A 57,671-nucleotide genomic window follows, 5' to 3' on the forward strand; every position below is an offset into this window, starting at 1 on the left:
ATTTTCTCCTGGGGGCAAAAAAATTAGCTCTATATTTGGAGATGATGATTAGCTTATAGTGCAGGTTTTCCTACGTCATGCCGCCGCGAACCGTCATACCGCGATTCATTCTTTTGGTGTACGAACATTGCAATTTGCAGGTAATTTGAGTAGTAGATGGTGTCATTCCAGTGCTTGACACTGGAATCCAGGAATTTGGATTGGGCACTAAGTTGGTGAGCATAAAAGTGGCTGATCTTATGTTAAAACACAACGTTCTTGATGAGATTACGGCAAGGCTGGATTCCAGTGTCAAGCACTGGAATGACACCATTTGCTGTGCAGTTTACCTTTAAGAATGAATGTTCGTACAGTTGTGCGCGGTATCTCATCAGCTAACACGTAGCGGAATGACGGTTGTCGGTAAATCTTTTAGCTATAGAAGTTAACTTTGCAGTTAACTTCTACAGCGTTTCAAAGTATAGTTTTGGTAATACAGTAACTAAATATACATGAAAACCATTTTAGCTGTTGAAACAAGCTGCGACGAAACTGCAGTAGCGATTGTAAATAGTGACAAGCAAGTCCTTGCTCACGAAATTCTCTCCCAAGCAGAACACAAAAAACGTGGTGGGGTGATCCCTGAAATAGCTTCACGTGCTCATATGGAGCATTTAAGTGGTCTAATAAAAAGCGCCGTGGAAAAATCTAACCTTAACTTTTGTGACCTCAATGTAATTGCAGCAACATCAGGACCAGGACTCATAGGTGGATTAATAGTTGGTACAATGATGGCTAAAGCAATTGCGCATGTAGCACAAAAACCATTCATTGCAGTGAATCACTTAGAAGCGCATGCATTGGTTATTAGGTTACTGCATGAGGTAAAATTTCCATTTTTAGTCCTACTAATATCAGGTGGTCACTGTCAATTTTTAATTGCACAGGATGTGGGTAAATACATTAAACTTGGAGAAACGCTCGATGATTCACTAGGAGAAGCATTTGATAAAGTTGCTAAGATGCTGGGTTTAAGCTACCCAGGAGGCCCATTAATTGAAAAGTTGGCTAAAAAAGGCAATGGCACAAGATTCAAACTGCCAAGGGCAATGATAAAACGTTCTGGATGTAACTTTTCGTTTTCTGGGATTAAAACAGCAGTAAAAAACTTAGTACAAGAACTTAAAATGAGCGAGCAAGATGTGTGTGATGTATGTGCTTCGTTTCAAGAGTGTATTAGTGACATACTGCTGGACAGGGTTAGTAATGCAATTATTATGGCCGAATCTTTAAATATCAAAATCAATGACTTTGTGATTACCGGCGGAGTTGCAGCAAATAATTTCTTGAGAGAAAAATTAAAACAACACATAAACTTAAACATATTTTTTCCCCCTAACGACCTATGTACAGACAATGCAATTATGGTTGGATGGACAGGAATTGAAAGGTTACAGAAAAATTATATAGATCCACTTAATTTTGCACCAAGACCTAAGTGGGAGTTAGAGAGTTATTAAAAGCTCTCAATTCTGAATTATAGCTAAAGTGACTTAGGTTCTCTAACTGCACATAAGTCAACAATAATTTTCACACAAATCAAAACAGCATATCTTCTCCATAATCCTTGGTAATTTTACATAAGTGAAAAGTAGCATATGGTTCTCTCCGCGGTCTGAGATGACAATAAACTTGTCAAGCCGCATTATACTTGTTAGGCGGAAGTGGACGGTAACATGTTTACCACGAAGTCTAACTAAGTTCTTGCTTGTCCCTTCCATCGGCATTGCTATCTTTATTTTCAATAAAATTATTGTCCTATGCTCTTTTGATGTTTATTGATAATAAAATTCTGTTTTATCAACCAACATCCTATGCATAATTACAGCTAATTTTCTTGCTACTGCTACAATTGCTTTTTTCATTCCTTTTTTCTGCGCAACTCCAGTTTTTTAATTTAAATGTCCTCTTGGTAACTGTAAGCATTGTTTGTGCAGCTTCATATAACATACTTCTACATTCCGCTGGTCCCATCTTTGATATGCTGCCATGCCGATCAACTTCTCCAGAAGAATATTGCCTTGGTGTCAACCCTATATATGCTCCAACTGTATCAGATTTCTCAAACCTATGTGGGTTATCAATTGCAGCTTTATACGTCATTGCTACTATAATCCCCACTCCTGGAACAGTAGTTAACAATTTACAATCATCGTCTTTTTCACCTTGTTCTGAAAGCATTTTGTCAAGCTTTCTTAATGACTTTTCTATTGCTTCCAAACTACAAACTAACGCTTCAATTGAACTCCTACTGATTTCATCCAAATTATTTATTGCCTCTTGTATTCTTAAAGCGAAAGTTTCAAATTTTGATCCTTTACCGACCATGTATCTTCAACAACCCTCTTATTGTTCCAATAACCTGCTGTTTGCTACACATTAGCTGTCTTCTGCTTCCAAGCGCTATTTTAATTTGACAACTGATTTTACTAACACTTCTCATCATCTGCGCTATACCCCTCGCATCGTTTTTATCATTCTTATTGATTCTTGCAGACAACGCTGCTGCCATATGCCTTGCATCTACACAAATTACTGGTAATCCAAAACTCCTTAACTCTTTGCACATTGATATTGACAACTATCCACTTTCTATTCCTATGGGTTCGTATTTTTTGCCTTGGCTAATCTGCTATTGCCTTACTTTCGCTTGCAACAACTTCTTCCTTAACAACTTTTCCTTTCTCATCAACGATACTTATAAAAGTTTCTTTTAATGAGATCGCTATAATATTTCATGACCTACTGTAAAAGTTTAAATTATTTTTGAAGAACCAATTCATTGAATTTGTTACTTCGTGCTAAAATAATGGAGTATGTCTCTCCATCATTCAATAGCAATTACAGTATGTTTAGCTATAATTTGAAAAACAAAAATTCGTCATTCTGCTACTAGTTAGCGGGATCTAGAGGTACCGCGGCGGCATGACGTAGGATTGCTGTCATCCCGCTGCTTGTTAGTGGCTAAGAGATACTGTGAATAAATCACGGTATGACGGTTAAGTATCCCGCTACGTGTTAGCGGCTGAGATAACGCGAATAAATCGCGGGATGACGTGTTGCTTGGGTCAGCTATAGAAGCAAAACTCATCATTTTGAAAGAGGAGGAGATTTTTCCGGACCCTCAGCAGGGATTGATTTTGGATCTGATAATTCTGTATTTACCTTGATTGGCTCTAATGGAGTTTTCTGCTCTTCCGGTTTATCATCTGGAATTGGAACAGGCCAATCCATAATGTTTTGCGGTATAACTTTTGCTTCTTTAGCTTCTTTTTGACCTGTTGAAGATGATGCATCAACTCCTGCATTTTTGGTAACTTCTTGTTTTAGTTGTTTATTTTCTTCTTGCAGTTGCTTTAAATTTTTCTTTAACTCGTCAATCTCTCTTATTTTTTGTTTTAATTGTTCAGATATAGTTAGTTTGTCTCTAGTCAATTTTTTGTTTTCTTGTCTTAACCCACTAGCTGTTCTGCTTGAGTTGTTGTTTACAGCTTGTATACCTTGGTCTTGCTGCTGCATGCTTGTTCCTCTACTTTCATATTCAACTTCAGTTTGAGTTGCCTGACCTTTTTCCTGCTGTAATATGTTCTGCAGTTGCTCTAGACTCTCTTTGACAGATGCCAGCTCTTCCTGTGTACACGTTAACATCCCTTCCTTTTCCTTAAGTTGATATTGAAGTTTTTCTATTTCCCTCTTCGTATTTTCTTCGCTTAGCTCATCTGCAAGTGATCTTCCAGGTTCAAGTTGTCGAATTTCCCTCTCTAAATCTTCCTTTTCTCTCTGTAATTCATTTAATTCTTTAGACAATTGGCTCGCCGTTTCAGCCAATGTATTGTTTTCCTTTTTTGTTTCCATTAACTGTTCTGCCAACTGCTTTTTATGATCATCCTTTAAACCTTCCACTATTTTCTTCAGGTCATTCTCCAAATTTGCATTCTTTTCCTTTAGTACAGTTAAATTAGCTTCACTTTGCTTCAATTTTCTCTGTAATTCTTTATTTGCCTCATTTGTTTCACCTTCCTTATCTTTCAACTGATCATTTAAGTTCTTTATTACATCATTTTTATCCTATAGTTCTTCCTCTTGTTCCTTTATTCTTTGACCTCTTTCAAATATCGCTCGCTGTTGTTCATTGACTTTATCTCTCAAGGAGTCACGTTCTAATCTTAGATCCTCAAGCTGCTTTGCCTGCACTGCAAAATATTTAGCAAATGTTTCTTTTTCTTCCTCTAATTCCTCAACTTCATCTTTTAATCCTTCTTGCTCATACTCTTCTTCATCACCAGACATATCATCCTCAAATATTTCATCTTCATCACTAAATTCACTGCTGGTGGATATAGAACTTCTACGTGAAGAAGGTGTGCTAGGAGAGGAATACCCACTGCTGCTTGGTGTAGGTGACTGTGGTGATATATGTAGATCTTTTGTAAATATTTCCTCTGCTGGTACTTGCTGATCGTCTACACTCTTGGATATGCCAGTAAAAGCTTGATACAGAGTTTTTCCGTTGATAAAAACTTCTTTATTTTGTCCAACTAACTTTAATACTTCTTCTGAACTCGTTATTCCTCCAAATTTTGGCTCACCAATAACACTCTGTATACCACCAGAATCCAATTTTACGGTCATGCTACAGTCTATGCTGTTACCTTCAGAATCCTTAGCCTGCCAATTAATGGTCATTTCACATGAGCTTGAACCAGTAAAATCATAGTGCCTTTCGCTGCCTTTTTTGGTTGCAGTTATTTGACTATCTTTCCCTAAAGATATGTTATAAACCTTACCTTCACTGCTGGTCCTTAAAATATTGCTAATTTCTATTGGTTTTTCTTCATTTTCAAATCTAATTTTGAAGTCATTATCCTTTGTTGGATACACTAAGAAATTTTGACCAGGCAGAGACGACTTAAGTTCTTTATGCATTGCGTCTATTGATTGCTCAAATTTTTGGAACTCCTTTTCCCACTTTAAATTTATCTGTCCTGTAATGTCCTCATCTTTGCGTAAAGGACCAATAAAGTACCAGATTAAATTTTCTTCCTCCAGTCTTTTGATAAAATCCTGAAGATCGTTGCAAGATTCAGTGACATTTAAAGTATCATTTTTCTTTTGTTCATCTACATCTAAACTTTGACTTTCAGCTATAAATACATTTTCGTTTTCCTGTGGCATAATTTTACATTTTAAAAAATATACTATAATATTAACAGATTTCTTTAAAAAATCAACTAATTGTTGGATAAATAAACTTGAGCATTTGGCCAAAATGTTATATAGTAGTCACTTCAAGAAGTACAGTATGGACAATACCATTATAAGAAAATACGATATTAGAGGTATAGTAGGCAAAGATTTGCAGATTAATGATGGGTACGAGATAGGTAGAAAGTTTGGCCAAACCGTAGCTAGTGTTTGTGTCGGCTACGACAGCAGAATAGATTCACCAGGTATAGAAAGAGAATTAATTAGGGGCTTAACTTTATCCGGTGCAAATGTTATACGCGTTGGGCTATGCTCTTCACCTATGCTTTACGCTGCAACACAAATCACACAGGCGGATCTTGGTATCATAATAACTGCCTCTCATAACCCCAGCGAATATAATGGCTTTAAATTTTTTAGTAATAAAAAAGTCTTCTCAGATCAAGAAATGAAGGAAATTATAAGCAGTCCAATTAAAAACAGCACAAGAATTGGAAGCTTAATTAACATAAATATATATAGTGAGTACATTAGCATATTGAAAAGTGCAGTGAAGAACGATACTACACAGAAATTAAAAATAGCCTGGGATTGTGGAAATAGTCCAGCAAGTGGAATTATAAGGTATATTGAAAAGATCTTGCCTGGTCATACGCACATCGTAACCAATAACTCTATAGATGGGGCATTTCCACTGCATGATCCAGATCCCATAGAGGAAAAAAATCTTGCTCAATTAATTGACATTGTGAAGGAATATGGATGTGATCTTGGCATTGCGCTAGATGGCGATAGCGATAGGGTGCACTTAATTGATAATAAAGGCAACGTTGTTTCCAATGACCATTTATTTATAATTTTTGCACGTGAAGTGTTGGAGGAATATCCAGAAAGCAAAGTTATTGCTAACGTAAAAATGAGTATGAAAGTGCATGATTTTGTTAGCAAGTTAGGAGGGCAAGTTATCACCTGTGCTACTGGACATTCACTAGTTAAGAAGAAGATGGTAGAGGAAGAGGCAAAGTTTGCTGGTGAATTAAGCGGGCACTTCTTCTTTTCTGAGCTAAGTTTTGATGATGGGCTATATTCTGCTGTTAAAGCAGTTGACATTTTGCTTAAGAAAAACCAAAGCCTATCTCAGGTGATTGAGGATTTACCGAAGTTATATATCACTCATGAAGTGAAGATTGTAGTGAAAGATGAGAAAAAGTTTCAAATAATTGAGTCAATAAAGAAAACACTGGAGCAGCAAAATATTGTATTTTCAGATCTTGATGGTGTTAAGGTAACCGATAATAAAGGTTGGTGGCTTCTTAGGGTATCAAATACGCAAAACTGCATTACAGCAAGATGCGAAGGAGAGACTTTAGAGGGTTTTGAACTTACTAAAAAGGTTTTGTTCCATTACATTGATGAAGCAAGGTCTTTAAATTGTAGCTACTCACAGAAATAAATTTGATTTATAAAATTGACATGAAAGTATAAAGATAAATAGGCTAAATGTACTTATCACCTGGTCAGGCTGCAGCATTATTTCGTGTAACCGTTTGCGGGTCCACTTAATTCTGCAATTCTTTGATCTCACTCATGGAGAGGCCAGTAAACTTAACAATAGTGGTGACATCAACATTATTAGCTAGCATTGTTTTTGCAACTTCAATTTTTCCTTCCTTTTTAGCATCATCAAGTTTTTGTTCAAGAACAGCCCGTTCATCACGAATACGTTTTATTTCCTGTTCGTAGGCAATAAATTCTTTCTCTGACCAGTTGAATCTATTTAGTTCTTCATATGCCTTTTTAATTATTACATCACTACCTATTATCTTTTCCAATTCTTCTTCGCTAGTTTCATCTGCATATTTAAAATAATAGATCCATTTTTCAACTATACTCTCCAATTGGTCTTCTTTAGTTTTAGGAAATTTTGGTAACTCAATAAATGTAAAATAAAAATCTTTTAAATCATGTTCATAGCTATCTTTGTCTAACATTACATGATCTGACTTATACTCAGATTTATTAGGAAAGAGAATACAATCAGCAATAGCTATAAAAATGATTTCTTTAAGACCCTGATATTGATCACCTTTATCAGCTTGCCTTGAATAAGCTTTAGCAGCGTAATATTGAGCGCGTTTTTCAAAGCCTTTAGTTTTGGCAACTTGGTTAGGTAAGGAAGTAGTATTGCTACTACTCCCTCCCTTAGAAACGCAGCATGCAGGTTTCCCCACACTACGCTTGAGCCCCTTATCTAAGTCCTTCTTTTCTCGAACCGGCTTGTCCTTCATGATTCCTCAGAAAACATCATTCTTAATGGTGACACCAACAGTAGAGAACCTTCTCTTGAGAAAGAGCTTGCTAACATTTTTGTTTGTTTCACTCTTTCATCAAAATACTTTTTCCATTTTAAGTCAAGTGGATTTGCATCCGCCCTGATTTTAACATGTCGTCTGATAGGTATATCAATCAACCTAAGCAGTCTTAATTACCTTATCTCTTTCGGTTTGTTCTTGCATATGGGTGCAGCAAAGACCCATTGGCGTTGTTTCATTACCTTGAAGTAACGATTCTTTATCCAACGTAATCCTTTACGAGGATGTCTTTTCTTTGCCCATTTCCATAGAGCACACATAATTTCATGGTCTATTTTGTTAAAAGCTCTTTTCGCACACACATGGCTGTAGTAATTTCCCCATCCCCTTAATAGGGAATTGAGCAACTTGATTAGTACGGCCTGAGTGTTCGCTATGTTTGCCTTTATCAATGTACGTGCTTTATTAAGAAGTTTCTTAATACTTTCTTTTGAAGGTTTTATAATTAACTTCTTATTATACCTGCGTACATTACAACCAAGAAAGTCAAACCCTGTTGTAATAGATGTAATTTTTGTTTTCTCTTCGGAAAGGATAAGACCTCTCTCCTGAAGAAAGGACGATACTAGAGGTTTTACTTCATTTTCCAGTACTTCACGTGTGATTCCTGAAATGATAAAGTCATCTGCGTACCTGATTACATTTACTCCACTTCTGATTTTGCTTCTTCTTTTACTGCCAAGTTTACCAAATTGACTTTCCAATGATTTTTCAAGTCCATTTAGGGCTAGATTTGCTAGTATTGGAGAGATGATACTACCTTGTGGGGTACCTGCAGTTGTGGAATACAGAGTTTTTGATTCTAGGAAGCCAGCTTTTAACCAGCTATGAAGAATTTTCTTCTCCATAGGAATATGCTTCATGAGCCATTCATGGTTAATGTTATCAAAACACCCTTTAATATCACCTTTGAGTATCCATTGTAGTTGGTTACGGCTTGCCAGTAACAAGTGACAAGCCACAGTAGCGTCTGCGCAGGATCTTTTTGGTCTCAAACCATAAGAGTGACGATCACTGATCGTTTCAGCTATCGGTTCCAAAGCAAACAAGTATAATGCTTGCATGGCTCTATCTTTTATCGTAGGGATTCCAAGAGGTCTTCTTTTGCCATTAGACTTACTGATGTATATCCGTTTTAGCGGAGAAGGTTTGTATCCTCTTTGTTTTAATAGCTTTATTCCTTGAAATTTTGTGTTGCAAGTTGACCATATTTGACGATCTACACCTGCTGTGTTTTTTCCTTGGTTTTCAGTTACTCTCTTAACCGCCAAAGCTTTGCCGCTAAAAGAGCGTGTGAGAAGGTGTTGTAAAGTTTTCACCTTACCCCATCTGCCTTGTTGGACAGCCTTAACAATACGCCTCTGTAGCCTCATAACAACTTTTTGGCATTTCTTCCAGGGTAACTGGTTCCATGCTTCGGAGTTATTGGTAGGTGCACTTACAGTTGTACTTGTAATCATCTGCTTTCCTACCTTAAGTGGTTAACAAAGTTTCTTGTCATGAGGGACCAAATGGAAGTCTGCTCGTTTTCACGCGAATTAATGTTACAAATTCTATCCATTTCGTTACAAAATGGCATTCGCTTTCTCCATTATCCTTTACCTGCACATCCATCAGCATTCCTTGCGGGTTGCCTGCCATATAGGCGAAAATACAGGCTTATCCTGTTCCTTTTGTCATACAATAGTGGGTTAGGTGGCTTCTCTATACCGGTGGAATTATTATTTGCGTACCTCCAGAAATGAAAAATGTAACTCATCCACATTACCTTTTGGTCGGAGCTTATCAGCATCTTTAGCTCTTTAATCGTTACGATACTTATGAAGCTTCACTTACGTTCACCATACCACTAAGCCTAGCCCTCCAACCACATGATGCTTGTAGTTTATGCTTTCTCTCACGATTGAGCATCTTCTTTATCAAGAGGAGGTTCATTGTCCGCGTCGCTCGGCACCAACTGGTTACCCAATTCGCACTGATGCGTAGACTCAGATGGCAAAACATCTGGTTCAATAAGCTTTAGAATCCTTTCAGTTTCTTTCTGAATGAATTCCTCTCCTTTTAAACAATATGACCGAAGGCTTTCAGGTCGCACCATCTCAACAATTGTTTGAATACCTTTAGAATCTCTGCAGAGTACATCGACAATACTCTCCTTTTGAGAGGCAATATCGGGGTTTAGAATAGGATTTAAGAACTTCACGTCCTTTATTTTAGCTTCACCAGTGAGACCTAGAATATCATTGAGAAGGTGAACAAGAATGTCTTTATTCTTCTCAGTACCAAAGATACGCTTGAACGCGTAATTGTTTTTTGGATCTAAAAACTTTGATAAAACCATAAGAAATCCACTTAAAAACCATTAATATTATACACTATTTTCCGCGATCTTTCAACTTAATATTCTCCCTGTATTTACTTGATATGGCACTGTAACCTTTCCGGTTGATCCACTACGGTTTTTTGCAACATTTATCTCTAAGTCGTTATTAGAATCAGCCTTGTAATAATTTTCTCTGTAGAGTAATAACACTAGATCAGCATCTTGTTCAATACTTCCTGATTCGCGTAGGTCTGCTAATTGTGGTCTTTTATTTTGTCTGTCTTCTACCTTACGGCTTATTTGTGATAATGCTATAATAGGAATATTAAAGTCTTTTGCTATATTTTTTAAAGTTCTACTGATTTCTGTTACTTCAAGAGTTCTATTTTCGGTTACTTTCGATCCTCTGAGTAACTGTAAGTAATCAATGTATATGCATTTCATTTTATATTTTCTGCAAATTAATGAGATTTTTTTCTTTAGGATATTTAAATCCATATTTCCTGAATTATCGACAAGAATATTTAAAAAAACTATTTGATTTATCCCTTTATGTAAAAGTTCTGTGTTTTGTTTCTTGATAATATTGTTTATTGTCTCATTGACTTCAATACTGATCATTCTATTGATTAACTGATTTGCTGACATTTCAAGTGAGAAAAAGCAGACATATTCTTGATTTTTCAGTAATTTTGCAGCTTGCAGAGCCATGTGTAGTGCTATTGAGGTCTTGCCAATTGAAGTACGAGCTGCAAGCACTGTTAATTCTCCTTCTTTTAAGCCACCAGTTATAGTATCAAGTCTAGGTATTCCTGTTGTTATTCCTTCTATTTCATTGTTGTTTGCAAGTAGTTTATTAATGTAGCTTTTATAAGCTTCAAAATAATCAATAATTGGCTTGATGTCTTCATCAACATGTGGCATTTGGTCGACCCTGACCACTCCTTCCTGATCCATTCTCTACCTTAAACCGGAGGCTCCTCAAACTCTAAATCTTGTTTTCGTCGCCTCTCCCCTAATTATATATTATATATATAATAATATATATAATATATAATTTATAGGGGGGTAACTAAAAAAATGAACTTTCTTTGAGCTGAGCGAAGCCACCTAAGGTAGAGAATGGATCAGGAAGGAGTGGTGTATAAAATTATATATATAAAATCTTTAAGATTTTCTGTATAATTTACTCATGTAACTTGATAAAAAAGGAAGATAGAATCTACTTAAGAGTATATGTATCGATTATCCTCAAAGCCTCTTCATAAATGGTGTCTCTATGCCCTACTGCAACAATAGTTACTGCATGCTTTACAGTATTTACGCTATATATGATGCGATAATCACTAACTCTTAGCCTTCTGTGCCCTTTAAAGCTGTGGTGTAATGGTTTACCAAGGTTCAATGGATCGACTGTAAGCCGATCATGTATTGCGTCTACAACTCTTGACCTTATCGTTTTTGGAAGGTCCGGAAGATTTTTCTTAAGAACGTTCCTTAAGAAGATAATAGTGTATTCCAATCTACATCCTCACTTCTAACCGTCTCTGCACCTTCAACGTCATACTCGTTAGCAACCACAGATAGTAAAAAGTCTTCCATTTCACGATCTATTGCTTCTTTAAATAGCCTTTCTGCTAATTCTTGAGTTGGCTGCTTAGTGAGCTCAACTAGCTTAGCAAAGTGCTGCAAAGTTTCTTTACTGAGAGCTATGTTAGTGCTTAAGTTTGCCATATGCTTTACCAAAGTTCTACTACTGTAACAATTATACAACATTTTTCTGAACTTTTCAATAAAGAAAGTTGATGATATGTAAAGAGAATTTTGTGCACCTGTGTTAATAAACTATTAATAATTTGGCATATACTGGAACTGGCTTTTGCTGATGTTAGGGAGAAATGACACAAAAGTTAATACTAAGTATAGTATTGCAAGATATTATCAAGAATAAGGAAGGTATGCCAGCTAGTGGGTACTGGATGTATTTTTATGATAAAAGAAGTCCAACTACTCTTCGTAATGCCTACTACAAGAACCAGGAGGGAAATGTCGTACCGGCACCAAACCCTTTGCAGCTTGATGAAAACGGTGCTTTACCTCATAAGTTGTACTACTTTGTCGACGTTGATGATCCTGAAGATCGTTATACCGTAGAACTGAAGTGCAATTACGGTAATGCTGCAGCTCCTGAACTCATCTTTCATGATCTACCGTACTTTCAAGAACAATCCAAAGCAGATCCAGCTACATCTATATTATCTGATAACTTATTTATTGATGGTCAATTTAATATTGGTCTACAAATTAATGATAGAGGGCAGGGATCTGGTTATGTTTCACCTGAATTTTCGCAGGTGCCAATTGCTGGACTATCATGGCAGTTTTTAAGATCTTATGCTGATTCAGTACCGATACAGGATAGAACTGATGTAGACAGGATTTTCATTAAAGACATTACCGAAGCTGAAAGGATCGATGAAGGCAATCCTCGTTTTTATTTGAACGTTATTTGCGAAAAACCTAGCGAGACAACGCCACCTCTGCAGAAAGCTGTAACATTTAGGAGCTCTAATGTGTTATGGGGTACTGATGCCAGAGCTTGGCTGAAGTTCTATGCTTGGAGAGGTGGTGATGATATAGTAGTTAATTTACTGGCAATTCGTGATTTTGGTTCAAAATCATCAACACCGCCACAAGTTATGTCAATTGATCAATTTTTAATTGATTCTGATACTCCGAAGGTTTATTACACTAGTTTAAGTTTGCTTGGCTTTGTAATACCTGCAGATATTGGCGATGATCAAAGTTTGACATTGAAGTTTTTGTTACCACCGAATCGAGCATTTAATTTTAAAGCGACAAATTTTTATTGTGCAGAAGCCTCATTGCCAATACATGCAGTTGATTTTAAATACCCAACACAAAATTCTGATTTAGCAAAATCTAATTTATTATTTTCTTCATTTCGAGCAAATAAATATAGCATTGATAACAGTTACAATGAGCTAGTTTTTACAATTGATGGTCTTAAGTTTGTAGATAATATTGGTGAAATAGTTTCCTACCCAAAAGGAGCAAAAGTCGACGAGGAAAAGATAAATCTGCTCAAGTGCGATGGTCGCACACTTGATTCAACAGGTATTAGTCCGCTCGGCATTGAATACAAAAGGCTATATAACAAGCTAGATCATGCTCCAATTACATTTGATATGCTTAAAACCAAAGACATACCAAATTGGTTTAATGCAATATCAAGTGAGTATATTAAGAAGTTTATTGCGGATAATAATGTTAAAGTTAAATTCGAGGGAGATGGAGTAGTAAATCCGAAGCCCGAAGGTGATGATATAGGTCATCTATGGCTAGAAACTACATTCTATGCTAATTCAGATGTTAACTATGATTTTCAATATGTTGCAGCAGCAAATAGCATAGACCTTACTACTTGTTGTCATACGTTTGACATTACCACTAATTACTTAAGTAGTGGCATTCTAATGACTAATATGAATTTAAGGGAGATAAAATTTGCGGGTTCTGGTTCTGATTTTCCAGGTTATTTTCAAACTATAACTAAATTAAATTCAATTTATAATTATACAAATAATGTTGTGCCATACAATAAAGGTATTGATAAAATAACTGAGCAAACTAAAATAAATTACTCTGTTAAAAAGAATTTTTTTTATTTGACAGTAAGTCTTAATTATCAACAATTTCCGTATCCTTCCGGTTTATGTGGATTTTTTAATCCAGTTAATTTTAGTAGTAGAGTTTATGATATTGGTTTTCCTTTAAATATACCATCGGTTAGCGCTACTTTTTTGCAACACAATAATAATACTACTAGTACTTCACAAAGTTACTTTTTGTTTTCACCATGGTTTGTGTATTCAATGGCTTCAGTACATGGTACAAGTATTAGTTCTAGTGGTGGAGATTACCCTAGTTTCATTCATGGTGATTCTAGTGATTTATTAATGAAGTCATGGGGTGATTACGTTATTTACAAACAATCAGCAACGGACAAGAGAACACCAGGAAAACCGAATGTTCTGTTTGCTGGTAAAAATTCAGTGATAACCTATGCTATACAGCATAAAGCTTTGTTTACGCAAAGATGCTTGTATGTCTTGAAATTTAAAGAAGTGAAAGCAGGAGACTTTATAGGTCTTAAAACATCTCATAACACCCAAACTGGTAACAATTTTAACACAGTAATATGGTGGAGTGTTGATGGTGATGGAAAAGCACCAACTAATGTTACCGCCAAAGAATTTAGAGAAGTCAAAGCAACAAAAGATACGACACCAGAGCAACTCGCAGACATGATTGCCAATGATATTAACAATAAGGGAACAACTATATTCCACATTCCTAATATCACTGACGATAAGTGTGACTACTACATAAGGTGCTAACATGAAATAAATTTAAAAATAGGAGAAAAAACATGATTGAACAAAACAGTAAAATCGATGAAATCGATATTGAAATCAGTGAAAAAAATGCTGAAATCGATCATTTTTATGAAGAAACTTTAGAAAAAACGAAAAATATCATCGATGAGGCGATAGCCAAAGGGTATACGCTTGGTGATGATGATCGTAAAGTTTTAGAGCTGGTAAAGGCTAATGAGAAATTTGCTGAAAAAGTTCTAAGAGGTTGTCCGGAAACAAGTAAAAGGCTATAATATCTGAAATTTTAGTACGGGGTAAAGATGAGAAAAAAGTATCCAACAGATCTAAGCGAAAGGGAATGGGCAAGAATAGAAAAACACTTCAGAGTATCATACAAGAAAGGAGGAAGGCCGCCAAAGTATAGCAAAAGAGAAATATTAGAAGCAATTTTCTATGTATTGCGTACAGGGTGTCAATGGTGGTATTTACCAAATGATTTTCCGCTATGGAAGACTGTGTATGAGCAGTTCAGGCAATGGAAGAAGCAGGGAATTTTTGAGAAAATGAATTATGAAATTACAAAATATAGTAGAAGAAAAATAGGAAGGAATGAGCAGCCGAGTGCCTGTATAGTAGATAGTCAATCTGTAAAGACTACAGAAAAGGGGGATCAAAGGCTATGATGGAAGTAAAAAAGTAAAGGGTAGAAAAAGGCATATAATTACAGACACTCAGGGTTTTATACTAGGTTGTTACGTAGGCGCTGCTAACGAAAATGATAGAGATGGTATGAAAATAGCATTAAACAATATGAGAACAAAATATACTAAAGTTAAAAAAATGTGGGCTGACATGGGATACCAAGGAAGAAATTTAAAGAATCACATAAAGGAAGAATATGACATAGATATTGAAATTGTTAAAAGGCCTCCATGTAGATTTTGGGTGCACAAAGATACGCCACCTGAGCTACTACCAACAAGAGAACAAGGGTTTAAAGTACAGCCAAGAAGATGGGTTGTAGAAAGGACTTTTGCTTGGGTTAATAGGAATAGAAGGCTATCGAAGGAGTATGATTTACTCACAACATCCACTGAGAATTTCATATACCTAGCTATGAGTAGGGTTATGTTAAAGAGGGAATATGCTTGAATTTACTAGTTTCCGGACAACCTCTTAGTCAAAGATGCACGAAGATCTTCCTTCAAATCATTCAAATCGCGAGTACCATGATAAGCTATAGTTACTTCCTTGTCTTTAATAAAAACATAACCAACATCTCGATTGTATGAATTGCTACCCGTCAAAGCATAGCCGACATTGTGTTGTTCTAATTTATAATCACTATCTGAGCAATATTTATCTTGAATGAGTTCATTGTCATAAAATTTTATTATTTGATAACCTGCTTCTTCAAACTGCCTTTTAGTTTCATATTCATCTTTCTTTAATTTCCTGTCCCCATCACCATAGGCAATTTTACTGAGAGTACACATTTCTAGTAATTTTTCTTTATCAAATTCTGCAATTTGTCCTGTTATCAGATCGGCAAGGTCAGAAGCATCATTTAACTCACTATTCTCAGAACGCTCTATATTCTTCCATATTTTAATTAAACTAGAAATGTCTTGATTCAAAAGCGCGTCGAGATCATGTTCATCTCGAGCTTCTAATTCACTCTTAATTGGTCCGAGCTTTTCAATTAAGACCTCTTTTATTAAAGTATTGCTAATATTTACAAAACCATCGCTAATAGAATTTTGATTATCAATAACACCTGGCATATTTCTTACTTACTACAAGCTTAATTAATTTAGTATACCACTATGCAATTATTTAGTCAAATAAGTTATCAATTTAATAAGATTAACCATAAATCTTTTCGTCTTCAACGGTACAAGCAATATTTGTTCAGGAGCGTTTCTGGGAGGAATATTACAGTAACTAGCGTTAACAGCAATTCAATTATTTACTTTCTTCACAAAACACAAAAAAAGTACGTATATTTGTGAGAGTTTTTTACGTAAAAGGGGTGTTTCAAAAACAAAAACGTAAAATTATTACAACAAAGCTAAGCGAATTAGTTCGTATATAAATGTGGCAAAATAGGCTAAAATAGCTAGTTTTAGGGTATAGTAAAATCATTATAAGTAAAAGTTCGCACAGAACAAGCGGTAGACTAAGCGATTCCAAAACAAACGCTTCTCACGCTGGTTGGTTTTAATTAGGTAAAAATGATTTTATTGTTAATTTAATAATAAAGAATATAAAAATATACGCCAATCAAATAATAATTCTTTTCGTAAAGAATACTTGCTTTAATGATGTTCTTGAGTATTATGAGGTGAGTTTGGAATAGTGCAGGGTATTTTATGCAAAAAGTGGTATTGGCTGAGAGTTTTTCGGGAAGTAGTTTGGGTGATGAGGATGATTATGATTCCTGTGATGAATCTGAAGATTTTGATGAAGGTGTTGGTTATACAAATGAAGAGGGTTTCAATTCCGATGATGCTCAGCAAGAAGGTGTACCAGAATCAGCAGAATTAAAGAACTTTCGAAGGGAGTTATGTGCTCAACATGATAAAGGTAAGCCTGATGGACAACAACCAATTGTTCTTACATCATTCGTAAAAAGTACTAAAAATTCTAATCTTAAAGACAAGGGGGTAACTTGCTCAATTGCTCGAGCAAAAGCTCTTGAAACAAAAGGTGATGGCAATTGTTTTTTTCACGCTGCATTTGGTGAAGAAGCCCATGGATGTTATAGAGCCAACAAAGCTCAAGAAATGCGTGAAGAGTGGAGTAAATTCTTAAGTAAGTTTGAATCATTCCAAGACCCAAATATGCCAAAAGCTCTGAGAGGATACCTTTGTGGTGTTTTTTACGCATTTAAGGGTGCAAATGAAGGAATAAAAGCAATGGAAGATTTGGGTTTACAAGAAGAAATAACAGATCATGGTGAAAATTCACTCCTAGCTGATAGTGCATTTTATAAGTCTTATTTACGAAAAATAGAAGAGCAAAATTACCATGTTTTCATGCAAGAAGCCAGTCTTTTAGCGTCTTTGGCAAACACTGAGATCCACATATACATGAAGGCAGAAGACCGATTATGCAAGCAAGTATTTGAGCCTAATTCTGAAATGGTTAAAGGTTATGTACCGAATCAGAGGTTGTGGGGTGAAAGTACGAAAGTTGTGATATTGTGTCAAGACAACCATTATTCACGTTTTCATAGTGAGACTTTAGAGTTATTACAACATGACATAGTAACACCCGAAGGAGGAAGGGAATTTTCACTTAAAAGGATTGACAATACCCTACAAGAAAACGAACAAGGAGGTACGTCTCATTCAAAGAGCTCAGGTAAGGAAAGTACTCCACCAATCGGGCAGAGCAGTGTGTCTCCCAAGAAGAATTTTACAGGTAGAGAAAATCGTGGACTGGATGTAAGTCGTGGAGAACAAGTATCTCCTAAAGTCAGTGATGTCAAAGATCCTATGAAACAGAGGTTGTATTTTGACGAAAGTGGATCTGCAAATTTAGGTTCAGATAACAATAGTGATGTGGTTGAATCGTTACCAGAGTCTAGCTGGACATCGCAAAGTGTTGAAAGTGCCTTAAGCTTAAAAAAATTAGATGCGCGAGTTCTTCTCAAGAATGCTTCAAGAATTTTTTTTCTAGATGAAAAGGAAGAAATAGAGCTTTCGAGATTTTTCAAAAGAAATGGGGGTACCCGTTTTGAATCTGGCACTGCCGCGTCAGAATTTTTGAACCTTAAGATGGATTTTTCAGGAGAACAGCGTAAGGTGGTTTTGCGTCTTTTCTTTTTTGCTGAATTTTGGGATGATTCTCTTGTTGATAAGGTACCTGCCTTTCGTAATCTTCTGTGGAGTAAAATTTGCGATGCTGAAGTTGAAAGTGATATATTTGAAAGGTATATTAATCACGTGGCAAATTTTGCTGTATCTACCGTCGACGCTAGGTCCTTAGAAAGGGTTTTGGGCAGAGCTAGAGTACTTGGTCAAAGAGTAGTACTCAACTTAATTGCTAAAATTTGCGAAGGGATTTTTAGTGTTTATGGCAGCTATAACAGGGGCGAATTTATGAATTCCAGAGAGGTTGTTGATTATCTAAGTGTTCTTGAGGACCTTTGCGGAAAAGATAGAAAAAACAGGGCTGCTGATATTCAATTAAGTAATTATGCAAATTATGAAGAACTTTGTTCGCTGCTGGGAGAAAGGCCATCTAATATTCGTTTTATGATCAGTTCTTTCAAAAAGAAAGTAAACACGAAGAAAGCAGAAAATAAAGCTTTTAGTGATTTTATTAAACATTTATCAAGACAAGAATGGAAAGAATTAGAAAAGTTCTCAGTTGATGCAAAAAAAGGATTTCTTAAAGAATGTAATTATTACCTTATTACCCTTGTTATTGATGAGATTATTGTTGATGAGATTACTGTTGGTGAGATTACTGCTGACGATGAGGAGCGCTTAGCATTCATATTAAGTATGGCTAAAGAGCACTTGGGTAAAACAGAAAGGGAGAAGATGTTAAAAAGGGCTTGTGAATACATTATGATTCAGTGTAATAGATTTATTGAAGGTATCGCTTTTAACAGCACAAAAATTTTTTCCTTGTTGCATAAAAATCTTAGTTATATTGAATCTGAGTTTGTGAGTGAAACAATTTTAAAAATGTGCGTTATTGAGAATCGTACTAGTGATCGCCAATCTTGTGAGAATGTATTGCCTGTAGATGTTGGTTCAGGAGAAGGGGGTGTAAGTGATGATTCATTTGGCGAGAGCATAAAAAATTTTTTGGAACAGTATAGATTCGATAGGCTAAGTATCATCAGTGAGATAGAAAAAAAAGGCGATCGCTTTGAAATAACAAAACTACAATTAAAAAGAATATCTGCCAGAAGCCAAGGTAATCATGTTATACCCGTTTCCACCTTGTTCAGATGTATTGAAAAATTTTTTATTGGTAAAGATTTCTTTGAGGCTGTTAAGGATTTGTCTTTTGTTCTTTCGAAGATAAAGAAAAAAAGATTCAGGTATTACAGTAGTATAGAAAAGTCATTTGAAGAATTAAGAAAATCTCATTTGGGTACAACAAAATTACAGCAGTCCATACAAAGTAAGTTAACGCTCGAAGAAATGGAAAAATTATCCAAAGAGTTTGAAATATCGCAAAAATCGAGATTAAAGGCTTTCTTAAGCAACGAATTAATACCTTTTGTTTTTTTTGCGTGGGATGAAAGATTAACATCGGTGTATTATCAGCATAGAACATTACGTGAGCTTTGTGTTGAAGGGCAAACGGTAAGGTCAGTTAATAGACTCTTCGGAGAACTGTTAAAAGAAGATATCACCAGTTTGGATCATTTTAAGCGAAGGATAGAAGAAATTCGAGGTAAGTTTTTTAATGCTATAGATCTCCCTTTGCATGTAAAGTTAGGTTTTTCAGGTGAAGAAAGTGGTAGAACAAATTTGTCAAAATATTTGATGCGACGCTTTAAAATTATAACACAATATCTCGGTGACATGATAGAGTATGAACTCGCTAAAAAGATAAGGATAGAGGAGTATTCTGCTCTTGATCCTAGTAATAAAAAAGTAGAGATTCTTAAGGAGATATCAAAACTTAATAAACAGAGTGATGGTAAAAAGTATCAAGAGAAATGCAGAAAAATTGAAGATAGTTGTGAACGTGAAGATATACTAAAATATTTTAACGAATTTAAAATTAAACGAGAATTTAACTGCATAATCAATGAATTTAAAAAAGTTAACGAGTGTTCTGGACAATATTTAGAAATAGTAGAAAAGTTTTTTCAAGATAAAGAAATAGGAGATGATTTTGGCATGCTAAAAAATCAGCTTACTTATGTGCTGAAGATACTGAGCTTGCTGCAAGATTCTGGAAATGGGGATTTTTCTACTATAGGGGATTATATTGATGAAATGGCAAAAGATGATCTGGCATATATTATATACGACGCTCGTAAACTATTTCAGGCTTGGGTTTATATCATGGAATTAGCACAAGGTCATAGTTATCAGAAAATATCAAATTATGCAGGTTACCTCAATAATTTTTTTAGTAAGAAGAGTTTTGTGCTGGCATTAATAGAGCATCAGAAAAAGGAGAATAATGGTGGTTTGGTAAAGAGATTAGAAGAATTAAGCAAGGATGTCTCAGAAGGTGAGGATGATGAGTTGGAGCTTAGCTTTGATTATGATGTTCAATCTGCTAATGTTATACCTCCTTTAGATAGCTTTAGCGGTGATACTGCTCGTAATAATAGTGATGTTGATCAGGCTGATTATAGTGTGATCTTTGGTAATATTAGTGAGAATATTAAAAATCATACTGTGATCTATAATCTTCTTGAAAAGAATTTGAAGGAGGGTTGTAGTATTTTTGATAAGATTTTTTTGGATGTTGCAGTTAAGCATATTGCCGGTAAGAAGTGTCAGGTCTTTGTTGTTCAAGATAAAGATGAATTTCTTCAAATCATCAAAACGAATGAAAGCAAGAATGTGAAAGATGAAGAGGGATTTGAACCAATTAATATAGCCATATTAAAAAATACGCAAGGTGGGAAACTGGGACGGTCTATTTTTGGAAAATTTATCACATATGAAAGTGGTAATTTAAAGCATTTGGAAGAAATAAAGTGTGGACCACATGTTGTTACTCTTGGATATGGATCTAGTGATAATTTTAGTCAAGTTAATACATTGACTAGTGACCTTTCATCGATGAATGCCATGTTACATTACATTGGATGGCGTCTTTCTGCAATACTTGATCATTCTTCAATTCTTGGTTGTGATGTATATGAATATTCACCAGAAATCAAGACAGAGGTGCCTTCCAGTAATGAATATAATAAATTTCCTTCCTATATAGGAGAGTATTATAATGGGGTAATAGGTCAAGTTTTAAGAGGACAAGTTAAACCAAATACCGCTGTTTTTGAATGTGATGCACTGCTTAAAAAGCCATTAGTATGTTTATATGTTGAACATCTTATACAGGAGGGAAGTCATAACAGGAGAAGAGTCCAAAAATTATTTCTAAATACACCTGATTACGTGGATCATTGGGAAAAAATGAAGAAAATAAGTGGTTACGATTGGTATCTCAAAAATCAAATTGATGGTGAAAATAAGAGTAGTAGTTCTAATAATGTGCAACTTTCCTATGTTAAATATGAACCATTTAGTTCTGAACTTAGTTCAAGTTCCCAAGATATCAGTTATTATGAAAAGGTTGCTAAGGGTGCATGGGAGGACTTCAGCGATGAGGTTTGCGTTAAAACTGAGCTACTTGATCCAAAGGAGATTACTCAAAAAGTAGGAAATAATCAACTTCAGGAACAACAGGAACTTATGCAAGGAATAAGTTCAGAAGAAGGAGAATTGCCTATCAATTCAAGAAGTCATTCCACATATACTCCTGGGAAGTGTAATTATATGTTACAGCAAAGTAGCAGTAGTAGTGGTATTGAAGAAGGAATGGAATTAGATGTTGGTGACAATAAAGGTATTGGAAAAAAAACACAAGTTAGTGATGCAGTAGTGGCTGAAGTACGAAAGGACCACCAAGAAAGAATTTTATAATTTAACAATCTTGGGCAAAGTGTTCCAATTGTAGGGGAGATGTTAGATGAATCTCAAGGACAGCGGGACCGTATTTGTGGAAACAATTTCGATGGAAAAGACTCACTAACTCCAATGAGCTCTGATGATGAAGACGGCAGCGATAGTCCATTAAGAGGAAGTTCTTGTAACAGGATTGTTGGTGGCCAACGTTAGGAAAATGCAGGAGCAAACGTTGATCTTCAAGCTCAGAATGATGATTGTCTTAATAGAGAAGTGTGTGCTTCTTCTGCTAGTGATGTATATTATTATAAGAGTCTGCATAACTTTTTACTTAATTATCGAATAGATTTGGATAGAAGTGAAGTGCCTCACGTGGTAATGCCTTCTGAAGAGGAATTATTTTCTGAAGGTAGCACATCAACAAGTGATCAATCAGAATCCTTATCAGATCCTCAAGGTAGTAAATCAAAGGGTGATTCAAATTCCCAAGAGTGGACATCATCTATTTCAAGCGGCTTTAGTGATGAAAATATACAAAAACCACTAGAACATGATGGTTCTGAACAAAGTGACAGTGTTGGCAGTGATAAGTCCTATAGACCTACTGCGAAACGGTATGGAACTAATTGAAGGATGAGTTAGGTCAACAGGAGCATCAATTAAAACTCATGTTTGGGGAGTGTTAAACAAACCATACGCGTCAAGTTAAGGAAATAAAGGTATGAAAGAGATAGAATAATAAGGTATAAGTTCTCCCAGAAATACTTTTAGTGAGAGAACCAATGAATAAAATAACTAGCTTATCAAGAAAGCTCAAAGAATTTTTTAATGAAAAAGCAGACAAAATCTCAATTACAACAAGGTTTATAAAAAGAAAGAGAAAGCTAAAAGGTTCATCGTTCGTAAAAGCCATGGTCTTGGGTAATATAGGGGTTGATAATTGTAGCGTAGAAACAATGTGTCAATTACTAAACGAGGACTCGATAGATATAACAAAACAAGGTTTGGATTTTAGATTTACTGAAGAAGCAGTGGAATTTATGAAAAGGATGTATAATGAATCTGTGCTTCTCTTCAAAAATATCTTGCAAGTTGATTGCAAAATCTTACAGCAATTTAATAGTGTTAAATTATTGGACAGTAGCTATATTACTCTACCTAACAGTATGGAAGAGATGTATAAAGGTTATGGTACTAGCTACAGTGGCTATGAAAGCAATACTAAGTCTGGAATAAAGTTACAATTAGTTTTCGACTACATGAATCAGATAATAGACCAACTTAATTTAACGGAGGGAGTAAGATCAGACCAGGGATATAGGAAACATTTAAGTAATATATTAAGCAATGATTTGCTAATATCTGATCTCGGTTATTTTGTGCCAAGTTCTTTTAAACAAATCAATGAAATAGGAGCTTATTTCATAAGTCGTTATAAATCCGATACCAACATATATGATGTAGAAACAAATCAAAAAATGGAGTTATTAGAATGTTTAGAGGATAAGTTATTTTTAGAAAACGAGGTATTGTTAGGAAAAGAAGCAAAAATTAGAGTAAGAATTATATGTCAGAAACTAACTGAAGAACAGTCTATGGCCAGAAGAAGGAAAGCTAATAGATTAGCAAGATCGCAGGGATATACATCCTCTAAAAGAAATCAAAAATTGTTGAACTGGTCAATATTTATAACTAATGTTCCAGAAAATAAAATTAGTGCTGAGCAAGTATTAACGATTTACAGAGTAAGGTGGCAAATTGAGTTATTATTTAAATTGTATAAAAGCCATATCAGACTTGATAAGCTAAAAGGAAAGCCATGCAGAGTATTATGTGAACTATATGCTAAATTGTGCGCAATTCTTATATTTCACGGCATAGTTGGTTGCACAGAAGTGAAAAAGAATACAGAACTTAGCTTAACAAAGGCATTTATTGAGCTAAAAAGGCGGGTTATAGAGTTATTTTTAGCACTAAAGAATAAAGTTAATAGTTTGAAAGTTTTTCTTAAAAAGCTTACCATAACTTGGTCTCGATTTTCATTAAAAGACAAGTACAGAAAAACTAGAGTATCTACCTTAACTTCCCTGAATTTACTTACAATCTCTTAACTTGACGCGTATGCTTCTTTGAACGTTCCCGAAATACACGAATATGAAATAGGATACACTGCCATATCATTTGATAAATTATATCAAATAGCAGAAGGATTATCAGTGAATATTAAAGTTCTGCTACCTAAAACAAGAGAAAGCAAAAAGCTATTGAGTTTAATGGATGAGTACAGAGAACAAGAATCATTAGTCAAATCTCTATCTGAAGATATGAAAAGTGGCAAGGAAAAAGTTAAAAAAGCAGAGAAAATCAGGGTTGCAAAAAATCTAGTGAAGGCGGGTGTTTCTACTGATGTTATTTTGCGAGCAAGTGGCCTAACTGTTGATGAGTTAGGTGAGTGTGAAAATTGAATTGTGTTTAAGATATAAGTAAAAGTAGTTAATATATTAACTATTCTAAACCCTTATTTAGCTCTGCAGAATTTTTTTGGCATTTCTACGTATCAAGATAAAACATCACAGAATTTATCTATCAGTTCCTGATTGTCCTCTATCATTGCATTTGCCTCTTGCTGAAGAGATTTGATATTTTTTGATGTAATATTATCCATGTCAGGTGATGCTATTTTCAATTGCGATTGTATGCGTATATATTTATCAGCTATAACTTGATCAAGTTGGTAATTTACTGCATCTAAACTTGAGGCAAACATTACGTTCAACAGAGGTTTTATCCAACCTATCTTTCCAAATCTCCTTGAATTAGCTATGCTTCTATCTGTTCTTCCAGTACCTATCGATAACAGTAGAATATCATCATTTGGAAATAACCTCTTACCACTTGCAGATGCACAAGCTGCTGGATTATTGGCAAACACTCCCCATCCACTAATACCATTTCCTTTTGGTTGACTTTTAAATATTTAGGTGCAAAGTAAGTAGGTGCTGCAGTTGCAGCTCTGAGTGCATCTTTCAGCTTAATATTACCTTCTTTCCAGCTTTTAAAGAAAAATGGGCAGTTATTCTGAATATCGTAACTCGTAATCAACACATTACTTAAAGTGTTTTTTAGAATATCCTCTCCAAAATATTTATCCAGTACAGATTCAATATTTTTATGTGGATATTGTGCGCAGTTAAACCAAGATAGTATTGATCGCCTAAAAAATGAAGACTTAAAAATATATGGTCCATATTCCCGATAGAACTCGACTAAATCATTAGCAGAATATTGAGGTTTATCTTTTTTACATAATCCTGCTACAACAATCCCACCGGTTGAAGTACCTGCCATAAGATCAAAGATTTCAGCAATCGTTTTTCTTGTCCTTTGCTCTATTTCTGCGAGAATAATGGCAGGAATGATTCCTCTAATTCCACCTCCATCAACGGATAAAATGTATTTTACCACTGTGAAATTTAGTTGTTATTTGTGTTTTTGCTCAAGCTCATTAACTTCTTCAATGAGGTTTTTTACCCGCTCCTCGAGGCGATAAACTGTTTCCATTAGTCCGTGATTTCGTTCTATAAATTGATCGTGAATTTGTACTCTTAAATCAAGCTTAGCGAGCCACCAAATTGTTGCTACGGTCTGTATTACCATAGTGATAATTACTGCTAGTGGGATTTTTTGATTTTGCATGTTTCTCCTAACTGTGTAATCTTTCAACTACTTCTTGTTTCCGGTTACGAAATATTACTGCTCAGATTCATGTTCTTTTTCAGCATTATAGAGCAAGTGTATAATTTCATCGTATGGTTTATCTTTATTGTGCCGTGATCTTAGCACAGCTACATCTCTTGGGTTTTTTCCATCTATATCTCTAATATTAGGATTTGCGCCTTTCTCCAATAAAAACTTAATAACTTCTAGGTGTCCTTCACCTGCAGCGTGATGTAAAGCTATTCTTTTAAATGCATTTCTATCAAGTGCGTTTATATTTACTTTTTCCTCTTCTATTAAAAATCTGATAATGTCTAAACATCCTTTTCTTGCTGCACAATGTAACGTTGTTCCACTCAAGTTTGGAGCCATATCCTTTACTAAAAGCTTTACTATTCCTAAGTTGCAATTACTAGTAGCCACTTGTAATGTTTTGTTATAATTATCTGTAGCTTTAGATTTTTGATAGCAATAAGTAATAACAACGCATACTATTAATAGTATGAACCATACGAAATGTAGTTTATCTCTTTCATTATACTTTATTTTTTTCATATTTGGCACACAGTTTCTTAATATTAAATAGATCATTACTCATTTTTTTCTTAACATTACTTACTCAAAGATGCTGACAACATAGTAAGGTAACCCGAGCTATTTAAAGTATGCTCCGCTCTATTAATTATCCATTCACCATCTAACGCTTGATTAAAACCTAGAAGATTAAGTTTAGCTTCTGCAAAAATTTGAGGATTACCAGGCATAGTTACATCTAAAGTTTCATTGTTACGCTTCAATTGTTTCAACTTGGCATTTGCTGCACTTAGTGCTGACTCTGCATTTGAGTAAAGTTCCAGCATAATATAACTTGGCTCACCGCTACCAACTGTTTCTTTAATAGTTTCGCCCTTTTCATAGCTATGCCACTTTGCCACTACTGAATTATACTTATCACGTACGGTAAAATGCACTTTCCAGTTAATTGTATCTTGAGGTCTAATAGTCGTTATTCCTAAAGCTTTTCCTGTGGCTGATTTTGCCATGTTTTTTGAAATAAATAATATATACCCACCAGCTAATTTTGCCATTGCTTCACGCTCTGTTGCGATCTTTGTTAACAGACTTATATCACTTTCATCTGCCTGATTAATATGGGGTATCAATACATCCTTAAATTCTTCAGCGACTTTGTATCCATATCCATGTTTTTGGGCTATTTCTTTTACTAAGTTTTCTATGGTAATTTGGCGCCATTCTTTTGATACTTTTGCCTTCAAAGATATTCTTAAATTTGTTGCATGAGCTTTGATTAGTAGAGTCTTAGGTGGACCCTGTATAGTCACTTCGTTGACTGTATATATACCCATTGGAAAGATTCCAAATTCCTTATAATCTAGTGCTATGTTCAATTCATTCGGAATATCTATGTCTTTATCCCTGTAATCAACACACACTTCAACTACATCATCTATTATTCCTGATTCATCTGTAAGGTGCAATGATATAACTCTATCTTTAATTGATTCACATTTATCTATTATAAAATCTGGCTGCATTTATTCCCAGACCTTTAATTTTGACTTTTGTACTATTTTCTTAATAGTAGGAAGCTTTATCTTTAATCCTGCGGGCAAAAAGCTTCCGTATTCTGCCAAACCCAAGTTCTCTGCTAGTACTAATTCCACTACTCCATCAGTAAATCCGTAATGTTTCCAGCAAATCAGATCTAACATCTCATTTTCTTTACTCACATAGTATATAGTCATCTATAGCTTTTTAAACTCAAACTAAATTCAATTTTTCTCGGTAGTCCATTAGGTAAAAAATACATCTGCTTTTCTTCTAACCTAGTAATTACGAATTGTCCTAAAATATTACCTAAACTATCTACTAAAATATGTGGTTTTTCAGTTTCTTTCACACTCTTTAATTGATTTAGCACGTTGAGATTATGCAGATAAATCATTCCTTCTAAATCTATATTTTCTACACCTTGACCGATATTTTGTAATAGTGGCATATTTTCAATACACTCAATCGTGCTCCAACGATTTTCTCTGCTATACTTTAAACTTGTGGGAGCAAACTTATACGGACCAAGAGATAGCATCAATAAAATGTCTCTACCGTATCAAATAAAACATCACGTGACTTTTCTCTTATCCTTTTTATTACTTCATCTGCAAGACTACGAACATCTTGGTTAGGTTCTGCTTTAATGCTGATAGTGTAATTATTAGTGATGTTCTGAGTTTTATTTTGTTCTTTATTTTCAAACTTACTCCTTGCAAATATCTTATCGCTCTCTGTAAACTTTTTCTCCTCAATAAGGCTTTTGACTCTGAAGCTATTTTTATTTCTCTTTGAAAATTCTTTAATTATACTGTTACCTAGCACAGGATTTCCACTGTTGAGAATATTACTTTTTAGGGGAGTGTGCACTGCTTTTACTTCAGTTTTTCTTTTTTCAAACTCTTTCAGTGGGCTATTTCCCAATACTTTTCCAAATATACTTTCACCTATCCATGAAAAAGCTTCTTCTATGGGTTTTATTATCGATTTCCAAAAGCTAGAGAAAAAGTCTTTTACCTTTTGCCAGTTAGTTATAACAAGTGCTGCGCCAGTGACAAGTCCAGTAATTAAAAGTCCTATAGGGTTACTCATTATAGCGAGTGTTACTGCTCTTAGTCCTGTTACTACTGCAGGAAAAACTGTAGCTGATAAAAATGAAAATACTCCAAGTAGGTTTGCTTTCAGACTAAAAATCGTACTTCCTAGCAATGTAAATCCGTATCCTAGTCCCACTGCTACAACTTTTAAACTTATCAAGGCTGCTACAGTACCCATGATTGCTTTGGTTAAAGTTGGATATTTTTCTGCAAATAACGCTATGCTTCTAGTTTTTTCTTGTAAAAATTCAGCTATAGATTTTAAAGTAGGCAGCATCACTGAACCCAGGTTCATACCAACTTCAGCTATTGCGTTGCGAAGAAGTCGTAATTTACTGGCTGTGGTGTCTACACGGTTTTGAAATTCTTTCTGCAACGAGCTCTTGTACTCTTCTGTGTCAGATAGTAACCTTATAGCATCTTCGTATTTGTTAAAACTTCCAGCTAATAATGCAATATCATCTTGATATTCCTGACCGAAAAGTTTCATAAGGATTGTAGAACGTTCCTGGTTATCCATTTTCTTTAGAGCTTGAAAAAAGTAGAGTAATGCTTCTTCGCCGTTTTCGCTTATTCTTTGTGCTATTTCTTCTGCAGTTATGCCCATTTGCTCTAATGCTGCTTTAAAATCCCCTACTTGTTCTTCAGCAGTCTGAAGTTTACTAAGTAGAGCATTTATAGCAGTTGCAGCTTTTGCTGGTTGTTTACCTAAACTAACGAAGGCATTTACTAAACTACTTGTTTCCTTGATGTCAAGACCAAATTGTTTTGCAGTACCACCAACTATTGCTAGAGCTTCAACCATATCTTTTGCTTTGGCAGCAGTGTTATCTGATAAGTGATTGATTACATTACCAACGTATTCCATTTTACTAACATCAATTCCATAAACGTTAGAGAGTTTAGCTATAGAATCACCTGCTTGCTCTGCAGACATATCAAATGCTGTAGACATTTTTGCCACTGTTTCTGTAAACATAAAAAGATCTTCTTTCTTGATACCAAGTTGACCACCACTTGCAGCTATTTGTGCCAGTTCTGCGGCTGATAATGGTATAGTACGTGACATCTCTTTTAACTTCTTTGCAAATTTAGTTGCTTCATCCGTTCCTTTTTTAAAATCTACCACTTTTGTAACATCAGCCATAGCACTTTCAAAGTCAATTGCAACTTTAACTGGAGCTGCAAGCGTTAGCCCTAGCCCAATAGTCTCTATAATTTGTGACTTAAAATGTGCTTTGCTTGCTAAAAAACTTTGGTGACTACGTATTGCAGATCCAAGCTTACCATACTTACCTTTTAATACTTCAATAGAAGAGCCAAGTTTATGTTGGTCACTTACTAAGTACTTAATATTTCTTCCACTTTTTCTTACTTCTTCATTAAATGAATGCAAAGCATCTCTCTTTTTCAAATATGCTTCTTTTGCTTTTATTGCAGAGGTTTTGGCCTTGTCAAATTCTGCTTTTAAAGTTTTGCTCGGTTTCTCTATTGCCTTCATTTGTTTAGCTAAAGATTTTACTTGATCTTCAAAGCCTTTCCATGACCTCTTGCTAGTCAAAACATCATGACCTAACTGCTTAAACTTTGATACTGATTTTAAAGATGAGTCAAGCTTTCTTATATTCTCACCAAGATGAGTAAGTTGACTGCTACTTCCTTTTATTACAGTACTGAAACTGCCATCTAAAACTGCTCCGATTTTTATAGATAATGTTGACATTGTACCTTCCTCGCTGCTTTATGCCATAAGATAAATTCATTAATCTCCATATCAAGTATTTGTTCAACCCCGCCTCCTACAACAGAGCTGAACATTAATACTTCTAATCTCAAGTTTTTTGGATAATCGGTGAAAAAAAATCCTTTAATACCTCTTGAATTTTCACATAATCAGCAATATCTAACTCTTCAATTGCTTCTTTTGCAACTGATGTCAAATTGGCAGTCAAAGTTACTTCTTTACTAAGGTCACTACCATTTAAGCGTTCAATTGCAAGATAGTCTCTAACTTTTGGACGTCTAACAGTAAGTTCTGAGACAGAAATTCCATCAACTGTTATTGGGTTATTAAGTGTTATAGCTTGCATGTTCCTCCTTAAAAAGTTAATTAAATAAAAGTCTATATCGGCTTTTACATAACTAATTTCTTTGTATGGTGCTATAAATAGGATTAGCTTTGATAAGAATCTTTTCTGTGTTCAATTGAAGTAATAACTACTGTATGTTCTGGTACATCTATATAATAAAGTATACGATAGGTACTCACCCGTAGACTACGTTGTCCACTTAAGTTATGCTTTAATGGCTTTCCAAGTCCAATTGGATCAACTGTTAGACGCTCCATTATTGCCTTCTTAATCATTAACTTTACTTTTGCTGGAAGAGCCGGAATGTCTTTCTTTATAACAGATTCTGAATAGTCTATATTGTAAGGCTTAATCCCAGAAGGCATCTTGATGTTTAACCCTCTTTTCTTTATAGCGTTCGTCAGCAATCTTAGATAATTCCATATCTTCAATTTCTTCTTCCATTAATTCAGTTAATAACTTTAAAACGGACTTGTCTTGAGATTGTGCTACACTAACAAGTAAACCAGTTAGCTGCTCTATGGAATTTGTATGAGCTTTAGAATCCATATTAACTATATACCTACAACTTCTTATATTTTAACATTTTTATGTAATTTTGTCAACCATATTAGATCCCTAGAATCGTTTGTAGCAAGGCCATTTGATCAACGCCATTTATCTTTCTAATCATATTTTCAGCATCGATCTCTATTAATTCATTACCACCTATAGTAAGTTTATAATAATGGGCAGCTACAGTACACTTCAGCGTTGCTTTCTCAGCAGGTTTCCAGTTGCCAAAGTCAAACTCTTTAAAAATGCCTCTTAAATTGATTATTACTGCTTCAATATCATTACCTTGCATTCCTCCACGGAGCGTTAAAGATACTGAGTTTCCATCTATCAAGCCAAAAAGTCTAAATAGTTCTGAATCATACTCAGCAAAAGTAAAGTCTGCTTCAAGCTTTTCCATGCCCATGCCCATGTCAATATTTATTGGAATATCCATACCACCAGCTCTGTACTCTTCGGTTTTTATGGTAAGCTTCGGCAAGGTTATTTCATCTATTTTTCCTGCATAACCACGACCATCTACAAATACGTTAAAATTTCTCAGTATTTTGGGTAACACTTCGCTTTCTCCTAACTTATTACACTATTATTTACAAGATGGGATCTGAATATTATTTGCTCAGCTGGATATGGCGGTGTAAACTCAAAATCAAAAGACACTTTTCCGCTTGCAATATTTGCCGGTGTATTGAGTTCGGGAGTTGCATAACATTTTCCACTGATAATTGCTCCTTGCGCTTTTAAACTTGCAAGGTAAGAATTCACCCCCTCAATCACATCATCTATATAAGTTTTGGTGATATTGCGATCAACTGCCCAGAGATGAGCTCGAAGTAAACTATCGTTAATTAAATCTGCAGTGCGCCTTACTGATAGAAAAGCCCATTTTGAGTCATTTGAACATGTTCTATTTCCCCAAAGCCTATAGCTGTTTTGATGAATTATCGTTGTTACTTCATTTTCATTTAAGTGGTTTGCTCTGCAATTTGCATAACCTAAGCTAAAATCAATAGGCCTGCTTGTTCCAATAATACCATTTATCTCTTTATTTGAAGGTGAGTGCCAAAATCCTTGTTCGCTATCTACTTTTGCTATTAAACCAGCTACAAATGGGCTTGCTGGCAAGGTTCCTTCTTTTCCTTCAATAAATACCTTAACCCATGGATCAACAACGTAAACTCTTGAGCTGCCTACACTTTTTCTCCATTTTATTGCTTCTTCATCATTAGTATTTGGTCCGTCTGCAACAATAATTGCTCTTAATTTTTCTGCTATGGAAATTAAAGCACTCACTACTGAATTTACTCCATCTATTTCAGGTAACTGATGAGTAAACTGAGGTGCAATTAATATTCTTGGAGCAACATGAACTATACTTTCACTACTGAGGAATGCCTCTATCCCTTGATATTCTCCAGTCTCTTTATCAACTCCACCGATTATACTTTGAATAGTTTCACTTTCTTTGAGCTTTGGATCGCTGTTTTCACTTTCTTTAACTCGAATAACTACTACTGTTGCACCAATCTGGGAAAATATTCCATTTATTGCAGAAGGTAAACTGCCACTCTTTCCGAGCTTTGCTGCTTCCTTTAAGCTTCCTGCAACTAACACTGGTTTATTTAGCGGAAATTTTTGCTCATCTGCTTCAGGTGCAGTACCAATTACACCTATCACTGATGATTTAGCTGTACGTACTGTCTTTGCTCCTGAGGTTACCTCAATAACATTTACGCCATGTAAAAATTCTTCAGCCATTTCTTTGTATTTTTTTCCTGAAATCATCTAGCAAAGTCTGTAGCTCATTTTCACTTTTGGCTTCTTCAATCTTTCTTTTGGCTAAATCTTCAAGCTCTTCACATTTAATTATTGCTTTTACTGCTTTTTTCACTTTTTCCTCAATTATTCTTGCCATTTCAATAACCGTAATACCACGGACTTTTGCTAAAGGTTCTATAATTTCTTTATCCTTTTCATCCTGGTCTGCTAGAATGCTTTTTGCGGCTTCCGCTTGAATCTCATAAGATTTAGCTTTTTGGTGAGAATGACCTGCATATTGGTGAGTATGATTATCATAATAGAAACGCATACTATCAAATGCACAAAGCTTCGCATTATCCAGTAACTCCTTTTGTATATCTTCTTTAGTACGCTGAGCAATTTTTCCTCCTTCTGTTAAACAATAGCTTTTTTGCCAATCAAAATCTTCTGGTGCTTCATACCAATCATTTTCAGTTGGCTTGCTTTCAAGTGTTGTTGTTTCTACTTGTTTATCATTTTCAAATCTAATGTAGATAGACATTGTTTGTTACCTCCAAATCTCATACGTGTTAGATAATCCTGGACATTGCCAACCCCTGAGCGTCCTTTCCACATCTACCTCAAGCCCTGTGGTGAGAAAATTGCTACGTATGTTATAAATCCCCCACTGAATAAATTGACCATAGTTGTGTACATAATTTGATGCAAGCATACCTTGACTAACTTGTGTTCTGGAATACAGATAAGATGATGTGTAAAGTAATATTGCAACTGTTTTTCCTGCTGGAATCTCCACATTACCAGATCCGGCTAACTTGCTATCAGAACTCGTGTATTGGTAAACATTTTTCCATACTATTTTTGAAATACTTGATTTATTAGAATTAGTGTTATCAGGAGTTCCCACAAATAATCCTGCTCCCCCATACTCCGTACTCGAATACGATGATCCAACAAATTCCATTGTCTTATTTATGTTCACATTGGTTGTATTTTTTACAAATACTACTCCAAGTGCAGCATACGGGTAATAGTATATCTCATCATAACTACCCGAAAAACTTTTTGTGCATAACTCTCCGTAAATAAATGTTCCTTTACTTCCCTCTATAAAACTTAGTTGTCTTGGCCGATAAAAACTAACGTAATCTGTATTGTACGTATGGCTACCTGCTAGTAGTTGTAACATATAGTCAGTTTTTGTTATATCACTACTCCACTTTCCAAGCTCTGTCGTAAAAGTTCCGTGGCCAAAATAATTATTTTTTCTGCCAAGTACACCAAATAAGAAAGGTAATGACCCTGGTTCAACCATGTTGCGCTTTCTTATTTCATTTATAAGAGACGCTTTTAACTGTTCATCCCGAGTTTTTACCTCATTCAGGATGTTTTCAATTCGAGTTTCTATTTCCCTAATAATTGATGAGCCACTTGGCACATCATTAACAGTACGGAAGTTATTCACTAAACCTTTAAGACCATCTTTATGACTGTTACTAATGCTATTTATTGCTGCAATATTGGCATTCTTTCTCGTATCAAGTAGCGATAAATTTGTTGTTCCTTTTTCATCAATTCTCTTTAATAACTGCTTCTCTGATTCAGAGATCACTGCTAAAGAACTAGCTTTTTTATTATCCAGATCAGTTAAGTGTTTTTTTGCACTATCAAGAAGTTCTTTTAGCTTACCATCTGTCATCTGTACAATTTCAGAAACTGCACTTTTGTCGATTATTGATTCCAATGCTTTAGCAAGATATGCTAATTGATCTGGTGTACTGTTTTCTGCTAAATCCTTAAGCCTCTTTTGTAGTGCATCAATTATTTCTTTTACTTTAGTCATTTGCGCAATATCAGAAATAGCTTTTTTATCTGCTATCAATTCCAGCGATTTTGCAAGATATGCCAGTTGATCAGGTGTGCTACTTACTGCTAAATCCTTTATCCTTTGATGTAACGCTTCTATTGCTTCTTTCATTCCAAAAAATTCAAAAAAGTTTCAAATCTAAATCGTTCAAAATTACTTTTAAGTTGATTATGTTTATTTTCTCTATTACTCATATCCTCATCTACTTTTTCTATAGCTCTGCGAATACGTACTACATCTTCCACTGCAATATTCTCTGGGTGTGGCAAAGGATATCCGCGCCTCGTTTCATCATTTGGCATTTTCTTACGTTATAACAACCCGCAAGTTTTTTACCTTTGGCCGATAAATAACCGTTCCACTTAAAACCAATTTTACCCTTGTTTCATTGCTATTAAAGTTTGTTAGTACATGAGTTCTCTCCACCCAATTTTCCCCAATAGGTTTTCCTGATGTTAAATTTACTAATTGCCATCCTTTGACGCTTTGTTCCACATATGCTTTAACATCTGCAGTGCCAGGTATTAGCGCATCATAGGTAATTGTTATCTTAGTGTTAGCTCCTGCTGTAATGCTCCTTGTAACATAATCTCCGGACTCTGAAAGATTACCTAGAACTAGCTGTAACCCAGGATAGAGAACAGGACTTTTTTCTTTTGCACCTTTTAAATTTGCCTTTACTGTTAACTCTCCAGATAGTCTTTCACGCAGCGCGAGCGGCAAATTATCAGACAAAAAGTTTTCTTTCCCTTCTTCATCTGTTAAGATAAATTCTACATTGGTATCAAATGCTACTTTTTCAACATTTGTTAAAACTATTAAATCTGATACGTTGTTTGCAGTGACTTTACCAAGATCAATAACATGAGAATTTTCACTAAATTTTGCAGCTAGTAGTCGAAACGTTAAATCTAAATTTTGATGCGGAGTCCAGGTACTTGCATTACTTGATGATAGTAATACTCCTACTTGATATGGCTGACTCGTTACCCAGCGGCTATTTACTACATCATATTTGCCAAGCTCTGCTATTTTTACTGCTGTATCTGCATCATCGGTTAGCAAAACTATTGCATATTCTCTGCTAGATTCACACCAGACAGGAGACCAAGTTATACGTGTTGCTGTGCCATCTATCTTTATATCTTTTGGCTCAATATAGCTTTCAGCAATGACAGTCTGCGAGGGCATTCCCACTGCTGTTTCTCTAATCTGAACAACAACACGTTTTTTGCCTTTATTTACAAACCATAGCTCCACGCCTCCTATGTGTCTGCTCTCATTTAGCGTAAATGTTTGGGCTAAAGGATCAACTCGTCTTGCTGCGATCACTCTTCTTCTTTCTTCTATGGTAATAGTTTTTTTACCAGTATAAGTTGCCTCTCCATAGCTTCCTTTATCCCCATAAAACTGTACTAATTTAGTACCTGCTGGAATGTTTGCTGGGATTTTTATCTTTCCACTTATTCGTCCTTGATTTTCCACTTTTTTCCTCTATGGTATGGGTTGAATGCTTAGGCCATCAAATTTTACTTCCTTAAGCTTTTCACCAGTTGCAAAACCTTCAATCTCAAAATTTTGAGTTGCTTCTCGCATAAATTCAGTTTCGTATGAGGTACTTGACAGCAGCTCTGTTGTTTCTTTAACATTAAACACTCTGGTTACTGGACTTTTCCAATTCGTAGTAACCTCCGTCCAGTGATCTATATTTTTGTTCATGGTAACTTTTGCCGGGACTGGGTCAAAAGCTTGATATGGATTGATCTTTTCTCCTTTGGTCTGTAAAAGCTGCTCCAGTACCGGTTCAAGTTCATATGGCAACAAATAAGTTTTTTCTCCTCCATCAATATCAGCAATCGTTACATCTATTGGTAAAATTAGTTCCTTATTTACTATTGCTGCAGACTGCAAAATTCCTTGATCGCGCATATCATCATCAAAGAATGAATCAACAAATACTCCTTTTTTGGTGGTAGGTTCTCTTGAATTTGCATCATTGCGTAGACGTTCCTCTGCAACCAGCGCATAAAGATCATTTATTCCTTTTTTCATTGCTTCAAGCTCATTCATCGGTACAGCATGAATAGCATTATTCACTATTTTTACCCCTTCGCCTTTTTTCCACGTCTGATGAATGTAGCAGAGCAAAAGTTGTCCACTAGGCGCTCTAGGCATTGATGGTCGCCAAGGGTGAGAAATTCCTTTTATTCTTCTTACCACTCCTTTGCTATCGATAGTAATTAAATCATAGCGGGGCATTTTCCAGGTGTAATCAATCAGAACCAAGCTGTTATCAACTGCTCCTTTTACTTTGCATCCCTGTTCACTTATATCTTCAGGGCTTACATGAGTACGACAGCGGTAGGTTATTTGATAACTACTTCCAGGAGCTGGTTCTTTACCTGGTAATGACCAATCAACGTTTCCTGCGTTTAATTTGTAATCTATACTATTTTCATAAATAACATTGCCTTGTTTAACTTGAATAATCTCAAGTACTGCAGAGTCAGGTATCGGATCAATAGCTCCAGAGTATGAACCATGAGTAACAGTAATGGTTTTCTGAACAGTTATATCTACTTTTTTAATTTCACTTATTGGAAAATCATTAACCTTCAGCTCCATTACTCTTTGGCTATTTGGCTGAAAAGTATGTGGTTCTGATTCAACTGATTTTATATCCGGATCTTCATCAAAAGAAACACGAATACTGTGAGGAAGTTCAATCTCATAGCCATCAACATGAGCTTTGCCCTCATTAATCACAAATATTTTTTTTCCTCCTTCTCCCTCTTCCTTTTGCAGGAACATTACTTCAAGACCATTTACGACGTAGGAACCATTTGCTTCTTTGTCATAACGAGCAAGAGCAGTAGTTACTATGTTTGCTTGTGGAGGTGGTGAATGTTCTATTAATACTCCATTTTCAATGTTATAGATTGGATAAAACTCTCCTTCAGAAAAACGTGGAGAAAGACCTTCTGCTTGATAACCCCAAATGGTGGAAACTTTAAGCCTTGCAGCTCCTACTTCCTGATAATTTCTTGTACCAATAGCAGGATCACGAAGGTTTTCATCCTCAAGTTCTGTAATCGTAGATTCTACATAATAAATACCTATGCGAACTGTGGTACTCAGTGGAATAACAAATTCTTCTTTTTCAACTTTTCTAACTGCACCGCGCAGATAGATTTTTCCTCCCTCAAGTGTAACTTTACCAGTTTCTCTATCTATAATACAATTGCTTCCTGTTATAACATCACCATCACGAAATATTGCATCGCCTATGCCTTTAATCTTAGAGAGAGCATACTCCTGAGTCTCGTTTAGTTCTGCAGACTGTAGACCTCTTCCTGCTAGAAACAAGCTTTTTTCGTATTCTTTGTCAGGATTAAAGCGGTTATAATAGGCGTTTAAAGTCATTTAATGCTAGAAAAATTCAAAAAGTTACAACAAATGAAAAAGTTTCCCGAGTTGCAGCAGTTCTGATAAGTGGTACGGTATGTTCCAAAATCAATAAAATCCCATGTTCTTCTATATCTTGAGGTTCAAAATATCTCTGTCCTTCAGGTAATTCTTCTTTTATTTTAGTACCAACCATAACCCCTAGCTCTCTGATTACTTGATTTGCTGCATCCGTGAAATCGAAAGTAAATTTGAGATAGAGATTATTAGTTGGTACATTTGAGGGCCTAAACCTTCCAGATGGAGTTATAAGTTCACCGTTTTCATCACCTGTGCAGAATAGCACTTCGTCTGCAGTACGTCTGCCAAGTTCATTGAGCAGTTTTTCAGAAGTTATCAGCTCTGGTGGTGTGCTTTCACTATACTCTACAGTAACTTTATCACTTACTGGAATAGAGCTATTTTCCGTAAGTTTTATTACACCAGTACTGCCATTAACTGTATAGTCAATACTTGGCTGATAAGTTGTTTGCCCTGTAAAAACCTTCACATCTTTAATAGGTTGACGATCAAAAATAGGTTGATGATCAAATTTTATTTCACCCTTAACGAAAGTTTTTTCTACTTTGTGGCTACTTCCAGAGCTTGAATCACCACTTCCCCAAGCAAGATGGATAGATTGCTTTTTGATGCTGGCTGCTATTGCTGCTCTTCCTGACTGTGTGAGTATTGACATTTTCCCCCTATATTATATATGTACGGTGAGTTCAAAATTCGTCCGCAAAAATCAAAATATTTTTTTATATCAGAAAAATTTTTTAGGAGAATAGCTCAGCTCCACAGCTAAACTTTCCAACGCCGCGAGCAAATGGTCCGCTAGGAATGTCAAGCCATTTATCTTCTTTTGAACCAGTAGCCATTCCCTTAACCAGCTTCCGTGTTTGTAACAGCTCTTGAACTATACGCTCCATTCTATCTCTTCCTATACTGTGAAACTCCTCAGGTAGTCTATGCCGCTGTTTATACACTCCTGTACTTCCTGTATGGGTAAATGGATGTCCAGAAATTGCTGCTCGTGTAATTGCAGTTATAAGATGCTGCTTTGAATCTTTTTCGTTCATATTTTTTATTCTTAATCTTTCAGTTATGTCCTCTAACAATCCTGTTTCTTCATTTCTTAAATAAGTGCGTAAAGTGCGATCAGCCAAACCGTTTGCTTTAACAATTGCTCCATAAAATAATGCGTTCTGTCTTACAGATTCTCCTATTGATTTAAAAATTGTCGGTTTAGCTGCATCTTCCACAGACCAAAAAGCGTATGAACACCTAACACCATTAACAAGAGCAGATGTACCTCTAATGGCATCACGTGCTTGCTCAACAGTCGATATAGGTTTTTCACTTTTTGGCTTTCTCATATGATGAGCAGTAATTATTGATGCTCCAGTGCTACCTGCTAAATCAGATAATAAAGACATCAAATAATCGCCTACGGCTGGGTCAGTATTTAAATCAGCGTGCACAAATGATGCAAGTGGATCAAATACGATTAATTTTAAGTTTTTTATTTTATTAAGTTGTTTTGTTATCAATTCAAATTCAGGAGAAGTCTCTATAACTTTACCTGAAACACTCTTTATGATTGTAAGTGATCCACTAACATTTGGTAATGGTACAATAAAGAGCCTATCCTTATATTTTAATCTCTCGCATTGTGAGTCAAGACGCTCTAAACGACGATGTATTTCACTCATATCATCTTCTGCAGAGAATATTACAACAGATCCATGTTCAGTAACTAAAGGACCAAAACCACATGGCTGATCTTTTCTACTCGCAACTTTCAGTGCTAAATCAAGCAGAAGCATACCTTTACCAGTATCTCCCATTGCAGCTAGAATAGATGTCACTCCTAAAGGAAATAACCCTTCAACAAGAAACTTTTGCTCCGGTACTGGACCTATAAAACGTTCTACGCTCCATTCTTGAATATTAAGCAATTGCTTAACGATGATTTTTTTCGAGTTATTTTCAATGAATTCAGGAATATTCATCTTTTCTTCTATACCATCAGCTGAATCCCATCCCTTTGGTTTATTCTCCGGTATTTCAAGAAGAGTAAGTGATAAAACACCAAGAAAAGTAAGCTTTTTCACAACTTTCTCAGCATATTGTTTACCTGGTTCATCATTGTCTGGCCAAATAATAACATGCTTGCCCTTAAGTGGTGACCAGTCTGTTTTTTCTATTGGTGCATTTGCTCCTAACATTGCAGTTGTGGCAGTCATACCTTGCTCTATCAGAGCATCTGCACACTTTTCACCTTCAACTAAAATCACCTTATCAGATTTCACGATACCTGGAATATTATATAAAGGCCTGGTCTCTGGTAGAGTAAAACTAGACCTTTTTACATCAAAAGGAAGATATCTTTTTCCTGAATCAGTGTTATAACGATAAACTGTAACAATCACTTGATCACTTTCATCGTAATAGTTCCATGATGCCGTTGGTTGCCCCAGAGTGTTATTTTTTTCCGAATAACCAATCCACTTAGCAATATCTTCTATCGTATCAGTAAATTGATTTTTTCCAGTAACAGCAGCCCAAAGATCAAAAATATCTCCTCCTTCTTCGGTAGAAAAATCATGCCATAATCCGGCTTTACTGCCAGTTAACTCCACTATCATACTTTGTCCTTTATTGCCTTGTAGATCACCTACATAGAACTTATCACCACGAAAAGTTCCTCTTGGCAGTAAATAAGAAAGACATGACCTTATATTTGATAGGAGTTGAGTTCTTAATTGTTCTTTCTTCCCTAATAATTTATAATGTCCATTTCTTTGTGAACAATAAATATCCATACCTACCTGAAGAATTTTTATGTTCTAGCTATAACGTTAGCAGTTTTCCAACATCCATTAATCTTATTGATGAATTTTGTTGGTATAGATCTACCGTTTCTAAGTTCATATACTACTTGTAAGATATTTGTACGTTTATTGGGTTGAAATATTACTATTCCAGATGTATAAAAACTTCTTAAAGCGTTAGCACCAACGAGAGCTTGAAATGGATTCTTTTCCAATGTAGAGGTAGATACTTTTTTGGTGTGATTTATGATGATTATTCCAGCCATAGGATTAATCTTGGAACGTAGTTTTTCTATTGCATGCTGCAGACCATAGTTAACGGAATTATAAGGAGAATCAATCACAACTAAATCAAACTTTTCCTCTACCATATTTTTTATTTTTTCTATACCTTCTTCATTTAAGGTCAAATTCATCTTGTTCGTCACAACTAAGTTTTCTGTTGCTAAATGAGGAAGTTTGTTGAGTTGTTGTATACGTTCTCTAATGTAATCATATTCCATTTCGTTTTGTAGATAGAATATTTTTAGTGGTCTTGTAGGCTTCATGCCAAGAAATGATCTTCCTGCTGCCAGATGTACTAATAGAGAAAGAAGAAAATGACTTTTGCCAATCTTTGGAGTACCACCTATGACCAAAAGACCACCTGGTGTCAAAATTCTTGGGCCTATTATATCTTTTGGCATTGGTGATTTATCGTTTAAGTAATGGTTTACAGAAAATGCTTTTTCTTCGTTTTGTTTTTCTTGTAATATGGAACTTCTTTCATCTTTACCGTTCAACCATGTTTCAGCAGAATCTATATTACCTTTAACTAAAGTCCAAAGGTCTATTATATTTCCTTTCTTTTCTTCGATCAGGTTGTACCAATTTCCTGCATTTTCTCCTTCCATTTCAACTATTATCTTATTTCCATTTCTACTGCCAATATAGAATTTATCTTGGTAAGATTTGCCTTCAGGTAACAAATAAGATAAACAATCTTTGATGTTATTAATTAATAATGATTTTATTTTCAAAGCATTTTTAGATGAAAAATCCATAAAATTCTCCTTGTTTATTCCAAATTTGTTCAACATATTTTTTAGACGTTTAAAGTCAAGATTAGCCAGCTCACAAACAGTTTCAAAAGATCGTGAGCGAATCCATTGACAAGCCTCTTTTTTAAGTTTAGGGTTTTTTCCTGCTGCATCCTGAATAGCTCTAGTAATAACAGCAGCCCACAACTTTCCTTCGTCATACTTCAAAATGGCAACCAATCATCTTGAAAACTTTTTTGTAATTCTGGAGTAATAACTGTAGTAATCCTATTTCTATCTCCGTATGTATTATTAGTTTCAACGCCTACTTTTGCTGTAAACTCTAAATCGTTGAAATCAGCTATAGAGTTTATTCTTCTAGCAGTCACTGCTTTCTCTGAAGTGTCATTTGCATGAATATTTCTGGATGATTCCAAAATACTACGCAGCATAGAACGTCCAGATTCTCCCCAGATGTCTTCTTCACCTTCTGCTTTGCCATTTTTGATACCTATAATCTGAAAAATCTTGCGTTTTGCATATGAGCCTTCAGTGACGGTAAATTCTACATTTAAATAGATACTGCCAGTAGTGTAGTTTTTAGTGAACCAATTTTCATAACCTCCAGGCTTTATTGCCATTTTTACCTTGACTATTGTACCTTTCGGTATTAAACTGTTCTGCAGTTTTGCATTATTAAAATCAGTTAAAAAATCTTGTAGCATACGCTCTCCTATAAGTTGACTTTAAAGTGAAAGTTAGCTATTCCATTAGCTGCCAATGACCATTTATCTTATCGACAAGTTTGTTTGGCACGCGTTCACCATTGCGAAGCTCAAATACTATCTGGCGTGCACTGCTTTCTTCATCATGAGCAAACATCACCATACCAGTACTGTAAAATCCACGTAAAGACCCAGCACCACTTAGGCCTTGAAATGGATCTTCTTCGAGCATCTTTTTCGATAATTTTTTTGTATGATGAGTGAGAGGTTGTCCGGAAACAAGTAAAAGGCTATAATATCTGAAATTTTAGTACGGGGTAAAGATGAGAAAAAAGTATCCAACAGATCTAAGCGAAAGGGAATGGGCAAGAATAGAAAAACACTTCAGAGTATCATACAAGAAAGGAGGAAGGCCGCCAAAGTATAGCAAAAGAGAAATATTAGAAGCAATTTTCTATGTATTGCGTACAGGGTGTCAATGGTGGTATTTACCAAATGATTTTCCGCTATGGAAGACTGTGTATGAGCAGTTCAGGCAATGGAAGAAGCAGGGAATTTTTGAGAAAATGAATTATGAAATTACAAAATATAGTAGAAGAAAAATAGGAAGGAATGAGCAGCCGAGTGCCTGTATAGTAGATAGTCAATCTGTAAAGACTACAGAAAAGGGGGGGATCAAAGGCTATGATGGAAGTAAAAAAGTAAAGGGTAGAAAAAGGCATATAATTACAGACACTCAGGGTTTTATACTAGGTTGTTACGTAGGCGCTGCTAACGAAAATGATAGAGATGGTATGAAAATAGCATTAAACAATATGAGAACAAAATATACTAAAGTTAAAAAAATGTGGGCTGACATGGGATACCAAGGAAGAAATTTAAAGAATCACATAAAGGAAGAATATGACATAGATATTGAAATTGTTAAAAGGCCTCCATGTAGATTTTGGGTGCACAAAGATACGCCACCTGAGCTACTACCAACAAGAGAACAAGGGTTTAAAGTACAGCCAAGAAGATGGGTTGTAGAAAGGACTTTTGCTTGGGTTAATAGGAATAGAAGGCTATCGAAGGAGTATGATTTACTCACAACATCCACTGAGAATTTCATATACCTAGCTATGAGTAGGGTTATGTTAAAGAGGGAATATGCTTGAATTTACTAGTTTCCGGACAACCTCTGAGTACAATACAAGCATCTGGATTGACAGCACTGCGTAGCTTCTCAAGAGTCTTTTGCAGAAAGAACAGCATAGCACTATTATCATTTTCATTCCCATATTCACTGCTAAAGATGTTACGTAATGGATCTATGGCCAAAACATCAGGTTTAAAGCGTTCATTTACAATCTCCTTAATTTCACTTATTTCATCATGATTAAATGATAAGTGCACTTTTGGCGTAATGATTAAGTTGTTAGCAGCTACATTCAAAAGTTCATTATCAAGTTGTTGCAAACGTTCTTTCATATATTCATATTCAATTTCAGTTTGCATGTAGAAAATTTTTAAAGGTCTATTTGAAGCCATACCAAGAAAAGAAACACCTGCAGCCATATGAACGAGCCATGAAATCAAAAAGTCGCTTTTGCCGATTTTAGGTGGGCCACCCAGTACCAATAAGCCTCTTTTTGTTAAAATTCTTGGTGAGATTATATCCTCTGGTGTTGGCGATCGATCGTCCAAGTATTCTTTCACACTGAAAAAAGGAATTTTTTGACCAATAGTTAAAAAGTTTTGTAGCATATAATAACCTCCTATATGTTGGGCGTGACAGGTTGAATTGCAAAAGCTTTAGTTTTAATTTTTGTAAGAAGTTTTCCTAGATGCGGTTCTTCAACCATATTAAGGCAACCACTTCGATCTTTAGCAGGATATCCCCAAGAATTAATCGTCTGACAGACAAATGAACGAACCTCTGTACCATCATCTTTCTTGATTCCAACCATACTAATTACTTCGTCAACTATCCCAGGAATTTCACTTGCAGTTTTAGCTCCTTCACATTGAGGTAGCCAAGTCGAGCGATTGAAATCATCGAGGTATTGTCCAAGAGTTCCAACTGTAATGATGTCTTTATTTGGAATATGTTGAAACTGATTGAGCCAAGCCATCATCTCTTGAGCAAGTAACCCGTAAGCAGCTCTCATATCTTGTTTTCCTGATCTTTCAGAAAAAGCTTCAGGTTGCATTTTTGCCCATAATAGACATAAACGAGAGGCTACTGTAATACTATCGATAAAAACACATCGATACTTGAGAAACTCTGAAGAAAGCTCTTTGTATTTACTGGATACATGCTCATAGTGTCTTTGGCTATACGCTGAGTCAGATTTTAACGCAGGATTAGGACCACCTATGAGACATGCAATATCTCTTGCCTCATTCCAAGTACGAATACTTACAGAATCCCCTTGCCAATCTTGAACAGCAAGTAAACCTGCCTCAAAATCAAGACAAAGTGTTGGTTCATTTATGGTCTTTAAGAGACTAGTTTTACCTATACCATCAGGACCAAAGATGACCATTTTTATACCTGTTTGAACTTTTAGCCGTTCATTGCTGTTCATTATTTTCATTTTTCTCCCAGTACCTAAATATATATGTACGATGACCTAGGCAATTCGTCCGCAATTTGCAAAAAAAAATTTTTGAGCAAATATAATCGAGAGCTTATAACTTCTCTAAAACTGAGAATTTATTGCGTATTCGTTCTAGTGTGCGATAGATAGTTGTCTTTGGTATTTTGGTTATTACAGAAACTTCAGTAATAGTAAATACCTTAAGTAATTGACATAAATTACTATCTTTTTCAGACAAAGTTGAAATTATATTATTTATATCAGTGCGAATTATCGCTTCGATTTCCGAGTTCCTATGATCTGGAATATCGTCGTTTATATCATCAAAAGTTATATTACGTTTTAGACATAACTGATTGCGTAACATATTGCGAGCACAATAATTAGCTAATCTAGCAACGAAAGTACTAAAACTACTTCTTTTCTCATCGTGCCGGTTAAGATATTGCCAAACCTGACAAAAAAGCTCTTGTTCTATATCTTCGAGACTTTCGTTAATAAAACAGCTTTTGGATTTAAGGCGCGAAGCTTGAAATCTCACATGTTTAACAATTGTAGAATCGATTCCTTGATAAGAATTCTTCATAAAAACTCCAAAAGTTTCATGAATAGAGATTTTTACCAAGACTTTGTATGACTAATTTATTATAAAAAAGTAGTAATAATTTTTTTATCTAAAAGAATAAAATCTTTAAAAATTAAAATAAGATTTAAACGTTTTGATACACTACTGAAGCTACTTTTTCATAGGTAAAAAACTACCAATTTCGTACCTAATTTCTGAATTACTAATTAGTATTTCAGAAAGCAGTAATCGTTAAGTTATTGATAATATTGTCTTTTTTATGTTCTATTCCTAAAAGCCGTTTCTAAAGTTAAGTGGCTAAAATCGGCCAGTGAAGAGGATTTACGGATTACTGAAGTCTTATATATATTATATATATATTTAAATACAGGTAAAATATAATATATGATAATATAATAATATAAATATTGGCGTAATATAAGTTATGTAAAATAGTTATTAAGATAAGTAAAAACTCAAATGGCAGGATATGAAATTTTTTTTAATTTTTTTTCAAAATTGCGGACGAATTTGCGAGTCATCGTACATATATATTATACAGGGCATTGAACTTTAATTACACAAAGGAGTTTTTGTACGTCAATCTTAACGCTAGATCTCGGCAAGCAAACAGGCTGGGCAATTCTAACAGATGGAATAATTGAAAGTGGGAGCAAAAGCTTTCATGGTAGTCGTTTCAGCGGAGGTGGAATGTGTTTCTTAAACTTTTGCAATTGGCTCAATTCTTTAAAAGACATTTCTGCAGTGTACTTTGAGGAGGTGAGAAGACATTTAGGAACTGATGCAGCCCATTGCTACGGTGGGTTTCTTGCAGTGCTGTCTGCTTGGTGTGAAGAGAACAATATTCCCTACCAAGGTGTTAATGTTAAAACTATAAAACGCTTTATAGCAGGCAAAGGCAATGCAAGTAAGAGTGAAGTTATTGAAGCGATACGTGAAAAAAGTTTTTCACCTAGAGATGATAATGAGGCCGATGCTTTGGCATTAATGTTCTATATTAGTAAAGATATTAATAAGACGAAAAATCCATAAAAAGTGGGTCCTTTCAGCCAGAATGGCGGATTTAGTGGGTTCAACCCCAGGCCTTCTTTAGCGTCAGAGATATTTTGAATATTAACTTTTTAATTATTAAGGATTTAAATTATATGAATTTAGCAATCCACTACTATCCTGTTGAAAACCTCGTCGAATATAAGCGTAATCCTCGTAAAAATGATGATGTAGTAAATAGAATGTGTGCTTCAATCAGGGAATTTGGCTTTCGTATACCAATAGTTGCAAAAAGCGATGGAACTGTGGTTGATGGTCATTTAAGACTTAAAGCAGCAAGAAAACTTGGTATGGAGAGTATTCCAGTGGTCTTAAGTGATAATTTAAATGAACCACAAACTAAAGCTTTTCGGTTACTGGCAAATCAATCAGCTAACTGGGCAAAGTGGGACGATGAGCTTTTGAAAGTGGAAATTCAAGAGTTAGAAGATTTGCAGTTTGATCTTAAAATGACTGGATTTGAATTGGAAAAAGTTCAACGTTTTCTCGATGATTTTGATGGAAAAGAAGAAGTAGAAAGAGGAGTTTTGGAGTTAATTGATAAAAAGGTAGAAATAGCAAAACCAGGGGATTTATGGATTTTAGGTGATCATAGAATCTATTGCGGTGATAGCTGCGTAGTTGAATCATTTAAAGCAGTATTAGATGATAAAATGGCAGATATTACTGTTTGTGATCCTCCATATAACGTTGATTATGGTAGTAGCCAGGAGAGAGAAGATAAAAAAATATTGAATGATAATCAAGGTGAAAAGTATGAGCTTTTTCTCTACGACATCTGTTCCAATATTTTAGCATATACGAAAGGAGCAATTTACATCTGCATATCATCATCAGAGTTTTCAACGCTGCAAAAAGCATTTGAGGAAGCAGGAGGAAAATGGTCAACATTTATCATTTGGGCAAAGAATCATTTTACGCTAGGCAGGTCTGATTATCAAAGACAATACGAAGCAATGCTCTATGGATGGAAAAGCGGCAATAAACGTGAGTGGCATGGAGGTAGAAATCAAAGTGATCTATGGTTTTATGATAAGCCAATACATAACTCACTGCACCCAACAATGAAGCCAGTAGAGCTAATGGAGAAAGCAATAGTTAATAGCAGCAGACCTGGGGATACTGTACTTGATCCATTTAGCGGTTCTGGCAGCACACTGATTGCATGTGAGAGAACAGGAAGAATTTGCAGAACAATAGAGCTAGATTCAAAATTTGTAGATGTAACGATAAAACGTTGGCAAGTATACACAGGTAGGGAAGCAATTCTTTCTGGTACTGGCAAAACTTTTGCACAAATTCAAGAAGAAAAACAGCAATAAAGGGGGAAAAGAAGTGGAAAAGATCACACAAACGGAATGGGCAAGAGAGATAGGAGTTTCAAAGCAATATGTCTGTTATTTAGTAAAAAAAGGAATAATTGAGTTGGAGAATGGTTTGGTAAATAGAGAACAAGCAAATGAAGCAGTAGCGGCAATAAGAGATCCAAGTCAGCCACTTAGGAGGAAAAATCCAGAAAACGAAAATACAAGTAACCTTTCCACGATGTTGCTAAAAACTCGAATAAAAAATGAAATGGAACGAGGTAAACTTCTTGAGGCGAAAGCTAAGGCTGAGATTGGTGAACTTGTAGCAGTAGAGGAAGTAAAGCGCGATGCATTTAATGTAGCAAGAGTTGTACGTAATAATTTGCTTAATATTCCAAATAGAGTTTCAGCACTGCTTGCATCACTGAGTGACACTGAAAAGATTCATATCGCGCTAACCGAAGAGATTACAAACTCATTACAAGCATTATCTAATATTAAGTTTTAAATAATGTCTGCTAACTTAAGTTTAGAATTAATAAAGTGTCTTATTAATCAACCAGGAGTGGATGTAAATGTTAGAGGATTAAATGGGAAAACCCCACTACATTATGCAGTAGAAATTAACGAGCTTAGTATGGTTGCTCTCTTACTAAATAGGAAAAATATTAATCCACTGATCACTGATGATAATGGTAAAAGTGCGCTGGATTGTGCAAGAGAAGAGATATTACAAGCACTAATCAATCACAAATATGGATTGGAGAAAGATAGCTTACTTCACTTAGCTGCGATGTTGAATGAAGCAAATGCTGTAAGGTTTTTACTCGACAAAGGGACTAATGTTAATGAGCAGAATGCTTTACTACATACACCGTTACACTTAGCGGCAGGAGCTGGGCATGAACAAATAGTAGAAATTTTAATTAGAGAAGGAAATGCGGACAAAGATGTTCTTGATGCGAGAAATCATGCAGCAATTCATTATGCAGTAAACAACAAGAAGCTAGGAGTAGTAAAATTACTTTCAAATCTTGGTGCGAATGTTAATGTAGTTGGCAGCGGCAGAAATGCAATGAAATTATCTTCTTTGCACGTAGCTATAAGTAGTAGTAATTACGACGAAAGGGACTTATGTTTAGATATTGTAAGATGCTTAATAAATGTTCCTAATGCTGGGGTTAACTTACAAGATTATGAAAATAAAACGCCACTACATTATGCTGAAAGGCTGAAAACAATAGAAGTTTTACTAACGCGAGAAGATATAGATCCTTTAATTAAGGATGATAATGGCAAGACACCATTTTGTTATGCAAAAGAAGCAAATAGATTAGATATAGTAAAGATTTTAGCAAGTAATAGATACGGAGCTGATAAAAACAGTTTGCTTCATTTAGCTGCCAGAAAAGGATATGAAGACCTAATAGACGGTATTCTTGGTGAAGGAGTTGAAATAGATGCTGTAGATGAGAGTGGAAAAACGGGAATTTATGTTGCTGTAAAGCATGGTCACTTTAACGTAGTAAAGTTGTTGCTAAAGAGAGGAGCAGATGCCACGGATGTTTTTCAGTATGCAATAATAACGAACAACGCAAAATTAATAAAATTACTGAGCAAAGAGAAGGAAATAGTGTTATTTGGAAGACAGAAGAACTTTCCAACATTTCATTTATTGAGCAATAAATATTTTGAAGAAAGGAAAATAGCAGACAAAAAAATAAAGAAATATATCAATATCGTCTGTGTTGCTATAACAGTATGTGCAATAGTGATAGTGGGAATTTACCCTAACATTATAGCTGCGGTAATGGTGGGAATAGTTGCGCTCATAGCTGCAATAGCAATGAGTAATTTAACTCAGAAGTACATAGAAGAAGCACTTGAAAAGAAAATGTTTATTGAACTCGAAAGTGAGAAAACAAGTGAGTGCAGTTCTATTTTAAGTGATGTTGAGGTATCATCTAATGATGGTGAAGAGCTAGCGATATGATATATGCTACATCTTTTTCTGAAGGTTTAAAGCCAGATCCACTACTTAAAGTGTCAGAGTGGGCGAATGAGTATCGAGTTTTAGCGCCAACTGCAGCATCAGAGCCAGGTAAATGGAGAACAGAAAGAACTCCTTATTTAAAAGAAATCATGGATTCACTTTCTCCGTCCTCACCAGCAGAAAAAGTAGTATTCATGAAAGGAGCGCAGATTGGAGGAACAGAAGCTGGTAACAATTGGATAGGCTATATTATAGATCAGACTCCTGGTCCAATGTTAGTTGTGCAGCCAACAGTTGAAATGGGAAAGCGTTGGTCAAAAGGAAGATTTGCGCCGTTAATAGAGAGTACGCCATGTTTAAAGAGTAAAGTAAAAGACCCAAGGTCAAGAGACTCAGGCAATACTGTACAAAGTAAGGAATTTCCAGGTGGAATAGTAGTAATAACCGGAGCAAATAGCAGTGTAGCACTGAGATCTATGCCAGTAAAATATCTCTTTCTTGATGAAATAGACGCCTATCCAGGAGATTCAGGTGGTGAAGGAGATCCAGTGCTGCTCAGTATTGCTCGAACTAATACATTTGCACGGCGAAAGATTTTTTTAGTATCAACACCAACGATTCATGGAATAAGCAGAATTGAGAAAGAATTTGAAGCAACAGATAAGCAGTACTTTTTTGTACCATGTCCGTATTGTAATTACTATCAAGTTCTAAAATGGTCACAAATTAAATGGGAAAACAACGACTCAAGAACAGCACATTATGTCTGCACTGAATGTAGCGGCAAAATAGAAAATCATCAAAAGACAGAGATGCTTGAGCGTGGAGAATGGAGACCTACTAATAGAGTAAAAGGTGAGAAAAAAGGATTTCATCTTTCAAGTCTTTATAGTCCAGTAGGCTGGTATAGCTGGACTCAAGCAGTAGAAGATTTTCTTCATGCAAAAGAAAGTGAACAATTACTAAAAGTATGGATAAATACTACGCTTGGAGAAACCTGGGTAGACAAAGGAGAAGTACCAGATTGGAAGCAATTATTTAACAGGAGAGAATTTTTTCCCGTAGGCACAGTACCTAGGAGAGAAGTGGTGCTTACTGCAGGAGTAGATGTCCAAAAAGATCGTTTAGAAGTAGAAGTTGTAGCATGGGGAAAAAGCCGCGAAAGTTGGTCAATAGAATACCGAGTATTTGAAGGTGATACTGGAAGAGGAGAAGTATGGGGAAAACTCTCTGAGCTCTTAAATCATCATTTTATCGGTGAAAATGGTCTTGAATACATGATAAGTATGATGGCGGTTGATGCTGGGTATGCGACACAAGAAGTATACAATTGGGTAAGAGGTCATCAAGGCTCTGGAAGAGTAATGGCAGTGAAAGGTGTAAATAAAGCTCTAGTACCACTTAGCAGCCCAAGTAGAGTAGATATAACAGTTGGTGGTCAAAAGCTAAAAAGAGGAATAAAGCTCTGGCCAGTGGGAGTATCGATTTTAAAGTCAGAACTTTTTCAATTACTTAATGTTTTAAAGGACGGTGAAGAAGCTCCAGCAGGATACTGTCATTTTCCCGAGTATGCACCTGAATATTTTAAGCAGCTAACGGCAGAGCAATTAGTCAGCAAAGTAGTAAAAGGTTATACCAAACAAGAGTGGCAAAAGGTAAGAGAAAGAAATGAAGTATTAGACTGTAGGATTTATGCAAGAGCAGCATCTATTGCGCTTGGAATCGATCGTTGGCCAGAGAGTAAATGGAATAGTTTAAGTGAAAAACCAGAAAGTAAAAAATCAAAGAAAATAGTGAAAAGCAAATGGATCAGCGAGTAGTAAATGTATAACGAAGATTATCTAATTCAAGTCGAAGAAGCGATAAAGAAACTACAAAACGGAGAGCGAGTAGTATCAATTGCATATGGTGACCATGTTGTAAGATATGCTGAAGTAGATATAAATGATTTACTAAGCTTAAGACAACGTATTAAGGCTGAATTGAAAATTGCAGGTATGAAGCCAAAGAGAAAAATTGTTTTTTCAACAAATAAAGGGGTTGACAAAATTATGTAAAAATGTTATAGTTTAGAGTTGATGTCTTACAGTGAATAATATGGATCAAAGTCAAGGAAGGCTTAATGTTAATGTAAATTTTGAGGGGGAATTTGCTCAGTATCTTACAGAAATGGCAAAAGTTCAAAATAGAACTATTGAAGAAATTGTAAAAGATCTAGTAGAAGAAGAACTTGAGGTAAGTAAACTATCTGAAGGTGACGAAATGGATGAAGGAGAAATAGCTCTACTTGAACTTGCTGCTAAACGTAATGTTCCTGGAGCAAAAATAATTAGACATGAAGATATCAAGTGGGAATAATTTACCAAATTGGTTATTTAGAAGGTGTAGATACCGAAGATCTTCCTTCTCTTCCGAAAACAATACGGTTAAGGGTGCAAAAAGCTATAGAAAAACGTCTCACAATTATTCCTGATAAAGTAGGTGAGGCTTTATCGCATAAATGGGTAGGCTACTTTAGGTTGCGTGTTGGCGATTATCGAGTCATATACTTAATAGATAACTCAGAGCACATGGTCAAAATTGCAGCAATAGGACATCGAAAAGAAATTTATAAACGTAGTCCAGAGTAATGACTCTCTACATACAATCTGTTGACCAAATTCTCTAGCAACTTGCTATAATTTTTCAATGTCAAATTGTGCAACAACTTGTTGCATAATCAAAGAGGCAAAATGTTATTAAAATCATTCAAACAACTATTTAACAAACCAAAGATAAAAAGCTCAGCCTGGGATGCTGCAGGCTCAGGAAGAAGATTTTTTCACTTTCAACCAGAGTTAGGAAGTATAAACAATTTGCTGTCTCAAAACCTTGAAACTTTACGTAGTAGATCACGTGATATGGTGAGAAAAAATCCATATGCAGCAAATATTATTGATACAATAGTAAGTAACTCTATTGGAACAGGAATAAAACCGCAATCAAAAGCAAGGGATGGGGAATTTCGAAAGAGGGTGCAAGAATTATGGCTAAGATGGACAGATGAAGCAGACAGTAACGGAGTAAGTGATTTTTATGGATTACAAGCTCTAGTATGCAGAAGTATGATAGAGGGAGGAGAATGTTTTGTACGGTTAAGAACGAGAAAGCTGGAAGATAGATTTTCTGTGCCATTACAACTGCAAGTACTTGAGTCTGAACATTTAGATAATAAAACAAATCAAACTTTAGGAAATGGTAATGTAATAAGAAACGGGATTGAGTTTAACAAGCTTGGGCAAAGAGAAGCATATTACCTATTTAAAGAACACCCTGGTGAAGGCTCATTTGGTGAATCAGTGAGAGTGCCAGCAAATGATGTTTTACATATTTATAGACCATTAAGACCTGGGCAAATTAGAGGAGAGCCATGGCTTTCGAGTATACTGCTAAAGCTCTATGAACTTGATCAATATGATGATGCAGAATTAGTGAGAAAAAAGACAGCAGCGATGTTTGCAGGGTTTATTCCAAGGCTCGATCCTGAAGCAAATATTTTAGGAGAAGGTGAAAGTAATGAGCAAGGAGTAGCACTATCAGGTTTAGAGCCAGGAACAATGCAGCTTTTAGACCCAGGAGAAGACATAAAATTTTCAGAGCCATCTGATGTAGGAGGAAGTTATGAAGCATTCATGAGACAGCAGCTGAGGGCAATAGCAATAGGCACAGGGATAACATATGAGCAACTAACAGGAGATTTAACGGGCGTTAATTATTCATCCATTCGAGCAGGATTAATAGAGTTTCGTCGTAGATGTGCTATGCTGCAACACAACATTATGGTATTTCAATTTTGCAGACCAGTATGGAGTAGATGGCTAGAATTAGCAGTACTCTGTGGAGAACTGAGTATAGATAAAAAAGTAGCAAAAGCAGCGAAAGAAGAAGTAAAATGGATACCACAGGGATTTGATTGGGTGGATCCTTTAAAAGACCAGCAAGCACAACAAATGGCAGTAAGAAATGGATTTAAGAGTCGATCAGAAGTGGTTTCAGAGCTAGGTTATGATGTAGAAGAAATAGACCAAGAAATTGCAGAAGATCAAAGACGTGCTAGTTCCTTGGGTTTAAGTTTTGATTCCGACGTTACTACTAATCAAGAGATAATATGAAAAACCAAGCGATATGGCTAAACAGATGTGTAATGGTAGAACCAAGGAGTTTTGAATTACTGTCACTACAAACAGGAAAGCAGCCTATCTTTAAAAATATAAAACATGCGGTAAGAAATAGTGAAAGAGGAATAATACCAATACATGGAATCTTGACGAAAAAGTCAGAAGTTTTTGATGATGTATTGGGGATGACATCGTATGAGAAGATAAGTGAAGAGATAGAAGAAGCTTTAATAGATAAAGAAGTAGAAACAATAATTTTGGACATAGACAGCCCCGGAGGAGAAGTAAACGGTTTATTCGACCTTTCCGACTTTATTTACCAAGCAAGGAGAAAAAAGAGGATTGTGGCAATAGCAAATGATGATGCGTATTCTGCGGCGTATGCAATTGCATCAAGTGCTGAAAAAGTATTGGTAACTAGAACTTCAGGAGTTAGAAGCATAGGAGTAATAGCAAGTCATATAGATCAAAGTGGGTTTGATGAAAAACAGGGAATAAAATATACGACAGTATTTGCAGGAAGTAGAAAAAATGATTTAAATCCACATGAGCCAATAACTTCTGAGAGTTTAGAAAGCCTAAAAAGCGAAGTGAATCGTTTATATGGAATGCTGGTTGAGCTAATAGCACGCAATAGAAACCTTTCTGTAGAGGCAATAAAATCAACAGAAGCAGGGCTATATTTTGGCGAGAAAGCAGTAGAAATAGGTCTTGCAGATGGAATTACAATTCTTTCAGAGTTTAAATCTATTAATAAAAAAGGGGATATTACTATGAATGAAAAAACTACAAATGACCTAGAAACTGACAATTTAACTAAGTATCGTACTGAAGTTCTTGAATTAATACGTTTATGTAACTTATCACGAATGCCAGAAAAGATAGGAGAATTTATTGAGCAAAGCGTAAGTGTTGAGCAAGCCAGGGAAGTTTTAATGGAGTTACTTGCAGAGCGAACGAAGAAGACAGAAATACTAAGTGCAATACCACAGAATTCAGGAGAAGAGTTGATGATGCAGGTAGCGAAAAGTCGTGCGCAATCAAACATTTAAAGTATGTGTATAACCGCCGTGTATAACAACCACAAATATGGCGGTAAAAAAATAAAAAAAGGAGAGAAAAAGACATGATAAGTATAACTGAAGGAAATAATTTAGGCGATCTTCTGAAATATGAAGTGTCCAACCTATATTCAAGAGATCAAATAACAGTAGCCAAGGGACAAAATCTAAAGCTGGGAAAAGTAGTTGGTTATGATACTAAAGATGGTTTTATTAAAGCTTTAAATCCAACTGCCACAGATGGGACACAAACGGCTATAGGAGTAATAGCAAGCGATGTAAACGCAAAGGAAAATAGTAAAGGAGTAATTATTGCTCGTGGTGCAATACTAGCAGATCATGCAGTTGTATGGCCAGCAAATATCATTGAAGAGCAGAAAACTGCAGCAATAAAGCACCTTGAAGGACGAGGGATCATTATCCGCAAGGGAGCTTAAAAAAACTATTAAAAATACAAAAGGGGGAAAAGAAAAAATGCAAAATCCATTTACAAATACAGCATTTAGCATGACGGCACTCACAAATGCGATAAATATATTGCTGATAAATTATGGACGAGTGGAAAATTTAAATTTGTTTCCAAGTAGGTCAGTAAGATTTAGACATATTACTATAGAGGAGCAAAATGGAGTATTAAGTTTACTACCAACGCAGTTACCAGGAGCACCAGCAACAGTAGGAAAACGTGGAAAACGAAAAATAAGAACTTTTACCATTCCACATATACCACATGATGACGTAGTGTTGCCTGAGGAAGTACAGGGAATAAGGGCATTTGGGTCAGAAAGTGAACTGAAAGCATTGGCAGATGTAATAACTGATCATTTGCAGCTAATGAGAAATAAACACGCAATAACGTTAGAACATTTGAGAATGGGAGCGCTGAAGGGAATCATTCTTGATGCTGATGGGTCGGAGTTATTAAACCTTTACAACGAATTTGAAATTACACCAAAAGTAGTAAATTTTGCATTGGGGACTGCGACAACCGATGTAAAGCGTAAGTGTCTGGAAGTATTGCGCCATGTTGAGGACAATTTAAGTGGTGAATATATGACGGGGATTCATGCACTGGTAAGTCCAGAGTTTTTTGATGCACTAATTTCGCATAGTAAAGTGAAAGAGGCATATGAAAGATGGCAAGAAGGAGCAGCGCTGAGGAATGACATGAGATCAGGATTTACGTTCTGTGGAATAACATTTGAAGAGTATAGAGGGCAAGCAACCGACCCTGAAGGAACCGTAAGAAGATTTATAGAAAGAGAAAGTGGAAACTGTTTTCCACTAGGAACAGCGAGCACATTTACAACGTATTTTGCACCAGCAGACTTTAATGAGACAGTAAATACTCTTGGACAGCCACTTTACGCGAAACAAGAGCCAAGAAGATTTGATAGAGGGACCGATTTACATACTCAGTCAAATTCTCTGCCAATGTGCCATAGACCGGGAGTATTAGCAAAAGTCGTTGTAACATAACAACACAGGTAGAGCAACTATAAAGTGGTGAGGCAGAAGAATGCTTTACCTGTGTGCCCCTTCTTAGCATGTAAAGGTTAGTATATAGCAGAAAAATATGCAAGAAAATATTAAGAGATTATTGCAAGATTGTTTTGCCCATTTAGGAAAAGTAGCTTTGTATGAATCAAAGGATAAGTCATATATGGTACAAGTACTAAAGCAACAGCCAGATAAATTATACGAGATTGGTGAAGGACAATTTGTAGGAGAAATTTTATTGTTGGAAGTAAGTGTGTTTGATGTATTAAAGCCAATGGTAGGAGATACTTTTTCCATAGGTAGTTGTAGATACAGAGTACACACACCACCACTTAGAGATAATTCAGGAATGGTATGGAAAATTCAAGCATCGGGGGTGTAAAATGTCTATTAATATAGAAGTTACCGATAATATTAATAAGGTAATTGAAAATGTAAATGCTGAAAGGAAAAAAGTGGAAAAAGCAGCGGTGAGGGCATTGAACAAAACAGCACTATGGTTAAAAACGCAAGCAGCTAAGGAAATTAGTGAGGAAAAGAAGATAAAATTAACGGTAATGAGAAAAAGGCTAAGAATTTTTAAGGCTAAGACAAGTAGGTTAGATGTATTAATGAGAGCAAATTTATATGATATTAGGGTATCAGCAATTGGCAAGATGAGACAAACAAGAAAAGGAGCGAAAGTAGGAAAACATAAGTTTATAGGAGGATTTATGGCAACAATGCCAAGAGGAAATAGTGGTGTTTTAGGCGTGAAGGAAGAACAGCTTTGCCAATACAAGAGGTAAAATTA

Annotated in this window: 54 protein-coding genes and 9 pseudogenes (2 of these 63 cut by a window edge); 25 read left to right on the forward strand and 38 right to left on the reverse strand. The window is 35.5% G+C overall.

Annotated elements, in window-relative coordinates; genetic code table 11:
- On the forward strand, positions 1-52 hold the end of the coding sequence (locus tag R0F62_RS03920; RefSeq protein ID WP_010081987.1) for a WD_0702 family putative metalloprotease. Its footprint begins 686 nt before the window's first position; only the last 52 of its 738 coding nucleotides appear in the window; its start codon lies beyond the left edge, outside the window; the stop codon is at positions 50-52.
- A gap of 39 nt (positions 53-91) precedes the next feature.
- On the opposite strand, the pseudogene R0F62_RS03925 reads toward R0F62_RS03920, so the two are convergent.
- Positions 92-193: pseudogene (locus tag R0F62_RS03925) on the reverse strand (WPE palindromic element domain-containing protein); the annotation flags it as partial.
- Between the two features lie 298 nt (positions 194-491).
- On the opposite strand from R0F62_RS03925, the gene tsaD reads away from it, so the two are divergent.
- Positions 492-1,499: a tRNA (adenosine(37)-N6)-threonylcarbamoyltransferase complex transferase subunit TsaD gene (tsaD, locus tag R0F62_RS03930; protein ID WP_274979117.1), complete on the forward strand. Its 1,008-nt coding sequence runs from the start codon at positions 492-494 to the stop codon at positions 1,497-1,499.
- 352 nt (positions 1,500-1,851) lie between these two features.
- On the opposite strand, the gene R0F62_RS03935 is transcribed toward tsaD, so the two are convergent.
- The 3 genes and pseudogenes from R0F62_RS03935 to R0F62_RS06785 all read right to left on the reverse strand — a co-directional run bounded on the left by R0F62_RS03935 (position 1,852) and on the right by R0F62_RS06785 (position 5,307).
- Complete coding sequence (locus tag R0F62_RS03935; protein ID WP_274979198.1) at positions 1,852-2,367, reverse strand: transposase; 516 nt, start codon at positions 2,365-2,367, stop codon at positions 1,852-1,854.
- The gene (locus R0F62_RS03940; RefSeq protein WP_010081945.1) at positions 2,357-2,608 is read right to left on the reverse strand and encodes a hypothetical protein; all 252 of its coding nucleotides are present in this window, start codon (positions 2,606-2,608) and stop codon (positions 2,357-2,359) included. The genes R0F62_RS03935 and R0F62_RS03940 overlap by 11 nt, the downstream gene beginning before the upstream one ends.
- A gap of 521 nt (positions 2,609-3,129) precedes the next feature.
- Positions 3,130-5,307 (reverse strand): annotated as a pseudogene (locus tag R0F62_RS06785) (hypothetical protein).
- Between the two features lies 1 nt (position 5,308).
- Between R0F62_RS06785 and R0F62_RS03955 the strand changes: the two are divergent.
- Positions 5,309-6,697, forward strand: coding sequence for a phosphomannomutase/phosphoglucomutase (locus tag R0F62_RS03955; protein WP_317051326.1), 1,389 nt, complete (start codon positions 5,309-5,311; stop codon positions 6,695-6,697).
- Between the two features lie 106 nt (positions 6,698-6,803).
- On the opposite strand, the gene R0F62_RS03960 is transcribed toward R0F62_RS03955, so the two are convergent.
- From R0F62_RS03960 to R0F62_RS03995, 8 genes and pseudogenes are all read right to left on the reverse strand, one after another.
- A complete protein-coding gene (locus R0F62_RS03960) occupies positions 6,804-7,532 on the reverse strand; it encodes an Rpn family recombination-promoting nuclease/putative transposase (RefSeq protein ID WP_007550709.1) in 729 nt (242 codons plus the stop codon).
- A complete protein-coding gene (locus R0F62_RS03965) occupies positions 7,529-7,714 on the reverse strand; it encodes a hypothetical protein (protein WP_084741732.1) in 186 nt (61 codons plus the stop codon). Before R0F62_RS03965 ends, R0F62_RS03960 begins: the two co-directional genes overlap by 4 nt.
- 15 nt (positions 7,715-7,729) lie before the next feature.
- On the reverse strand, positions 7,730-9,076 hold the full coding sequence (ltrA, locus tag R0F62_RS03970) for a group II intron reverse transcriptase/maturase (protein WP_316659861.1): 1,347 nt from the start codon (positions 9,074-9,076) through the stop codon (positions 7,730-7,732).
- A gap of 37 nt (positions 9,077-9,113) precedes the next feature.
- The gene (locus R0F62_RS03975) at positions 9,114-9,257 is read right to left on the reverse strand and encodes a hypothetical protein (protein ID WP_173862902.1); all 144 of its coding nucleotides are present in this window, start codon (positions 9,255-9,257) and stop codon (positions 9,114-9,116) included.
- 454 nt (positions 9,258-9,711) lie between these two features.
- Positions 9,712-9,957, reverse strand: a pseudogene (locus R0F62_RS06790) (PD-(D/E)XK nuclease family transposase); the annotation flags it as partial.
- Positions 9,958-10,008: 51 nt separating this feature from the next.
- On the reverse strand, positions 10,009-10,896 hold the full coding sequence (locus R0F62_RS03985; protein ID WP_274978976.1) for a replicative DNA helicase: 888 nt from the start codon (positions 10,894-10,896) through the stop codon (positions 10,009-10,011).
- A gap of 265 nt (positions 10,897-11,161) precedes the next feature.
- Positions 11,162-11,461, reverse strand: a complete 300-nt coding sequence (locus tag R0F62_RS03990) for a type II toxin-antitoxin system RelE family toxin (protein ID WP_274978975.1) — start codon at positions 11,459-11,461, stop codon at positions 11,162-11,164.
- Positions 11,437-11,673: a hypothetical protein gene (locus R0F62_RS03995; RefSeq protein WP_138265065.1), complete on the reverse strand. Its 237-nt coding sequence runs from the start codon at positions 11,671-11,673 to the stop codon at positions 11,437-11,439. The genes R0F62_RS03990 and R0F62_RS03995 overlap by 25 nt, the downstream gene beginning before the upstream one ends.
- Positions 11,674-11,837: 164 nt before the next feature.
- On the opposite strand from R0F62_RS03995, the gene R0F62_RS04000 reads away from it, so the two are divergent.
- The 3 genes and pseudogenes from R0F62_RS04000 (at position 11,838) to R0F62_RS04010 (ending at position 15,491) form a co-directional block, all read left to right on the forward strand.
- On the forward strand, positions 11,838-14,360 hold the full coding sequence (locus tag R0F62_RS04000) for a hypothetical protein (protein WP_208571737.1): 2,523 nt from the start codon (positions 11,838-11,840) through the stop codon (positions 14,358-14,360).
- Between the two features lie 32 nt (positions 14,361-14,392).
- The gene (locus R0F62_RS04005) at positions 14,393-14,632 is read left to right on the forward strand and encodes a hypothetical protein (protein WP_274978974.1); all 240 of its coding nucleotides are present in this window, start codon (positions 14,393-14,395) and stop codon (positions 14,630-14,632) included.
- Between the two features lie 27 nt (positions 14,633-14,659).
- A pseudogene (locus tag R0F62_RS04010) lies at positions 14,660-15,491 on the forward strand (IS5-like element ISWpi1 family transposase).
- Between the two features lie 5 nt (positions 15,492-15,496).
- Here R0F62_RS04010 and R0F62_RS04015 read toward each other — a convergent pair.
- A complete protein-coding gene (locus R0F62_RS04015) occupies positions 15,497-16,123 on the reverse strand; it encodes a hypothetical protein (RefSeq protein ID WP_274979014.1) in 627 nt (208 codons plus the stop codon).
- A 588-nt stretch (positions 16,124-16,711) separates the two neighbouring features.
- Between R0F62_RS04015 and R0F62_RS04020 the strand changes: the two genes are divergently transcribed.
- From R0F62_RS04020 to R0F62_RS04035, 4 genes and pseudogenes are all read left to right on the forward strand, one after another.
- Complete coding sequence (locus R0F62_RS04020) at positions 16,712-21,976, forward strand: OTU domain-containing protein (RefSeq protein ID WP_317051327.1); 5,265 nt, start codon at positions 16,712-16,714, stop codon at positions 21,974-21,976.
- Positions 21,977-22,306: 330 nt separating this feature from the next.
- Positions 22,307-22,588: a hypothetical protein gene (locus R0F62_RS04025; protein WP_274999231.1), complete on the forward strand. Its 282-nt coding sequence runs from the start codon at positions 22,307-22,309 to the stop codon at positions 22,586-22,588.
- A gap of 152 nt (positions 22,589-22,740) precedes the next feature.
- Positions 22,741-24,069, forward strand: a complete 1,329-nt coding sequence (locus tag R0F62_RS04030; RefSeq protein WP_317051328.1) for an IS4-like element ISWen1 family transposase — start codon at positions 22,741-22,743, stop codon at positions 24,067-24,069.
- 18 nt (positions 24,070-24,087) lie between these two features.
- Positions 24,088-24,423: pseudogene (locus R0F62_RS04035) on the forward strand (WO male-killing family protein Wmk); the annotation flags it as partial.
- 92 nt (positions 24,424-24,515) lie between these two features.
- Here R0F62_RS04035 and R0F62_RS04040 read toward each other — a convergent pair.
- The 22 genes and pseudogenes from R0F62_RS04040 to R0F62_RS04145 form a co-directional block, all read right to left on the reverse strand.
- Positions 24,516-25,423: pseudogene (locus tag R0F62_RS04040) on the reverse strand (patatin-like phospholipase family protein).
- Between the two features lie 15 nt (positions 25,424-25,438).
- Positions 25,439-25,654 (reverse strand): hypothetical protein, encoded by a 216-nt coding sequence (locus R0F62_RS04045; protein WP_022626301.1) that lies wholly within the window; start codon positions 25,652-25,654, stop codon positions 25,439-25,441.
- Between the two features lie 54 nt (positions 25,655-25,708).
- On the reverse strand, positions 25,709-26,230 hold the full coding sequence (locus tag R0F62_RS04050; protein WP_010962680.1) for an ankyrin repeat domain-containing protein: 522 nt from the start codon (positions 26,228-26,230) through the stop codon (positions 25,709-25,711).
- Between the two features lie 56 nt (positions 26,231-26,286).
- Complete coding sequence (locus R0F62_RS04055) at positions 26,287-27,231, reverse strand: contractile injection system protein, VgrG/Pvc8 family (protein ID WP_274979135.1); 945 nt, start codon at positions 27,229-27,231, stop codon at positions 26,287-26,289.
- Positions 27,232-27,441 (reverse strand): tail protein X, encoded by a 210-nt coding sequence (locus tag R0F62_RS04060; RefSeq protein WP_010081876.1) that lies wholly within the window; start codon positions 27,439-27,441, stop codon positions 27,232-27,234. It abuts the gene before it with no gap.
- Complete coding sequence (locus R0F62_RS04065; RefSeq protein ID WP_022626303.1) at positions 27,438-27,785, reverse strand: phage tail protein; 348 nt, start codon at positions 27,783-27,785, stop codon at positions 27,438-27,440. Before R0F62_RS04065 ends, R0F62_RS04060 begins: the two co-directional genes overlap by 4 nt.
- Positions 27,785-30,067: a phage tail tape measure protein gene (locus R0F62_RS04070; RefSeq protein ID WP_274979134.1), complete on the reverse strand. Its 2,283-nt coding sequence runs from the start codon at positions 30,065-30,067 to the stop codon at positions 27,785-27,787. Before R0F62_RS04070 ends, R0F62_RS04065 begins: the two co-directional genes overlap by 1 nt.
- 109 nt (positions 30,068-30,176) lie before the next feature.
- Complete coding sequence (locus R0F62_RS04075; protein WP_010405430.1) at positions 30,177-30,434, reverse strand: phage tail assembly protein; 258 nt, start codon at positions 30,432-30,434, stop codon at positions 30,177-30,179.
- An 83-nt stretch (positions 30,435-30,517) separates the two neighbouring features.
- A complete protein-coding gene (locus R0F62_RS04080) occupies positions 30,518-30,799 on the reverse strand; it encodes a type II toxin-antitoxin system RelE family toxin (RefSeq protein WP_010082215.1) in 282 nt (93 codons plus the stop codon).
- Positions 30,783-30,983, reverse strand: a complete 201-nt coding sequence (locus tag R0F62_RS04085; protein ID WP_007303020.1) for a hypothetical protein — start codon at positions 30,981-30,983, stop codon at positions 30,783-30,785. The genes R0F62_RS04080 and R0F62_RS04085 overlap by 17 nt, the downstream gene beginning before the upstream one ends.
- Positions 30,984-31,044: 61 nt before the next feature.
- The gene (locus R0F62_RS04090; protein ID WP_274979133.1) at positions 31,045-31,548 is read right to left on the reverse strand and encodes a phage major tail tube protein; all 504 of its coding nucleotides are present in this window, start codon (positions 31,546-31,548) and stop codon (positions 31,045-31,047) included.
- Positions 31,549-31,559: 11 nt separating this feature from the next.
- The gene (locus tag R0F62_RS04095) at positions 31,560-32,747 is read right to left on the reverse strand and encodes a phage tail sheath subtilisin-like domain-containing protein (protein ID WP_274979132.1); all 1,188 of its coding nucleotides are present in this window, start codon (positions 32,745-32,747) and stop codon (positions 31,560-31,562) included.
- Positions 32,740-33,291, reverse strand: a complete 552-nt coding sequence (locus R0F62_RS04100; RefSeq protein WP_010962686.1) for a hypothetical protein — start codon at positions 33,289-33,291, stop codon at positions 32,740-32,742. Before R0F62_RS04100 ends, R0F62_RS04095 begins: the two co-directional genes overlap by 8 nt.
- Before the next feature lie 6 nt (positions 33,292-33,297).
- Positions 33,298-34,728 carry a hypothetical protein gene (locus tag R0F62_RS04105; protein ID WP_022626305.1) on the reverse strand — a complete coding sequence of 477 codons (1,431 nt, stop codon included), beginning with the start codon at positions 34,726-34,728 and terminating at the stop codon, positions 33,298-33,300.
- Positions 34,725-34,919, reverse strand: a complete 195-nt coding sequence (locus R0F62_RS04110) for a hypothetical protein (RefSeq protein ID WP_274979131.1) — start codon at positions 34,917-34,919, stop codon at positions 34,725-34,727. The genes R0F62_RS04105 and R0F62_RS04110 overlap by 4 nt, the downstream gene beginning before the upstream one ends.
- A gap of 4 nt (positions 34,920-34,923) precedes the next feature.
- Positions 34,924-36,102: a hypothetical protein gene (locus R0F62_RS04115; RefSeq protein WP_070356855.1), complete on the reverse strand. Its 1,179-nt coding sequence runs from the start codon at positions 36,100-36,102 to the stop codon at positions 34,924-34,926.
- Between the two features lie 9 nt (positions 36,103-36,111).
- Complete coding sequence (locus tag R0F62_RS04120) at positions 36,112-38,040, reverse strand: DUF4815 domain-containing protein (RefSeq protein ID WP_274979130.1); 1,929 nt, start codon at positions 38,038-38,040, stop codon at positions 36,112-36,114.
- A 16-nt stretch (positions 38,041-38,056) separates the two neighbouring features.
- Complete coding sequence (locus tag R0F62_RS04125) at positions 38,057-38,758, reverse strand: hypothetical protein (protein ID WP_274979129.1); 702 nt, start codon at positions 38,756-38,758, stop codon at positions 38,057-38,059.
- A gap of 82 nt (positions 38,759-38,840) precedes the next feature.
- Entirely contained in the window at positions 38,841-40,889 is a 2,049-nt protein-coding gene (locus R0F62_RS04130; RefSeq protein WP_274979128.1) for an AAA family ATPase, read from the reverse strand.
- A 17-nt stretch (positions 40,890-40,906) separates the two neighbouring features.
- Entirely contained in the window at positions 40,907-42,157 is a 1,251-nt protein-coding gene (locus tag R0F62_RS04135) for an AAA family ATPase (RefSeq protein WP_244953444.1), read from the reverse strand.
- The gene (locus R0F62_RS04140; RefSeq protein ID WP_010082125.1) at positions 42,142-42,642 is read right to left on the reverse strand and encodes a hypothetical protein; all 501 of its coding nucleotides are present in this window, start codon (positions 42,640-42,642) and stop codon (positions 42,142-42,144) included. The genes R0F62_RS04135 and R0F62_RS04140 overlap by 16 nt, the downstream gene beginning before the upstream one ends.
- Positions 42,643-42,679: 37 nt before the next feature.
- A pseudogene (locus R0F62_RS04145) lies at positions 42,680-42,919 on the reverse strand (AAA family ATPase); the annotation flags it as partial.
- 46 nt (positions 42,920-42,965) lie between these two features.
- On the opposite strand from R0F62_RS04145, the gene R0F62_RS04150 reads away from it, so the two are divergent.
- On the forward strand, positions 42,966-43,799 hold the full coding sequence (locus R0F62_RS04150) for an IS5 family transposase (protein WP_317051329.1): 834 nt from the start codon (positions 42,966-42,968) through the stop codon (positions 43,797-43,799).
- Positions 43,800-43,824: 25 nt separating this feature from the next.
- Here R0F62_RS04150 and R0F62_RS04155 read toward each other — a convergent pair.
- The 3 genes and pseudogenes from R0F62_RS04155 to R0F62_RS04165 all read right to left on the reverse strand — a co-directional run.
- Positions 43,825-44,388, reverse strand: a pseudogene (locus R0F62_RS04155) (AAA family ATPase); the annotation flags it as partial.
- Between the two features lie 11 nt (positions 44,389-44,399).
- Entirely contained in the window at positions 44,400-45,221 is an 822-nt protein-coding gene (locus R0F62_RS04160; protein WP_274979143.1) for an ATP-binding protein, read from the reverse strand.
- Positions 45,222-45,315: 94 nt separating this feature from the next.
- Positions 45,316-45,810, reverse strand: a complete 495-nt coding sequence (locus R0F62_RS04165; RefSeq protein WP_190321275.1) for a sigma-70 family RNA polymerase sigma factor — start codon at positions 45,808-45,810, stop codon at positions 45,316-45,318.
- 582 nt (positions 45,811-46,392) lie between these two features.
- On the opposite strand from R0F62_RS04165, the gene R0F62_RS04170 reads away from it, so the two are divergent.
- The 14 genes and pseudogenes from R0F62_RS04170 to R0F62_RS04235 all read left to right on the forward strand — a co-directional run.
- Positions 46,393-46,842 carry a crossover junction endodeoxyribonuclease RuvC gene (locus tag R0F62_RS04170; protein WP_038228276.1) on the forward strand — a complete coding sequence of 150 codons (450 nt, stop codon included), beginning with the start codon at positions 46,393-46,395 and terminating at the stop codon, positions 46,840-46,842.
- A gap of 113 nt (positions 46,843-46,955) precedes the next feature.
- The gene (locus R0F62_RS04175; RefSeq protein ID WP_138344575.1) at positions 46,956-48,182 is read left to right on the forward strand and encodes a DNA modification methylase; all 1,227 of its coding nucleotides are present in this window, start codon (positions 46,956-46,958) and stop codon (positions 48,180-48,182) included.
- Positions 48,183-48,195: 13 nt separating this feature from the next.
- Positions 48,196-48,675, forward strand: a complete 480-nt coding sequence (locus R0F62_RS04180) for a hypothetical protein (protein ID WP_274979144.1) — start codon at positions 48,196-48,198, stop codon at positions 48,673-48,675.
- 3 nt (positions 48,676-48,678) lie between these two features.
- Positions 48,679-50,160, forward strand: coding sequence for an ankyrin repeat domain-containing protein (locus tag R0F62_RS04185; RefSeq protein WP_274979145.1), 1,482 nt, complete (start codon positions 48,679-48,681; stop codon positions 50,158-50,160).
- Entirely contained in the window at positions 50,157-51,980 is a 1,824-nt protein-coding gene (locus tag R0F62_RS04190) for a phage terminase large subunit family protein (protein WP_012673198.1), read from the forward strand. Before R0F62_RS04185 ends, R0F62_RS04190 begins: the two co-directional genes overlap by 4 nt.
- 3 nt (positions 51,981-51,983) lie before the next feature.
- Positions 51,984-52,217, forward strand: a complete 234-nt coding sequence (locus tag R0F62_RS04195) for a gpW family head-tail joining protein (protein ID WP_010962704.1) — start codon at positions 51,984-51,986, stop codon at positions 52,215-52,217.
- Positions 52,218-52,257: 40 nt separating this feature from the next.
- Positions 52,258-52,518 (forward strand): hypothetical protein, encoded by a 261-nt coding sequence (locus R0F62_RS04200; RefSeq protein ID WP_012673197.1) that lies wholly within the window; start codon positions 52,258-52,260, stop codon positions 52,516-52,518.
- Positions 52,509-52,790, forward strand: coding sequence for a type II toxin-antitoxin system RelE family toxin (locus R0F62_RS04205; RefSeq protein ID WP_010962706.1), 282 nt, complete (start codon positions 52,509-52,511; stop codon positions 52,788-52,790). The genes R0F62_RS04200 and R0F62_RS04205 overlap by 10 nt, the downstream gene beginning before the upstream one ends.
- Before the next feature lie 102 nt (positions 52,791-52,892).
- The gene (locus R0F62_RS04210) at positions 52,893-54,311 is read left to right on the forward strand and encodes a phage portal protein (RefSeq protein WP_274979146.1); all 1,419 of its coding nucleotides are present in this window, start codon (positions 52,893-52,895) and stop codon (positions 54,309-54,311) included.
- Positions 54,308-55,369, forward strand: a complete 1,062-nt coding sequence (locus tag R0F62_RS04215) for a S49 family peptidase (RefSeq protein WP_274979147.1) — start codon at positions 54,308-54,310, stop codon at positions 55,367-55,369. The genes R0F62_RS04210 and R0F62_RS04215 overlap by 4 nt, the downstream gene beginning before the upstream one ends.
- Positions 55,370-55,443: 74 nt before the next feature.
- Positions 55,444-55,815: a head decoration protein gene (locus tag R0F62_RS04220; RefSeq protein WP_010082142.1), complete on the forward strand. Its 372-nt coding sequence runs from the start codon at positions 55,444-55,446 to the stop codon at positions 55,813-55,815.
- Positions 55,816-55,852: 37 nt separating this feature from the next.
- Positions 55,853-56,857: a major capsid protein gene (locus R0F62_RS04225; RefSeq protein ID WP_274979150.1), complete on the forward strand. Its 1,005-nt coding sequence runs from the start codon at positions 55,853-55,855 to the stop codon at positions 56,855-56,857.
- A 97-nt stretch (positions 56,858-56,954) separates the two neighbouring features.
- Positions 56,955-57,260 carry a head-tail joining protein gene (locus R0F62_RS04230; protein ID WP_007550857.1) on the forward strand — a complete coding sequence of 102 codons (306 nt, stop codon included), beginning with the start codon at positions 56,955-56,957 and terminating at the stop codon, positions 57,258-57,260.
- Position 57,261: 1 nt separating this feature from the next.
- Positions 57,262-57,671: pseudogene (locus R0F62_RS04235) on the forward strand (phage tail protein) (it continues 111 nt past the right edge of the window).

This window comes from Wolbachia endosymbiont of Drosophila aff. chauvacae BK-2020, from assembly GCF_032848195.1.
In the GTDB taxonomy this organism is placed as follows: Bacteria; Pseudomonadota; Alphaproteobacteria; order Rickettsiales; family Anaplasmataceae; genus Wolbachia; species Wolbachia pipientis.

What these genes read in the sequence shown, in the direction of transcription:
- R0F62_RS03940 (WP_010081945.1), bottom strand. Translation starts at nt 2,608, where the DNA reads ATGTGCAAAGAGTTAAGGAGTTTTGGATTACCAGTAATTTGTGTAGAT.
- R0F62_RS03955 (WP_317051326.1), top strand. Translation starts at nt 5,309, where the DNA reads ATGTTATATAGTAGTCACTTCAAGAAGTACAGTATGGACAATACCATT.
- R0F62_RS04220 (WP_010082142.1), top strand. Translation starts at nt 55,444, where the DNA reads ATGATAAGTATAACTGAAGGAAATAATTTAGGCGATCTTCTGAAATAT.
- R0F62_RS03995 (WP_138265065.1), bottom strand. Translation starts at nt 11,673, where the DNA reads ATGGCAAACTTAAGCACTAACATAGCTCTCAGTAAAGAAACTTTGCAG.
- R0F62_RS04190 (WP_012673198.1), top strand. Translation starts at nt 50,157, where the DNA reads ATGATATATGCTACATCTTTTTCTGAAGGTTTAAAGCCAGATCCACTA.
- R0F62_RS04020 (WP_317051327.1), top strand. Translation starts at nt 16,712, where the DNA reads ATGCAAAAAGTGGTATTGGCTGAGAGTTTTTCGGGAAGTAGTTTGGGT.
- R0F62_RS04050 (WP_010962680.1), bottom strand. Translation starts at nt 26,230, where the DNA reads ATGAAAAAAATAAAGTATAATGAAAGAGATAAACTACATTTCGTATGG.
- tsaD (WP_274979117.1), top strand. Translation starts at nt 492, where the DNA reads ATGAAAACCATTTTAGCTGTTGAAACAAGCTGCGACGAAACTGCAGTA.
- R0F62_RS04130 (WP_274979128.1), bottom strand. Translation starts at nt 40,889, where the DNA reads ATGGATATTTATTGTTCACAAAGAAATGGACATTATAAATTATTAGGG.
- R0F62_RS03935 (WP_274979198.1), bottom strand. Translation starts at nt 2,367, where the DNA reads ATGGTCGGTAAAGGATCAAAATTTGAAACTTTCGCTTTAAGAATACAA.
- R0F62_RS04045 (WP_022626301.1), bottom strand. Translation starts at nt 25,654, where the DNA reads ATGCAAAATCAAAAAATCCCACTAGCAGTAATTATCACTATGGTAATA.
- R0F62_RS04095 (WP_274979132.1), bottom strand. Translation starts at nt 32,747, where the DNA reads ATGGCTGAAGAATTTTTACATGGCGTAAATGTTATTGAGGTAACCTCA.
- R0F62_RS04005 (WP_274978974.1), top strand. Translation starts at nt 14,393, where the DNA reads ATGATTGAACAAAACAGTAAAATCGATGAAATCGATATTGAAATCAGT.
- R0F62_RS04150 (WP_317051329.1), top strand. Translation starts at nt 42,966, where the DNA reads ATGAGAAAAAAGTATCCAACAGATCTAAGCGAAAGGGAATGGGCAAGA.
- R0F62_RS04230 (WP_007550857.1), top strand. Translation starts at nt 56,955, where the DNA reads ATGCAAGAAAATATTAAGAGATTATTGCAAGATTGTTTTGCCCATTTA.
- R0F62_RS04055 (WP_274979135.1), bottom strand. Translation starts at nt 27,231, where the DNA reads ATGCAGCCAGATTTTATAATAGATAAATGTGAATCAATTAAAGATAGA.
- R0F62_RS04100 (WP_010962686.1), bottom strand. Translation starts at nt 33,291, where the DNA reads ATGTCTATCTACATTAGATTTGAAAATGATAAACAAGTAGAAACAACA.
- R0F62_RS04000 (WP_208571737.1), top strand. Translation starts at nt 11,838, where the DNA reads ATGACACAAAAGTTAATACTAAGTATAGTATTGCAAGATATTATCAAG.
- R0F62_RS04200 (WP_012673197.1), top strand. Translation starts at nt 52,258, where the DNA reads ATGGATCAAAGTCAAGGAAGGCTTAATGTTAATGTAAATTTTGAGGGG.
- R0F62_RS04075 (WP_010405430.1), bottom strand. Translation starts at nt 30,434, where the DNA reads ATGCAAGCTATAACACTTAATAACCCAATAACAGTTGATGGAATTTCT.
- R0F62_RS04185 (WP_274979145.1), top strand. Translation starts at nt 48,679, where the DNA reads ATGTCTGCTAACTTAAGTTTAGAATTAATAAAGTGTCTTATTAATCAA.
- R0F62_RS04165 (WP_190321275.1), bottom strand. Translation starts at nt 45,810, where the DNA reads ATGAAGAATTCTTATCAAGGAATCGATTCTACAATTGTTAAACATGTG.
- R0F62_RS04110 (WP_274979131.1), bottom strand. Translation starts at nt 34,919, where the DNA reads ATGCCAAATGATGAAACGAGGCGCGGATATCCTTTGCCACACCCAGAG.
- R0F62_RS04195 (WP_010962704.1), top strand. Translation starts at nt 51,984, where the DNA reads ATGTATAACGAAGATTATCTAATTCAAGTCGAAGAAGCGATAAAGAAA.
- ltrA (WP_316659861.1), bottom strand. Translation starts at nt 9,076, where the DNA reads ATGATTACAAGTACAACTGTAAGTGCACCTACCAATAACTCCGAAGCA.
- R0F62_RS03975 (WP_173862902.1), bottom strand. Translation starts at nt 9,257, where the DNA reads ATGGCAGGCAACCCGCAAGGAATGCTGATGGATGTGCAGGTAAAGGAT.
- R0F62_RS04060 (WP_010081876.1), bottom strand. Translation starts at nt 27,441, where the DNA reads ATGACTATATACTATGTGAGTAAAGAAAATGAGATGTTAGATCTGATT.
- R0F62_RS04015 (WP_274979014.1), bottom strand. Translation starts at nt 16,123, where the DNA reads ATGCCAGGTGTTATTGATAATCAAAATTCTATTAGCGATGGTTTTGTA.
- R0F62_RS03985 (WP_274978976.1), bottom strand. Translation starts at nt 10,896, where the DNA reads ATGGATCAGGAAGGAGTGGTCAGGGTCGACCAAATGCCACATGTTGAT.
- R0F62_RS04175 (WP_138344575.1), top strand. Translation starts at nt 46,956, where the DNA reads ATGAATTTAGCAATCCACTACTATCCTGTTGAAAACCTCGTCGAATAT.
- R0F62_RS04225 (WP_274979150.1), top strand. Translation starts at nt 55,853, where the DNA reads ATGCAAAATCCATTTACAAATACAGCATTTAGCATGACGGCACTCACA.
- R0F62_RS04070 (WP_274979134.1), bottom strand. Translation starts at nt 30,067, where the DNA reads ATGTCAACATTATCTATAAAAATCGGAGCAGTTTTAGATGGCAGTTTC.
- R0F62_RS04210 (WP_274979146.1), top strand. Translation starts at nt 52,893, where the DNA reads ATGTTATTAAAATCATTCAAACAACTATTTAACAAACCAAAGATAAAA.
- R0F62_RS04030 (WP_317051328.1), top strand. Translation starts at nt 22,741, where the DNA reads ATGAATAAAATAACTAGCTTATCAAGAAAGCTCAAAGAATTTTTTAAT.
- R0F62_RS04085 (WP_007303020.1), bottom strand. Translation starts at nt 30,983, where the DNA reads ATGGATTCTAAAGCTCATACAAATTCCATAGAGCAGCTAACTGGTTTA.
- R0F62_RS04215 (WP_274979147.1), top strand. Translation starts at nt 54,308, where the DNA reads ATGAAAAACCAAGCGATATGGCTAAACAGATGTGTAATGGTAGAACCA.
- R0F62_RS04065 (WP_022626303.1), bottom strand. Translation starts at nt 27,785, where the DNA reads ATGCTATCTCTTGGTCCGTATAAGTTTGCTCCCACAAGTTTAAAGTAT.
- R0F62_RS04160 (WP_274979143.1), bottom strand. Translation starts at nt 45,221, where the DNA reads ATGAAAATAATGAACAGCAATGAACGGCTAAAAGTTCAAACAGGTATA.
- R0F62_RS03960 (WP_007550709.1), bottom strand. Translation starts at nt 7,532, where the DNA reads ATGAAGGACAAGCCGGTTCGAGAAAAGAAGGACTTAGATAAGGGGCTC.
- R0F62_RS04125 (WP_274979129.1), bottom strand. Translation starts at nt 38,758, where the DNA reads ATGTCAATACTCACACAGTCAGGAAGAGCAGCAATAGCAGCCAGCATC.
- R0F62_RS04140 (WP_010082125.1), bottom strand. Translation starts at nt 42,642, where the DNA reads ATGCTACAAGATTTTTTAACTGATTTTAATAATGCAAAACTGCAGAAC.
- R0F62_RS04105 (WP_022626305.1), bottom strand. Translation starts at nt 34,728, where the DNA reads ATGAAAGAAGCAATAGAAGCGTTACATCAAAGGATAAAGGATTTAGCA.
- R0F62_RS04080 (WP_010082215.1), bottom strand. Translation starts at nt 30,799, where the DNA reads ATGCCTTCTGGGATTAAGCCTTACAATATAGACTATTCAGAATCTGTT.
- R0F62_RS04120 (WP_274979130.1), bottom strand. Translation starts at nt 38,040, where the DNA reads ATGACTTTAAACGCCTATTATAACCGCTTTAATCCTGACAAAGAATAC.